The following is a 55,634-nucleotide window of genomic DNA, read 5'->3' as shown; positions in this document are numbered from 1 at the left end:
TTGTCCCACTCGCGGCTGTGCTTGGAGGCCAATTCGTCGTAGATGCGCGGGGATTCGGCGAGCAGCACGTTCTCGAAGAAGTCGGTCAGCACCCATCCGTCGGCGGCGGCCAGCGCGAGCGGGCGGATCGGCGTCTGGGCGAGCACCTCCATCCGGTCGACCCAGTCCCCGAGCATCCACGCGGCCGGTTCACCCAGGCCGTGGGTGGCGAACTGCTGCCGGTCGAACCACACCAGTGACTTGTCCGCGGCCTTGAACGGCACACCGTAGAGCCGATCCTCGTAACGCAGCAACTGCTGCCAGGGCTGGGCGTATCGGGTGCCGAGTTCGTCGGCCCACACCGTCTCGTCGACAGGCCGCAGTTCGTGGCGTTCGGCGAGTTCACGCACCCGTCCCGCCTGCGGAAGCAACACCACGTCCGGTGCGGACCGGCCGCCCGCGGTGAACGCGGTGTCGGTGTTGTCGCCGAGGGGGATCACTTCGACCGCGAAACCCAGGTCCAGTCCGGCCAGCACGGTGTGGAAGGCCGCCAGTTCCTGTCCGCTCCAGGACACCCCTACGCGCACCGCGTCGGAGCTGCCCAACAGCAGGTCCGGCGCGCACGCAGCGGCCAGCGGGACAACCATTCCCGCTTGCAGCACCGCTCTACGCGTGCTCATCGACCCCCGATGTCATTGCGTGCCAATCGAACCCGATTATGCGGCAAAGCCGTCACGCCGGTGGGCACTTCGCGATCTTCGTCCGCCGAAACTCCCGTGCGCGGCGGCTGCCGCTGCTCTCGCATCCTCGAGCAAGCCGCCGCCGAGGTCGCGCGCGACACTGGCGCTGAGCGGTGCCGCCTACGCCGCGCTGGGTATCCGTGCCGCTCGCTACCGGTTGTCGCTGCCCGGTCGGGCCGCGCGGTTCGAGCGCCGCTGCCGTGACCGTGGGTTGCGCGTGGGCGCCGACTCGCCGGGATGGCCGCCGCCGACGCGCTCGACCGCATCCGAGCCCTGCCGGCGGTGCACAGCGCCGAACTGTGGGGCGTGGTGTGACCGGCCGATCGTTTCGGTGTAAGCCTTGTCACAGTCTGGTACATGAGCGTACCGTACGACTGGTACATCGGAGTACCACGCGAGGAGGTGGGCATATGCCCGCTGTGCGACTGCCAGAAGGACCAACTACCCCACCGATCGTGCAGAGCCTGCAAATCCTGACCGGACGCACCCGCACCTGGCGGCGCATGCACGAGCGCTACGGGTCGGCCTTCACCATCCAGATGCCCAGGTTCGGGCGATCGGTGGTGCTCGCCGACCCCGCCGAGATCAAAGCGCTGTTCACCGCGAGCACCGACGTCATCGACAACGTCGACGTCAACCTCGGCGAATTCCTCGGGCCCGGATCGTTGTTCGCGCTGACCGGCACGGAACACCGCAAACAGCGCAAACTGCTCACCCCGCCCTTCCACGGCCGCCGACTCGCCGTGTACGACGCGCTGATCGAAGCCGAAGCCGTCCGCGAGATGCGTTCGTGGCCCACCGGCCGCGAGTTCGCGACGATGGATTCGATGATGCGGATCACGCTGAACGTGATCCTGCGCGCGGTCTTCGGCGCCGAGGGAGCGGAGTTCGAGCAACTACGCCAGTTGCTGCCCAAACTCGTTTTCATCGGATCCGCCCTTGCCGCGTTCCCGGTGCCCAAGGGGGCGCTGGGCAGATTCGGCCCCTGGTCCCGGTTCGCGGCCTACCGCCGCCGCTACGACGACATCGTGGGCCTGCTCATCGACCGCGCGCTCCGCGACGGAATCGACGAACGCGACGACGTGCTGGCGATGATGCTGCAAGCGCGCTACGACGACGGCTCCGCCATGTCGCGCAGTGAGATCGCCGACGAATTGCTGACCCTGCTCACCGCTGGGCACGAGACCACGGCGACGACATTGTCGTGGACGATCGAGCGGCTGCGCAGGCACCCGGAGGTCCTGCGCCGCTTGGTCGCCGAAGCCGATGCCGGCGGCTCGCAGCTGCGTGAGGCGACACTGCTGGAGGTGCAGCGCGTGCGCCCGGTCATCGACGCCACCATTCGCCAGGTCCGGGCCGATACGTTGCCGCTGGGCCGGTGGACGTTGCCGAAAGGGCAGAAGGTCCTGGTCAGCATCCGGCTGATGCACGACAACGAGCAGCTGTTCCCGAATGCCCGCGCCTTCGACCCCGATCGTTTCCTCGGCGTGCGGCCCGGCACATTCAGCTGGATCCCGTTCGGCGGCGGCAGCCGCCGGTGCATCGGCGCCGCGTTCGCCATGATGGAGATGAACGTCGTGCTGCGCACCCTGCTGCGGGATTTCACGCTGGAGCCGACCGACGCCCGCGACGAACGCCCGCACTTCCGCGGCGTCGCCCTCGCCCCGGCCAAGAAGGGCCGCGCCGTGGTGCACCGCCGCACCGCGCGACCCGGTGTCCCGGCGCTCGACCACGCCGCTGGGGCGACGGCATGAGCGAGCGACTCGCCGACGTCGGCGGCGGCGTCACCCTGGCCTACGAGCAGTACGGCACGGGCGGGATCCCGCTTCTGCTGGTCGCCGGGCTCGGCCAGCAATTCCACGACTGGCCCGAGGGGTTGTGCGAGCTCCTGGCGGCGCGTGGCTACCACGTCATCCGTTTCGACAATCGCGACGCGGGCCGCTCCACGCACGGCCACTTCCCGCCACCGGGCCCGGTCGAGCTGCTGGCCCGGCGCTGGCACCGCGATCAATACACGCTGGCTGATCTGGCCGCCGACACCGTGGGCCTGCTCGACGCGCTCGAGCTGCCCCGAGCGCATCTGGTCGGCATGTCGATGGGCGGCATGATCGCCCAGACCGTCGCCGCCCGCCATCCCGCCCGGGTCGGTTCCTTGACCTCGATCATGTCCACCACCGGCGCCGCGCGCGTCGGGCGCCCGGCGTGGTCGACCTGGCGATTGATGCTCGGCAGGCCCGCCCGCACCCGCGACGAGCACATCGACCGGGCCGTGCGCATGTACCGGCACATCCGGTCGGCCGCCTACCCGTTCGACGAGTCCGCGGTGCGCGCGACGGCGGCCAGGACCTGGGACCGGGATCCGGCCCCCGCCGCGGGCGTCGGCCGTCAACTGGCGGGCATCCTGAAATCCGGTGACCGGACCGGTGAACTGCGCGCGGTGACCGCCCCGACACTGGTCGTGCACGGTGACCGCGACCTGATGGTCGCACCGACCGGCGCCACCGCGACCGCTCGCGCGATCCCCGGCGCTCGCCTGCGCACCCTGGCGGGCATGGGCCATGACCTGCCCGCCGCGGTGTGGCCGAGTCTCGCCGACCTCATCCACGAACACATCCGCACCACCGAAACCAGGAGCATCGATGCCCCGCACCTGTAGGCCACTGTCGGGCCGCCCGGTGATGATCACCGGCGCGGCCTCCGGCATCGGCCGCAGCCTCGCCCGATCGCTGTCGGCCACAGGCTCTCCCGTAGCGATCGCCGATATCGACCAGGCCGGGCTGAAAGAAACCGCCGCCGCGCTCACCGGCCCGGTACTGACCCGGGTCCTGGACGTGCGCGACGCCGCCGACCAGCTCGCCTTCGCCGACGAAGTCCGCGACTGGCTGACCGCGCCGCTCGCCGCGGTGTTCAACAACGCCGGTGTCGCGGTCTCCTCCTCGGTGCTCGACGCCGTCCCCGAGGACGACGAATGGCTGCGGCGGATCAACTTCGACGGAGTCGTCAACGGCACGCGCGCCTTCCTGCCCATCCTCGTCGAGCAGGATCACGGCGTCATCGTCAACACATCGAGCGTGTTCGGGCTGCTCGGCATGCCCAACCAAAGCGCCTACTGCGCGGCGAAATTCGCGGTGCGCGGGTTCACCGACGCCCTGCGCCAGGAACTACGCGGCACCGGGGTGTCCGCGGTGAACGTCCACCCCGGCGGCATCAGCACCAACATCGCGCACAACGCCCGGGTCCGCAAGGACCCCGAGGGCCGGGGCCGCACGCACGAGCAGATGGCGGCCGAATTCGAGGCGCTGACCCTCACCACGCCGGAGAAAGCGGCCGAAATCATCCGCCGCGGCGTCGAACACGGCAAATCCCGCATCCTCGTCGGACCCGACGCCTATCTGTTCGACCTCTTGGCGCGGGTGACACCCACCCACTACTACGGCGTGGTCGCGTTGCTCGAGCGCCGCCTGCGCACCCGCGACACCACAGGAGCACCGGCATGACCGAACACCTCGACGTCCTGATCGTCGGCGCGGGCCTGTCCGGCATCGGCGCGGCCCACCACCTGCAGGCGGCGTTCCCCGCCCGCAGCTACGCGATCCTCGAGGCACGCGACGACCTCGGCGGCACCTGGGATCTGTTCCGCTACCCCGGCGTGCGCTCGGACTCCGACATGCACACCCTCGGATACCGGTTCCGCCCGTGGACGCAAGCCGAGGCCATCGCCGACGGCCCCGCCATCCTGCGCTACATCCGCGATGCCGCCACCGACGCCGGCATCGACCGATTCATCCGCTACGGACATCGGGTGACCGACGCGTCCTGGTCCAGCGCCGAGTCCCGCTGGACCGTGCTGGCCGAACACGACGGCGCCACAAGTGAGATCACCTGCGATTTCCTGCTCGTGTGCAGCGGCTACTACCGTTACGACGAGGGCTACACACCGCAGTTCGCCGGCGTCGAGGAATTCGGCGGCCGACTGGTACATCCACAGCACTGGCCCCAGGACCTGGACTGTGCGGGCAAGCGGGTGGTCGTCATCGGCAGCGGCGCCACCGCCGTGACCCTGGTCCCGGCTCTGGCCCGGACCGCAGCACAGGTGACGATGCTGCAACGGTCGCCGACCTACATCCTGCCCGTCCCCGCCCGCGACACCGTGGCCGACCGGCTGCGGCGACTGCTGGGCCCGCGGCGCGCGTACACTGTCGTCCGCTGGAAGAACGTGCTGATCAGCACGCTGATCTACCAGTTCAGCAGGCGGCGGCCCCGGCAGATGCGCAAGTTCATCCGCGATCTGACCATCAAGCGACTGCCCGACGGTTACGACGTCGACACCCACTTCAAACCGTCCTACCAGCCGTGGGACCAGCGGCTGTGCCTGGTGCCGGACGGCGATCTGTTCCGCGCGATCCGCGACGGCCGCGCCACGGTCGTCACCGATCGCATCGACACGTTCACCGCGACCGGACTGCGCCTGGCCTCCGGGCGCGAACTCGACGCCGACGTGGTGGTGACCGCGACCGGACTGCGACTGCTCGCACTCGGCGGCATCCGGCTCGCGGTGGACGGACACGAGGTCGCGCTGCCACAGACCATGGCCTACAAGGGGATGATGCTCAGCGGAGTACCGAACTTCGCCTTCACCATCGGCTACACCAACGCGTCCTGGACACTGAAAGCCGACCTGGTCAGCGAGTTCGTCTGCCGGTTGCTGCGCCACATGGACGAGGGCGGCTACCGGCAGACCACCCCGTGGCCGGACCCCGCCGTGGCACCGGAGCCACTGCTGGACTTCCCGGCCGGCTACGTGCTGCGCGACATCGACCGCTTCCCCAAGGCCGGCTCCCGGGCCCCGTGGCGGCTGGGTATGAGCTACGGCCACGATGTGCTCACCCTGCGCTACGGCCGCATCGACGACGGCACCATCCGCTTCACCGGCGCGGACGCACCGGCCCACGATGCCCAGGCCGTGGCACAGGGGCGCGATTCCGGGCAGGTGACGCCCTGACCGCGCGCCGGTGCGCGACACCCGCCCGCCGTGCGGCTCGGGCCGGGCGCGGTGACCCGAGTGGAGAAACTAACCTGATTCTCGTGACCCGCGCCGAGCCCGTACCCCGCACCTCCGCCGACAACGGCTCGGATTCCGGGTTTCGCCGCCGCCTGCTCGACGCCATGGCCGTCGCCGTGCGCGAACGCGGATACCAGGACTCCACCGTCGCCGACGTGGTCCGCCACGCCCGCACCTCGCGCCGCACCTTCTACGAGCACTTCACCAGCAAACAGGACTGTTTCATCACCCTGCTGACCGAGCGCAACAAGGAGACGATCCAGCAGATCGAGGCCGCGGTCGACCCGCACATGCCGTGGCGCACCCAGGTGCGCCACGCCATCGAGGCGTGGATACGCACCGCACAGGACGATCCCTCCATCACCCTCAGCTGGATCCGCGTCGTCCCCGCCCTCGGCGAGGACACCCGTCACCTGCAACGCGAGGTCGGCGAAACGTTCATCGCCCTGATCCGGAAACTCACCGACACACCGGAATTCGCGGCCGCCGGACTGCGGCCACCGTCCCGGCAGGTGGCGACCATCCTGTTCGGCGGCTTCCGGGAACTCATCGCCACCACCGTGGAAGACGGCGGCGATATCGGCGGCATGGTCGAGGTGGCGGTCGAATCCGCGATCGCGCTGATCGGACCGCACACCTAGCGCTCGGCCGCGGTCACCGCTTCACCGGGCGGCGTCGACGAATGCTCCGCCGGTCGACACCGGCACCACCGCGCTGCAGTCGAGTTCCGTGGCCACCGCGACATCTTGCGCGAACCCGCCCTCGGTCAGTTCCCGGCCGGAGGCGCAATCGCGAATCAGCGCCGCGACGTCGGCGATCGCGTCGTACGCCACCGCCGCGGCATGCGCCTCCGCAGACAGCGGCCCCGCTCCGATACGCGCCAGCGCCGCGGCGATCGCCCCCGCACCCAGCCAATCCTCGACCGCGGGCCGCAACTCCGCGCCGCCGGGCCACTGCTCGCCTGCGGCGATCACCGCGACCGGCGCCCGCGCGGTACCCCACCCCTGCCCCGCGATCCAGCGAGCGACCGCGCCCGCGTTGCGCAGGCACGCCGCCACCACCGGCACACCGCTGACCGCCGCGGCGATGGCCGAACCGTTCGGTGAGGGCAGCACGAGCCGCTCGGCCACCGGCGCACGCCGCAACGCCGCCGGAGACAGCGACCACGGCTGCTGCTCGGACACCGCCCGCCGCCCCACCGCCAGCGCCGCGCCCTGCCGCGCGGCGAACTCCGCGGCCGCATCGTCGCGCCACGGGTAGGGCAGCACCTGTGTCCCTGCTTCGACAGCGACCGACACCGATGTCGTGAACGACAGAACGTCGACCACCACTACGCACGCGCTGCCGGGCCCGAGCGCCATCGCACCGGCCGAACCCCACTCCAGCCGAACACCCCACGACCGTTGCCGCGCCCACTCGGCGATCTGCGGCATGCTCGTCCCCCGATCTATGCCCCGCGCGGCGACGGCCTGTGGCACGCGAGTGCGTGCGTCACAGACTCGCCCACCGGATCACCTTCGCGCTCTCTCCGGCTCAGCCCTGCTTGGGCCGGTAGAACCATTCCTCCAAACTGAAATCTTCTCGAATCTTCTTCTGCTCCACCAGGAACTGTTTGGTCCCCGTCAGCAACTGGATGCCCAGCGGCGCGAAGATCTCGTCCGGGATGTAGCTCGGGCGCGCGGTCGCCCGTACCACCGCCTCCGGCGACTTCGACTGCGCGACCTCATAGTTCACGTAGTCGTCCCAATGCTCCTTCGCATACCGGTTGGCTTCGACCATGACCGACTGCCATGCGCCACCGAATTCCGGATGACTGTCCAGGAACTCCTGGCTGCTGACCGAGGAGCTGGTGCCCGCGAGATCGGGATGGTTGTCGTGAATCGAGTCGACCTGGTGGAAACCTTTGGCCAGAAACGATCGGAAAAACGACGACGGGTTCACATCCGGCAGCGCGACCGCCGCGATATCACCGCCGTTGAGCGGGGCCTCCGCGTCGGTGGCCAGCAGATGCACCAGCTGCGCCTGAATGCCCTCGGCCTTCAGCGCACCCTGCAGGTAGCGATCGATGTACGAACCGGATTGCACGCCGATCTTTCTGCCCGCCAAATCCTTCAGCGTCCGGATCGCCGGATCCTTCGCCACCACACCGGCGTTGTAATTCACCGCCGCGATGGCCAGCAGCCGCGTTGTCAATCCACTGCCGCGCGCGACCAGAGCGGGCGTGTCCCCGTAGGTGGCGACGTCGAGGCGGCCACCGACCAGCGCCTGATTCAAGTCGGGACCGTTGGGGAAGCTGTAGACCTCGATGTCGTCCACACCCAGCGGCTTCAGCGCAGGCAGCAAGGCCCCGCGCTGGTGGGCGAACCCGACCGGCCCGGTGAGCACGTTACCGGTGCCGATGGTGCCGATACGGAGGGTCTTGATCTCGGCGCGGGTCGCCGAGCCCGCGTCGTCGGCCCCGCAGCCGGTGACGGCCACCAACAGCGCCGACACCAGAGCGGACACGATCAGCCTGAATACGCGCATGATTCGCTTTCGTCGATCAGAGTTCGGACAGCCGCGGCGGCGGAGCGCCGTGCGGCAGACGCGGCCCCACCGCGACGAGACTGCCGGGTGTGCGGCCGCGACCCCACCCCAACTCCCTGCGGTAGCGGCCGATGTGGTCCTCGCCGACCGCGCCGGGATCGGCCAGCGGAGTCGCCTCCGGGTCGACGTACAGCGCGTCCGTGGGGCAGTACGCCTCGCACATGAAGCAGGTCTGGCAATCGGATTGCCGCGCGATGACCGGGATTCCGCCGTCGGTGCGATCGAAGACGTTCGTGGGGCACACGTCCACGCATTTGTCACAGGCGATGCAGTCACCCGCGCGCAAGATCTCGATCATGCCGCCACCGCCGAGGCGCCGCTCGCCGCGGCCGTCGCCGTCCACACCTCGTCCAAACCGCCGGACAGGATGTGGTGGTGCTGCCGCGGATCCAGATCCGGGTGATCGGCGCGTTTGCTCATCCCGCGCGTCTCCGTGCGCGCCAACGTCGACCGATACATCAACCGTCCCACAGCGGTGATCGCGGCGGCCTGCCGCGCCCGCACCCGCTCGTCTCCGGTCCCGCCGCCCAGACCGCGCGCGGCGTGCTCCCACACGTCGTCCAGATTCGCGAGCGCGGGCCGGATCCGGTCACCATGGCGCAGGTAATTCTTCTCGAACGGGATCAGCTCCTGCTGCGCGGCCTCGACCACGTCCACGGCCCGGACCGACCCACCGTGCTCCGGCCGCAACCCGGTGCGCCCGGCGCCACGCAGATCGGCACTCCGAGGACCACTCGATCGCAACGCGAACCTCGCCGCTCCGCGTCCTGCCCAACTGCCCGACGACATCGCCCACGCCGAGTTGTGGCTGCCGCCACCGGTGAATCCGCCGCAGATCCGTTCCCTGGTCGCCGCGTCACCCGCGGCGTACAGGCCCGGCACCGTGGTGGCGCAGTCGTCGTCGACGACATCGATGCCGCCGGTGCCGCGGACGGTGCCCTCGGCGAGCAGGTCCACCTCGAACCGGTCGGTGAACGGGTCGATGCCGCGCCGATCGAACTGCAGGAAGAAATTCGGCTGCCCCAGCCGCATCTGCGCCTGAACCGTCGCATCGGCACGATCGAGCTGGGCGAACACCTTCTCCCGCAGCAGGGTCCGCGCGATCACCGAACGGCCCTTGGTCGAGCCCGCGCCCTCGAGCACTCGCCCGTCCTCGTGGAAGAAGGTCGCATACCCGTAGTAGGCGGTCTTGGTGATCGTCGAACCCTTCGGCACGATCGCGTACGCGTTGGAGAATTCCATGCCCGAGAAGCGGGCGCCCACCTCGGCCGCCATCAGCGCGCCGTCACCGGTGTCGACGTTGGTGCCCAACGCCCGGGACAGGAACGCGCAGCCCCCGCTCGCGAGCACCACCGCACCCGCGGCCACGCGATAGTCCCGCTCGGCCTGGCGCTGGTAGCCCGCCGCGCCGCGCACCACGCCGTCGGCGTCGACCAGCAATTCCAGCGCCGGCGAGTGGTCGAGGATGCGCACCCCGATCCGTTTCACCCACGCCCGCATCCGGCGCATGTACTCCGGGCCCTGCACGCCGGTGCGGATCTGCGCCCCGGTACCGGGGTCCACGGGGAACGGGTACCGGCCCTCCACCGCGAGCCGATCCATGTTCGCGTAGGTCTGATCGAGCACCCGGTCCATCCAGTAGTGATCGGCCAGGTGCCCGCCCAGCGCTTCCCGGCTGGCTTTCGCGTTCGCCCGCGCGGTCGCCTCCGGCGCCACGTACCACACGCCGGTGCCGGCGGGGGCGGTAGCGCCGCTGGTCCCGCAGTAGCCCTTGTCCATCAACGTCACCTCGGCGCCCGCTTCCCTGGCGTGGATCGCGGCCCAGCAGGCCGCGGGCCCACCGCCGATCACCAAGACGTCCGTGCTGATCTGCAACGGTTCACTCATGCGTCTGCTCCTGTCGGTGCCTCGGGATTCACGCCGAGTGCGAGAAGCAACCGGCGGCGAAGTGCGGAGAATGCGGGGTCGACCACCGAACGCGGGCGGGCGACGGTGATGTCGAAGGATTCGGCGATGCGGCCATCGCGCAAAACAAGCGCCCGATCGGCCAGTAGCAGCGCCTCTTCCACGTCATGGGTCACCAGCAACACCGACTGGCGGTGCAGCGTCCACAGGCGAGCCACGAGGGCTTGCACTTTCAACCGGGTCAGCGCGTCGAGGGCGCCGAACGGCTCGTCGAGCAGCAACAGTTCCGGATTGCGGACCAGCGCCCTGGCCAGCGCCACCCGCTGAGCTTCACCGCCGGACAGCGTCGCGGGCCACACATCGGCCTTCGCGGTGAGCCCCACTTCCTCCAGCGCCGTCAGCGCCCGAGCCTTGGAAGCTCCCTCGACGCCGAGAACGACGTTGCGCCACACGCTGATCCAGGGAATCAACCGATGCTCCTGGAACACGATCGCCTTCGACCCGGGCACCTCGAACGAGCCGCCGAACCCACGATCCAGCCCGCCGATCCCGCGCAGCAGCGTGCTCTTGCCCGAGCCGCTGGCACCGAGCAGCGCGACGAATTCCCCCGGCGCGATATCCAAGTCGACCTCGCGCAGCACCGTGCGTCCGGCGAACGCGCGCGCCGCACCGCGAATGCGGACACCGGCCCCGATCGTGGCGGTCATCTACTTCCCCTCATAGCCGGTACGCCAGGACAGGAACCGGTGTTCCAGCACGCGCACGAACAGATCGGTGAGCAACCCGAGGCCCGCGTAGATCACCAGGACCAGGAAGATCTGGTCGGTCCGCAAGAACTCCTTGGCATCGTTCATCAGGAAGCCCAGCCCCGCCGGCGTGGTCTGCATCTCCGCGACCACCAGGGTGAGCCAGCCGACGCCCAGCGCCTGCCGCAGTCCGACGAAGATCTGCGGCAACGCGCCGGGCAGGATGATCTTCGTGGTCAGCTCGAACCGGTTGAGGCCAAGCGATTCCGCCGCCTCCACCAGCCGCCGGTCCACGCCGCGGATCCCGGCCAGCACGTTCAAGTAGATCGGGAAGATGGGCGCGACGATGATCAACGCGATCTTGAACGAATCCCCGATGCCGAACCAGATGATGAACACCGGCACCAGCGCCAACGTCGGCAGCATCCGCAATGCCTGCAACGGGCCGTTGACCAGATCCTCGGCGACCCGGAACAGTCCGGCCGCCACACCGCACACCAGGCCGATGCCGATGCCGATCGCCAACCCGACCGCCACCCGGCGACCGGAAGCGGCCAGATGCTGCCACAACTCACCCGACCGGATCAGCTCCCACCCCGCCTCGAGCACCTCGGTCGGCGCCGGAGTGGTCGCGCCGAGCCACGATCGGGCACCCAACTGCCAGATCACCACCGCCAAAATCAATCCGGAGGACGCCCGGACAAGGCCGAGCAGCCTGCGGGTGAACGGAGCCGGGCTTTCGCCGGTCGCCTCGGCAGCGGAAGAAGGTGGCGCCGATGTGGTCGGATCCAACTGCAATGTCATCGGACACGGTCCTCACACGAGAAGTACTGTCCGGAACAGTAAGGACCGCCGCCGGTTCACAGAATGGTTGCGATCAACGCGATCCTGAACCCGCGCCCGGCGCGGCCACCGCGCTCAGCAGGAAAGACGCGTGTTCGCCTCGGCGCCTGGATGCTCGGACCCGGATTTGCCCGGGACGGTCGTCCGGTCGAGTCATCGCTGGACGGAATCGTCCAGCCCGGCTGAGTGGTGCGCAGCCATCACCCGAACACCCGTTTCGCTCAGGCGCTCGGCAAGGGCAGGCAGAACCGTGGAGCACCCGGCGTCCAGCCGGAGCGCAGCCAGTTCGTCACCGCGCGTGCGGCCCCGATTGACGATGACGACGGGACAACCCCGTCTCGCGGCGTAGCGCACGAAACGCAGCCCGGACATCACCGTCAGCGACGACCCGGCCACCAGCACCGCGTCCGCGGCGTCGACCAGCTCATACGCCGCGGCGACCCGCTCCTTCGGCACGTTCTCCCCGAAATAGACGATGTCGGGCTTCAGCATGCCGCCACAGTGCGCGCAATCCACCATCCGGAAGTTTCCGGTGTCCCCGACCACCGCGTCCGCGTCGGGCGCGACCTCGAGGCCATCGGTCGTCACGGCCTGCGCGAAGCCCGGATTGGCCGCCTCCAGCCGGTCGGCCAGCGACATCCGCGACACCAGCGACGCGCAGCTCAGGCAACGCACCCGCGCGTAGGTGCCGTGCAGATCGATCACCCGTCGATGCCCCGCCTTGGTGTGCAGCAGATCCACATTCTGGGTGATCAGCCCGGTGACCACGCCCATGCGCTCCAGCCGTGCCAGCGCACGATGCCCGGGATTGGGGCGCGACCCGTCCATGCGCCGCCAGCCGACGTGATTGCGCGCCCAGTACCGCTGCCGGAACACCGGATCACCGACGAACTGCTGGTAGGTCATCGGGTTGCGAGGCGGCGAGGACGGACCACGATAGTCCGGGATCCCGCTGTCGGTCGAGATCCCGGCGCCGGTCAACGCGACGACCCGGCGCCCCTCGAGCAACCGCACCAGCTGCTCGAACCCGTCGCCCAGAGGTGTCCGCGCAAACTCCGACATGCCGTTCAGGGTACGGCGACGGCCGAACGGCCGCCCCGCGCGGGGAAGAGTCCGGCGAGGTCAGACGCGCCGCATCACCGAAACGACCTTGCCGAGCACGACCGCTTCGTCGCCATCGATCACCTCGTAGGCCGGGTTGCGCGGCTCCAGGTACACATGACCGTTGCGCCGCCGGTACACCTTCACCGTCGCCTCACCATCGATCATCGCCGCCACGATCTCGCCGGAATGCGCCTCGTGCTGCTTGCGCACCACCACGAGGTCGCCATCGCAGATGGCCGCATCGATCATCGAATCACCGCGTACCCGCAGCCCGAACACCGTGCCGCGCCCGACCAGCTCACGCGGCAACGTCATCATGTCCTCGGCGTGCTCCTCGGCCAGGATCGGAGCGCCCGCCGCGATGTCACCGACCACCGGTACCGCCACCGAATCCTCCGCGATCTCCCGCCGCGCGGGCGCGTGCAGAAACATCCGCACGTCGATCGGCCGCGACACCGTCCGGCTGCGGCGCAGGAAACCACGCTCCTCCAGGCTCTTCAGATGCTTCGACACCGACGACGCCGACCGCAGACCCACCGCGTCACCGATCTCACGGGTATTCGGCGGATACCCGTGCCGGACAACCCAGTCCCGAATCGTGGCGAGAATCCGCTGCTGCCGCGGCGGTAACGTCGAGGTGTCGAGATGCTCGAACGCGTCGAGCGGGTCGTATCCGGTCACCCGGGGAATGGTAGAGGCACGAGCGGACACTACCGCCGGGCCACCGCACCTGGCACGCCGAACAGCGCCCGATCGGAATCGGGAACCCAGCAGGCCGCGGCGGTATCCCGGTTGTAGTTGTCCGCGACGTGCTCGACCAAATGCCGCAGACCCGGATGCCGGTTGCCCGCCGACCACAACAACGCCAGCGGATAGGCGGGGGTGGGATCGACGATCATCAGGCGCCGCACGTTCGGATGCCACGGCGTCTGGCCCCCGTCGCCGCTGAACGTCGTCAACGACGACGAGTCCGCGATACGTTCGACGATCTCGGCCATACCCACCAGCGGCCCCCTGGTGTCGACCGCAATCCCGCTGAACGCGCTGAGATCTCGATAGAAGTCGGCCCACTCCGACGGCACGGCCGCACCGGGCACCCACACCGGATGCCCGGCGATCTCGCGCAACGCGATCGTCGACCGGCCCGCGAACGGATGGTCCTTACCCACCAGCAGATACAACGGCTCCAAATACGCGGGAGCGGCGACGATATCGTCGGGCAGAGCCACCGGGCCGCCGTTCGCGCGCGCGAGAGCAGCATCGACGATGCCACCGCGCAACGCTTCCCGCGAGGTCGTGATCATATTCGACATGACGATCTCGGTGTCGCGGTGCGGATGACGCGCGAGATAGAACTCCATCAAATCGGTCGCGGCCATCCGTTTCCCCAGCACCGCGACCCGCAACGGCCGCACTACTTCGCGCACCGCCCGCACCGCGGCCTCGGAGCAGGCGAGCAAGGAACGCGCGTACGGCAGCAACCGGGTACCGGCCGCTGTCGGCACACTGCCGCCGCGTCCGCGGTCGAACAGCTCCGTTCCCAGCTGCGACTCGAGCTTCGCGATGCGCTTGGACACCGCCTGCTGGCTGATCCCCAGCACCGAGGCCGCGTGACCGAACTGCTGCTCCTCCACCACCACGACGAACGCGCGCACCGCCGCGAGATCAAGCTCCACGCGCCACCTCCAGCGACAACCCTACGTTGTCCCCCATGCCGTATCCCAAATCCGGCATCGACCTTCATCACTGCTCACATGGACGCACAACCACGATCGACCGACAGAGCCTACAACCATTCGGTGTTCATCCGATCCATGGGCGGCGGCCGCATCACCTCCACCTCCGTGATCGGGCCCGCATAACGCTCCACCTCCACCAGCGTGAGCTGTCCGGCGCACCCCTGGCTGAGCGTCGAAGAGGGACGATCGGCGATGAGCACGTTCGGATTACCGTGGCGGCAGAATGTCGGGTCCGCCGGGTCGGGGTCGTACCACGCTCCGGTGGACAACTGCGCGACACCGGCCCGCACCCCGTCGTCGACCACCAGACCGGCCAGGCAACTGCCCCGCTCGTTGAACACCCGCACGATCTCACCGGCACGCAGACCCCGCGCGTCGGCGTCCGAAGGATGCATCCGGATCGGTTCACGCCCGGAGATCTTCACCGACCGGCTGTAGGCGCCCACGTCGAGCTGGCTGTGCAGCTTGGTCCGCGGCTGATTCGCCACCAACTGCAAGGGGAACCGCGCCGCCGCCGCACCACCGAGCCACTCCTCCGGCTCCAACCACACCGGATGCCCCGGGCAATCGGCGTACCCGAAGCGATCGATGGTCGCGGAGAAGATCTCGATCTTCCCGCTGGGCGTGCTCAGCGGATGCCGAGCCGGGTCGGCGCGAAAGTCCGCCGCCAACACCTGATTCGGGTCCGGAACCGGAAGCTCGAGGACCTCACCGGCCCAGAACGCGTCGAAATCCGGCAGCTCGTGCCCCGCGCGCGACTGCTCGACACGCCATCGCTCATACAGATACCGCAGCCACTCGACCGCCGAACGCCCCTCGGTGAATTCCTTCCCGACACCGAGCCGTTCGGCCGTCTCGGCGAAGATCGAATAGTCGTCGCGCGCCTGCCCATACGGGCGAGTCAGCGCTTTCATCGGGAAGAACGAACGGTCGCCTTCCCCCACGCCGTAGTCGTCGCGCTCGATCGACATCGTGGCCGGGAGCACGATATCGGCGTGCCGCGCGGTGGCCGTCCAGAACGCATCGTGCACAACCACCGTGTCCGGACGACCGAACGCCGTGCGCAGCCGAGCCAGGTCCTGATGGTGATGGAACGGATTGCCGCCACACCAGTACACCAACCGCACTTCCGGATACACCAGCTCCCGGCCGTTGTAGCGGAAGGGCGCGCCCGGCTCGAGCAGCATGTCCGCGATCCGTGCGACCGGAATGAAGGCGTCCACGCCGTTGCGCCCCTGCGGAAGTCGCGGCGCGGGCACGCGCGCAGGCTCCCCGATACTCGCGGCCGACCCGTACCCGTGTCCGAAGCCGCCTCCGGGAAGCCCTATCTGCCCCAGCATCGCCGCGAGCGCCACACCCGCCCACAGCGGCTGCTCACCATGGCGCGCCCGCTGCAACGACCAACTCACCGTCACCAGGGTTCGCGCGGCAGCCATCTCGCGGGCCAGCGTCCGGATCCGGACGGCCGGCACACCGGTGATGGCCGCGGCCCACTCCGGATCCTTGACCACTCCGTCCACCGCACCACGCAGGTACTCCGCGAAGCGGTCGCAGCCCACCGTGTACTCGCGCAGGAACTGTTCATCCGCCAAACCCTCCGCGTCCAGCACCTGGGCGAGCGCCAGCATCATCGCCACGTCGGTACCCGGCCGCGGCGCGATCCACTCCGCTTCGCTCTCCCGCGGGGTGTCGTCGCGCAGCGGGCTGATCGACACGAAACGGCAACCCCGCGCCCGCGCCGCCGCGATCCAGCCGCGCATGTTGTGGCGCGAGACCCCGCCCGGCGACACGGCCGCGTTCTTCGGCGACAAACCACCGAAAGCCACCACGAGCTCGGAATGTTCGGCCAAGACCGTCTTCGCCGTCGCCTGTTGCGTCACCCAGCCGATATCACCGATGACATAGGGCAGGAACACCGTCGAGGTACCCAGGCTGTAGCTGTTCACGTGCCGGACGTAACCGCCGAGACAGTTCAAGAAGCGGTGCAATTGACTCTGCGCGTGATGGAATCGCCCGGCGCTGGCCCAGCCGTACGAGCCGCCGTACACCGCCTGCGCTCCATGCTCCTGGTACACCCGGCCGAGCTCGCCGGCCAGCAGGTCCAACGCGCGCTCCCACGACACCGGGACGAAAGACTCCGAACCCCGCGCACCTGGGCCCGGGCCGTTCTCCAGCCAGCCCCGACGAACATACGGCCCATCGATACGCGTCGGATGATGCTGCGCCGAAGCGACATTGCCGATCAGCGGCACCGGCTCCGGGTCACCATGCCACGGCCGGACCGCTGTGAGCCGTTCGCCGTCGCTGTCCGCCTCGAACGCGCCCCAGTGGGTCAGATGCGTGGTCACCCTCCCACCGTAACCGGCCACACGAATACCCGGCCGTCACTCGTTTCCGATGCCACTGTCAGTCGGATACGCGGCGTAGCTCGAAGATCCGGAACACCCGGCCGCCGGACAGTTCGTACTCCATGGCGTAGCCGGGCCAGAACTCGACCGCCAGATCCCAGACGCGTTTGCGCTCCACGCCGGTGATCTCGCGCACCGTGGCCAGGAACTGCTCGCCCTTGTGCCGGACCGAGGCGGTTTGCGCCGCACGCAGATTCGCCGACCAGGCCGGATGCTTCGGACCGCCCCAATTCGAACCGAGGACGATGAAGTCCGCACCGTGCGGCACGTAGAGCAACGATGTGGTGCGCGGGATTCCCGTCTTCCGCCCCGGCACGGTGACCTCGACGGACGGCAGCCCCGCCAGATCCAGGACGCCTTTTCGTCCGCCGCTCGCCCGCCGGATCAAGCGTTCGACCCGCAGCACGACCGGCGCCGACCGCATGACCCAGCGCCGCTGGGCCAGCCGTCGAGCCAAGGCCGGCACCGGATTCGAGACCATATCAGGACACCTTTCCGTAGCGAACTCGCGACTTGGCAGGCGCTCTAGATCTAACACCTCGTACCGAGGCCTGCGCACGGTCGGGTTGCGGTCATAAATTACGAGACTCATATTGATCGACGCGGCGCAGCATGTATTATCTAACTCATACGATATGAGTTAGATAGGAGTTGGGCATGTACCTGATCACCGGTGCCACCGGCACCATCGGCCGCCCCCTCGTCAGCGCTTTGCTATCCACCGGAACGAGAATCCGCGCCGTCTCTCGACAGCCCGTCGCCGGCTTTCCCGAGGATGTGGAAGCCGTGGCGTTCGAAGAGATGAACGAGGCCCTGCAGGGGGTCGATGCCCTGTTCGTCCACCCGCGGGCCGCCAAGGATCATGTCGGCGAACTGCTCCGGAGCGCCTCGACACGCGGTGTCGGCCGAGTCGTCGTCATGTCGGCCTGCAACGCCGACGACGAACCCGCTCATCAGCCCTCCCGATACAACGGTGACCGCAACACGGAGGTCGAGCGGGCGGTCGTCGCGAGCGGACTGCCGTGGGTGAGCGTACGACCGAGTTCGTTCGCCATGAACACATCGGCGATGTGGCGAAAGCAAGTGGCCGCTGGTGACACCGTCTTCGGCCCATATGCGTCTTTCGCCGAGGCGGTCATCCACGAACAGGATGTCGCGGACGTCATCGCACGGGCCATGTGGGACGACAGCCTCCTCGGCCGCCGCATAACCATCACCGGCCCCGAGGCCGTGAGCCTGGAGCGGATGGTCGCCGTCATCGGCGACGCGATCGGCAAACCCCTTCGATTTCAACAGGTTCCGGTCGAAGCAGCCACGCGCGCGATGATCGGGCAAGGTCTCGACGAGCGCTTCGTGCTCGCGCTCATGGAGCGCTACGCTCGTGAACTCGACCGAACGCCCATCGTCACTCACGAGGTGGACGCGATTCTCGGCCGTCCGGCACGCTCGTTCGCGACATGGGCCGCCGATCACCGCGCGGATTGGTCGTGACGCCGTCCCCGCTCCGGTCCGGTGACGACGTGGACCGCGCGGTCTGGCACCTCGGCGCGCTGATCCAATTCGACGCCACCGCAGACCAGACCGACGGCCGGCTCGCCATCACCAGGCACACCTGCCGACGCGGTACCGCGGCTCCGCCGCACCGGCACGAACACGAGGACGAGATCTTCATCGTCTTGGCGGGTGAACTCACCGTGCATATCGCAGATCAGCGATTTCGGGTGTCCACCGGTGCCACTGTCTTCGCGCCACGCGGATTGCCTCACGCCTACCGCGTCGATTCGGACATCTGCCGGTTCCTGACCCTGATCACACCGGGCGGATTCGAGCGATGGTTCGCCGAAACCGGCTGTCCGGCCGAATCCCTGTCTCTTCCCCCGGCGCCCACCAGTCCGCCCGACACCACCCTCCTCGCCGCCGCAGCCGCCCGTCACGGCGTCGAAATCCTGGGGCCATCCCCCCGGGCAGGCTTCTGACGCCAGAGCCCGAACGGGTCGCTCTCCCCATCAATGAAGTACCCCCTCCCCGCTTCCGGTGCCGTTTTTCGCGGCCCGCACCAACCCAGAAGGAACATCCATGCGTCTCATCGTCTTCGGGGCGAACGGTCCCACCGGCCGCTTGCTGACCACTCAGGCTCTCGCGGCCGGTCATGACGTCGTCGCCGTCACTCGCAAGCCACTCGACTTCCCGCTCGAACACGACCGGCTCACGACGTTCGAGGGCGACGTCCATGCGGCAGACTCCGTCGAGAGCGCGATCGCGGGCGGTGACGCGGTGCTGTCGACACTCGGTGTGCCCTACAGCAAGCAACCGATCACGACGTACTCGGCCGGGGTCGCCAATATCGTCGCCGCCATGCGCAAGCACGCGGTACGCCGTATCGCGGTCGTCTCGTCCAGTGCCGTGGACCCCAGACCATATGCGGACGCGGGCTTTCTGTTCAATCGCGTCTTGCAGCCCTATCTCACGCAGGTCATGGGCAAAACGCTCTACGACGATATGCGCGCGATGGAATCCCTGCTCACAGAAACCGAACTCGACTGGACGGTCGTGCGTCCGAGTGGCCTGTACACCTCCGCGCTCGTCACCGACTACACACTCGCGGAAGGCCACGTCGAGGGCCGGTTCACCTCCCGAGCGGACCTGGCCGCCTGCCTGCTCCGGCTCGTCGACAACGACCGATATGTGCAGAAGATCGTCAGCGTCGTCACCACCTCGAATAATCCCAGCCTGCTGCGACTGATTCGCACCGAGGCGCTCGGCAAGCACTGAGCGCGCGCGGCGGCGCCTCTTCCAGTTGGCGGTGCGTATAATACGGAATCCATACAAAGACTCGTGAAGGTGACTTGGATGAGTTCCGCAGTCGATCCGGCCGCGACCCGGCGGCACCGGCGGTTGGTCACGTCCGTCAAAGAGGCGCTACGCGATCTGAACACCCAACTGTCCGTGCTCAACCGCCGCTTCGGCAACAAGGTGGAACTGAAGGACGCCGACTGGACCTGCCTGGATCTGATCAACCGACACGGGCCGCTGACGCCGACTGCGTTGGCGGCACGTGCCGGTCTGCACCCGGCGACGTTGACCGGCATTCTGGACCGCCTCCAGCGTGGCGGATGGGTGATCCGCGAGCGTGATACCGAGGGCGCCGACCGACGCGCCGTCACCGTGCGTGCACTGCACGACCGAAACCCAGAGCTCTACCGAATATTCAGTGGAATGAACGGCCGGATGGACGCCATCTGCGAGGGCTACACCGATGCCGAACTCGAGCTGATCGCGGAATTCCTCCGACGGAGCGCAGCCGCCGGCTACGACTCGGCCGACGAGCTCGCCTGACCGGAATGCCTGGCCCGAGGACGGGCCCCTCCTCTCCTTGTTGGTTTTCTTTTGATGTGGACGTGAGCTGAATTCCCTGGTTGTGAATACATGGTTAGATGCGCATATCTACGTATCCATATTTTTCTGATGCCGCAAGCCGCAAGAGACAGCCCTCCCATCCCTATGTAGCCGTCCGAGCAAGTCAGAGAGCTCGTCTCGCCTGGACACCCCTCCCCGTCTTCCTGAAAACGGACAAGCGACCAGTTACCCTGTCCCCCGTGGCCCCCACCCCATCCGTGCGCCGGAGGTCCACGAGCGCCCGTCGCCCCTTTCGGAACAGGAGTTCGATGCGTTCCCACCCCCGCCGCGTCTCAGCCGCCCTCGCGGCTGTCGCCGCCGCCTTGCTCGGAATCGCCGCTCCGGCGGCGGCTCGGCCCGCGCCACCCGCCGTGGTCACGCCGATGGGCCCGGACTTCCTCTGGGGCGTCGCCGCGTCGGGGTACCAGTCGGAAGGCCATGCCCCGGACAGCAACTGGTCGCGTTACGTCGCGTCCGGCAAGACATCGGACCCGTATCAGGATTCGATCGACTTCTATTCGCGCTACCGCTCGGACATCGCCCTCGCGGCGGGCCTGGGCGTGAAGGTCTATCGCATCGGCATCGAGTGGGCGCGGCTCCAGCCGGAGTCGGGCAAGTGGGACCCCGAGGGATTGCGGTTCTACGACAACGTGGTCGCCGCGATCACTGACGCGGGTATGCGCCCCATGATCACCATCGACCACTGGGTCTATCCGGGTTGGGCGGTCGACCGCGGAGGCTGGAACAACGCGGGAATCGTCGAGGACTGGCTTGCCAACGCGCGCACGGTGGTCGATCGCTACGCCCCGTACAAGCCGTTGTGGGTCACATTCAACGAGCCGACCTTCTACGTGGTGAACGAACTGCGCAACGGCGGGTTGCCGCCCGCCGCCGCGCCCGGGATGCAGGACCGGATCGCCGAGGCGCACAACAGCATCTACGACTTCATTCACCGAGTTCAGCCGGATGCGATGGTGACCAGCAATGTCGCCTACATCCCGGCCGCCGAGGACGTGGTGAACAAGCCACTGGTGGACAGGATCGGCGCAAAGCTCGACTACGTCGGCATCGACTACTACTACGGCCTCTCCCCCGACAGTCTCACTACCACGGGGAATCTCAACGAATTGTGGAAGAATCCGTTGCAGCCGGAGGGCATCTACTACGCGCTGCAGCACTACGCGCGCCAGTTCCCCGGCAAGCCGCTCTACATCGTGGAGAACGGAATGCCCACCGAGAACGGCCTCCCACGGGCGGACGGATACGGCCGCGCCGATTCCCTCCGCGACACCGTCTACTGGCTGCAGCGCGCCAAGGCAGACGGGATCGACCTGATCGGCTACAACTACTGGAGCCTGACCGACAACTACGAGTGGGGTTCCTACACACCACGTTTCGGCCTCTACACCGTCGACGTCCGCACCGATCCGACACTGACGCGTAAGCCCACGGACGCGGTGGCCGCCTACACGGACATCACCCGAGCCGGCGGCGTCGCGCCCGGGTACCGGCCGACCCGCGCGCCGAAGGATTGCTCTCTCGTGGACGGACCGGCAAGCTGCTCCGACCCGGTCACCGTGCCACGGTGAGATCGAAGCCGCATGTCGGCGAGTGGAGGTAGGCGATGACCGACGATCCCGTCGCGGCACTCCGGCGCTGGACCGACGCGGGCGGGGTCTGGCGGGTCGCCGGGCGCCGGTCCGGTTCGGTCACCGTCGCGCTCTACCAATGCACCGGCGGTGAGGAAGTCGATCGGCTGACCTCCTCCGATCCCGAGCTGCTCCGCTATCTCGGCGAGCGGACCAGCAGCGAGGACTGAAACGCTCAGTCCGCGACCGATCCCGTCGCCCCTGACCACAGCCGCTCCAGCACTCGAGCGGCCGGTTCCACGGAGGTGACCAGATCGACGCTCGAGCCCGCGTCGATCGGCGCGACGGCCGGATCGTTCGCGGCGAGCGCGGCGGTGAGCGCGTGCTTGGCCACCGGATCCACGGCGAGTTCCTCCTCCCGTCCGGTCCATCGGTCGGTGAATCCGGTGCGCAGCACTCGCGCGGGAAACCGCACCGGCCACGGCAATTCCATCCCGACGTCGTAGGCGCGGGTGAGCACGGTGTCGGTACCGCGCGCGTCGAGCAGGGCTCGGCGGCCCGCATCCGGCAGCAGCGATTCCGAGCACGCCGCCAGACAAGTACCGAGCCATGCGCCACTGGCCCCTGCTCGGAGTACGGCGGCGAGATCCCGCGGTGCCCCGATGCCGCCCGCCGCGAGTACCGGGACCGTCGCCACGGCCAGCACCTCGTCCAGCAGCGGCAGCAGCGGCGCGTTCACGGCGCCGTGTCCGCCGCCCTCCACGCCGCGGGCCACGAGGACGCCGATGCCCGCGTCTTGCGCACGCCGCGCGTCCTGCCCGCTGTAGACCTGGGTGGCCGGGACGATTCCCGCGTCCGCGACCCGAGCCGCCCAATCCAGGTCCGAGCCGAAGCTCACCGAGATCAGGGCGGGACGAGCCTCGATCGCGACCTCCAGCAGCCGCGGCTCGCGCGCGACGACCCAATCGACGAGACCGATGCCGAACGGCCCGTCCAAGCCTCGGATGTGCGGCAGTTCCCGCTCCAGCGCCGCGTCCGATCCGGCGCTACCCATCCCGATCATGCCCAGTCCACCGGCCGCGGTCACCGCCGCGGCGAGCCGTCCGCCCGCTACGCCACCCATCGGCGCGTTGACCAGTGGCATCCGCACACCGATCCGGCGCGCCCATGCCGTCGCCGCACTGATATCGGGTGCCGGGGGCTGTTCGGAGGAAGTCACGCCTCCCATCGCAACACACGCCGCCAAGACCGATCGCGGACTCCCCCGTCCGGGTGCGGAATCACGGCCGGTGACCGAGCATGTCCAACAGGCCGTCGAGTTGCAGTTCGAATAATTCCTCCCGGTCGGCGAAGGTGTCGGCACCGTACATGTCGAAGACGTCCGCGCTCACCGCCCCGAACAGACCGACCCAGAACGTCACGCCGCGGACGATCAGCCAATCGGGCACCTCCAGCTGGAACTGGTCGCGGATCCGCGTGAAACTGCCCGCGAGAGCGGTGGATATCCGGGGCTCCCCCGCCGGGGCCGCGAGTTCGCCTGCTCCGTATGCCCGAGCGAAGAGGGTCAGCATCGTGGCGATCACGCGGGTGCCCGGCGCGATGGTCTCGGCAGCCGGTGCGTCGTAACCGGGGACCGGCGTGCCGAACAGCAACCCGTAGCGGGCGGGTTCGGCCAGCGCCCAGCGCCGTACCGTTCGCCCGAGCGCCCGCAACCCGTCGATCGGATCGGCCTCGGCCGCCAGCGCGCCGTCGACCGCGTCGCCGAGCGCGTTGTAACCGTCCACGACGAGCAGGGTCAGCAACTCGTCGCGACTACGGACATATCGGTAGACCGCCGAGGAGACCACGCCGAGGTCACGCGCCACCGCACGCAGCGACAGGGCGGCGGCGCCGTCGGTTGCCAGGTGCTCGCGCCCGATCCGGACGATGTCGTTCATGGTCTGGGCCCTGGCTCGGGCACGCGGTGTCGTCGGCATGACAAAACCATGCGCCATTCAGAGAGCGTTGTCAACTAATGAGAGCATCGCTCTGAAAAAGGGCCGGGCAACAGCTGGCAAACCGCATTACCGCAGCGATTCGCCGTTTCCAGCCGAGTTGCGGACCGTTACTTACCGGAGAGTAGTGTTAGCCGAGTCACTGGCGACACGATCGAGGAGTTCCACATGGACCAGCGGACGACGGATTTCGACGTGCTGATCGTCGGTTCGGGGTTCGGCGGCAGCGTCACCGCGCTCCGGCTGGTGGAGAAGGGTTACAAGGTCGGCGTACTGGAGGCGGGCAGGCGCTTCGCCGACGACGAGTTGCCCGAGACCAGCTGGCAGCTGAAGAAGTTCCTGTGGGCGCCCGCCCTCGGCTGCTATGGAATCCAGCGCATCCATCCGCTGCGCAATGTCCTCATCCTCGGCGGCGCGGGCGTCGGGGGCGGTTCGTTGAATTACGCGAACACCCTGTACGTGCCGCCGGAGCCGTTCTTCCGCGACGCGCAGTGGCGTGACATCACCGATTGGCGCGACGAGCTGACCTCCTACTACGAGCGCGCGCAGCAGATGCTCGGCGTGGTGCGCAATCCGCACCTGACGCCCGCCGACGAGGTCTTCAAGGCCGTCGCCGACGACATGGGCGTCGGCGACACGTTCGTGCAGACTCCCGTCGGCGTGTTCTTCGGCGAGCCGGGCAAGACGGTGCCGGATCCGTACTTCGGCGGCGTCGGGCCCGAGCGCACCGGGTGCGTCGAATGCGGCGACTGCATGGTGGGCTGCAAGTACGGCGCCAAGAACACCTTGGTGAAGAACTACCTCTACCTGGCGGAAAAGGCGGGCGCCGAGATCATTCCGATGACGACGGTCACCGAGCTGCGTCCGCATCCCGACGGCACCTGGGACGTATCCACCGCCCGCACCGGCGCGTGGCTTCGCAAGCAGCCCCGGACGCTCACCGCTTCGCACGTCGTGCTGGCCGCGGGCACGCGCGGCACGCAGAAGCTGCTGTTCGCCATGCGCGACAAAAAGGTATTGCCGGACCTGTCCGATCGGCTCGGCATGCTGACGCGCACCAACTCGGAATCGATCGTCGGCGCGGCCACCAAGAAGGTGCGCCCCGGCGTCGACTTCACCAAGGGCGTCGCGATCACCTCGTCCATCCATCCCACCCCGGACACGCACATCGAGCCGGTCCGCTACGGCAAGGGCTCCAACGCCATGGGCCTGCTCCAGACGCTCATGGTGGACGGTGGTGGGCGCATCCCGCGCTGGTTGCGCTTCCTGGGCTTGGTGCTGCGGCATCCGATGAACCTGCTCAGCTTCCTGAGCACCAGGAACTGGAGCGAACGGACCATCATCTCGCTGGTCATGCAGCACCTGGACAATTCGATCACCACCTACACCAAGCGCGGCCTGTTCGCCCGCAAGCTCACCAGCAGACAGGGCCACGGCGAGCCCAATCCGACCTGGATCCCGGTGGGCAACGACGTCACGAGGCGGGTCGCGGAGAAGATCGGCGGCATCGCGGGCGGCAGCTGGGGCGAGATCTTCAACATCCCGCTGACGGCCCATTTCCTGGGTGGAGCCGTGATCGGAGCCGACGCCGAGCACGGCGTGATCGACGCCTATCACCGCGTCTACGGCTACCCCACGCTCAGCGTGGTCGACGGCGCGGCGGTCTCGGCCAACCTGGGCGTCAACCCGTCGCTGACGATCACCGCGCAGGCCGAACGCGCGGCGGCGTATTGGCCCAACAAGGGTGAGGTGGACACCCGCCCCCTGGTGGGCACGGGATACCGGCGTATCGCTCCCGTCGCACCGGTGAACCCGGTCGTTCCGGCGAGTTCGCCCGCGGCTCTGGTGCTTCCGATCGTGCAGATCCGGGAGACGCCCGCCGCCGGGTAGGTCAGCGGCCGGACCCATGGGGGCGGGCTCAGCAGGAACCCGGCCGCCGCTGACGCCAGAACGTGCCACGCAGCTATCCCTACTCAACTAGCCTTTATCTGGTCTTTTGTCGCTACGACAGCCAGGAGGCGACCGGTGAGCACACGGCGGCGCGGATGGCTCGGTCCCACGGCGATGGCGGCGGCCGTCCTCCTCGCCCTCACCGGGTGTGGCGACGACGAAGCGGACCCCACCGAGACGGCAGCACCGTCCGGTTCCACGGTGCTGCCCGACCGGTTCGCCGGTGTGCCGATACCGGACGGACGGATCGATGATGCCGTGGGCGAACTGGACGACCTCGCCGAGAGTCTGCTCACCTCATCGGCTATTCCCGGCATGGCGGTCGCCGTCGTGCACGGTGGAAAGGTGGTGTACAGCAGAGGCTTCGGCGTCCGCGACGTCGTGACCGAGGAGAAGGTGGACCCGGATACGGTCTTCCAGCTCGCGTCGCTGTCCAAGCCGATCGGAGCGACGGTCGTGGCTCGCCGGATCGCCGCGGGGGGTGTCGAATGGGACACTCCGGTACACCGGCTGCTGCCGTCCTTCGCGCTCGCCGATCCCTACGTCACCGAGCACGTGACGGTCGGCGACCTGTACGCGCACCGCTCCGGACTGCCCGATCACGCGGGTGACCTGCTGGAGGACCTCGGCTACGACCGCGGACAGATTCTCGACCGGCTCCGGCTGCTGCCGCTGGGCGCCTTCCGGGACTCCTACGAATACACCAATTTCGGGCTGACCGCGGCCGCTGTCGCAGTGGCCACGGCGGCGGGAACCGACTGGGAGACATTGTCCGAACAGACGATCTACCGCCCGCTCGGCATGACATCGACCAGCTCTCGCTACGCCGACTTCGCGGCTCGCGCGAACCGGGCCGAGGGGCACGTTCTGGTCGACGGGAAGTACCAGCCGGCCAATCCCCAGCGTCGGCCGGACGCCCAGTCGCCGGCGGGAGGCATCAGTTCCTCGGTCGCCGACCTGGCCAAATGGATGACGATGGTGCTCGCGAACGGCTCCGCGGGTGGCTCCGTCCTGGTGCCACCGGAGGATCTTCTGCCCGCCATCTCCCCGCAGGCGGTGTCGGCGCCGCCGAAGACGCCCGACGCGCGCGCCGGGTTCTACGGATTCGGTTTCAACGTCGGCGATTCCGCCTCGGGCCGGGTCGTACTCGGTCACTCGGGGGCGTTCGGCCTCGGTGCGGGCACGGCGTTCACCTTGATTCCCTCCGCCGACGTCGGCATCGTGACACTCACCAACGCGGCACCGATCGGCGTGCCGGAAACGCTGAACGCGGAGTTCGCCGACCTGGTCCAGTTCGGGAAGATCCAGCAGGACTGGCGCTCGCTCTATCGAACAGCATTCCAGCCGCTGAGCGCCCCGGCAGGGGCGCTGGCAGGCAAGCAGCCGCCCGCCGACCCCGCTCCCGCTCGACCGTCCGCCTCGTATACAGGCACCTACGACAATCCCTACTACGGCCCCGCGACGGTAGCCGCCACCGGCAATTCCCTGACCCTCAGCCTGGGCCCGAACAATATGACCTTCCCACTGAAACACTGGGACGGCGACACTTTCGTCTTCACACCGGCCGGCGAAAACGCCAACCACGGCTCGGTCTCCCGGGCGACCTTCGAGGACGGCAAGCTCACCCTCGAGTACTACGACATCGAACACCTCGGCGTGTTCACACGTAGGTGACTTCGCCGCCGTAAGCCCGCGGCCGGGGTGCGTGCCCCTCGCCGGGCGCTGTCGGACCCGTCTCCGAATGTTTGCTGCCGACAGTTCCGGGAAGTCGCTGAATGCAGGAGAGGAGGCAGTGATGACCGAACCGAACGAGACCTATGACCCGCCGCAGGACACGGGGGCACCCGACTCGGTCGAATCCGATCCGGCGGCGCTCAACAGCGCCGAGGATCTCGACGAGGACCGACTGCGTTCCGACCCGCTGGAGGCCGGAATGGACCCACCGGAACACTGGAGCGGCGTCACGAAGTACGGCGTGACACCGTGGGAGCAAGCTCATCCGCGACCGATCGGGGACCGGCTCGCCGAGGAGGAACCGGACGTCGATCCGAACCGGGCCCCCGAGACGGAGGGAAGCGGGAGACCCGAGGACGACGACCACAGGCTGAAAGACATCACCTCCGACAGCGACCGCGTGCCGGTCGACCTTCCCTACGAGGAGCAGCTCGGTGTCGCCGCCGACGTCGCGGGCGGATCGGTGGCCGACGACATCCGTCGACCGGCACCGCCCGAATGAGCGGCGGAGTTCGAGGTTGATCGGCAGGCACTCGCCACGACCCGGCCGATCCCCACGCAGGGGCATTCGTCGCATATCGCGTGATCGCCGCAAAAGTGACAGGCCGGGCAGGGTGCCCGGCCTGTCCGGCTCCTTACTCGTCCGGCAGCCATACCAGACAGAACGTGTGCCCCACCGGGTCGGCGTAAACACGGAACGCTCCGTCCGTTTCGCCTTGCACGAGTGTCGCCCCCAAGGCGAGCGCCGCCCGTTCGGCTTGCTCGATGTCGTCCACCAGCACGTCGAAATGCACCTGCTGCGACGCCTCGGGGTCCGGGAAACGCGGCGGTTTGTACTGCGGCGCCGTCTGAAACGCGATGCGCCTGCCCGAGGTCTCGACCAGCACCACCCAGTCGTCGTCATCGCCCTCGAGCAGGTCTCCCCCGAGCAGGTCCCGGTAGAACCCGGCGAGTTTTCGCGGTCCGGGGCAGTCCAGCACGACGCTGCGCAACTGTCCGACGGCATTGTTCGATGTCATACTCCGACCTCCTGACCTACGCCATTCGTCGATGCCTACCCGCCCCGACCGGCGACAAACGCGGCAGCACAGGCAAGCTCACCCCTTGCCTCCCGAATTCGACCGCACGATCCGGCGCGGACCGACCGAATGCAACGGCCCGCCCGGCGTCACGCTTCCGCCGGACGGGCCGCTTCCCCGTTCGCCATGCAACGCCGCCACGTCACACAGCGTGATCATGATAAGCACTGTCCCCGGTCAAATCCGGCAGCCACGCCGGACCATCGGACGTCCGATGAAAGACGGCTGCCGGCCGCGGGTGTTATTCGCCGTGCGACGCTCGCCAGAGAGTATGTTCGCGGCTGATCGCTTCCTCGGCGTCGGATACGGCGTCCGCCCAGGCTGCTTCGGTGCTGTTCTGTTCCAGCACTTCGGCGACGATGCTCAGTTCGTTCGAGGCGACGGCATAGGCAGCGGCGCCGGTGCTGTGCTGGCGGGCCGATGACCAAGCGGCCAGACCTGCCACGGCGGCCGCGAAAATGCCTGCGAGGTCGAATGCGACCGCGTTGAACGCCTTCGCCAGCGCGCCGGCCACACCCGCCACCTCGAAAACGAGTGCCAGCGTGCCGTATACCTGCGACCTACGCTGGTGGTAGCCGGATTTGGCCGCGTACCACCGTTGTTGTTCCCTGATGCGATCGTCCAGGTAGACGCGGCGCCGTTCATCGAACGGAGCCGAACGCAGCTGCCGCATGCGGTCGGTGATGGTCGGCGCGGTGGTCGGCCGCAGGGCGAGCGCCGAGATGTCCTGGCGCAGCAACATGATGCGCTCGATCAGCATCCGATCGGCCTCGGCCGGGGACAGCGTCCCGACGAACGGCGCACCCCGCACCGCGTACTTCCAGGTCAAGGTCTTCACCGACTCGGCGAGCGCGCGACCTTCGTACCAGGACTTACCCGGACGGCCGCGCAGGACGCCCACGTCGACGGCGAGGATTCCGACGAAGGCCATGGCGGTCAGGATGGCCGCCACATCCGTGCGCGCGGAGCCGACGCGCACGGTGAACGCCGCGCAGGCCGCCGCCACCACCGCCAGCCAGAGCCGAGCTCCGTAGGCGCGCAGATAGAACTTCTGGCCGTACAGCGACGCCGTGTCCGCGGACTGGAACAGCCCGGGGTAGTCCTCAGCGTGCCGCACGGGCCGCGAGGCGCGTTCGAACCGACATGGCCGAAGCGTAACAGGCAACCGGTGCCGCCCGAATCCATTTGCGCTGCTCGGGAATTGCCAACTTTTCCAGCTGCGAATCCGCGTTCCGCGACGGATGCCGCGTCATCCACGGCGAACCCGACCGTCCTACCCGATACGCACCGGCGCGGACTTCGGGAAGACGACCGGCAAAGCCGTCAGAGCCCGGTGGAACGGGCCCGGCCGCCATTGCAGTTCGCTCTTGGGCCTGGCCAATTGGATTTCGGGCAGGGCGTCGAACAGCTGATCGATGGCGTTCTGCACCGTCATGTACGCGACGGATTTGGCCGGGCAGGCGTGCGGGCCCGCGCTCCATGCCAGATGGGAACGGTTGCCGATCCGGCTGCCGCCGGGTTCATCGGTCCCGCGGATCTCCGGGTCGTTGTTGCAACCGGCGAGGCTGATGACGACCGGCTGGTCCGCGGGCAACCAGACACCGTCGACCATGATCGGCTGCCGCGGATACGTCGTGCAGAAGTTCGCCATCGGCGGGTCGTTGAACAAGACCTCGTCGAGAGCGTCGGTGGTGGACAGGTTGCGTCCGAGGACGTCACCGAAGCGGAACCGGTCGTCGGTGATCATCAGCAGCACGGCGTTGGTGATCAGATTGCGCTGCGCTTCGAAACCGGCACCGTAGAAGCTCATGAGCTGGGCGAAGATCTCGATGTCGTCGAGGTCGGTGGTGTGATGCGCCAGCCGTGAGGTGACGTCGTCGCCCGGTTCCCGGCGCTTGAGCCGGATGAGCTGCATCAACGCTTCCTTGAGCATTCTCATGCCCTCGGGGCCGCGGACGGTGTCGAAGCGGGCGGCCATGCCGGTCGCGACCCGCTCGCCGATCTCGCCCGGGCAACCGACCATCTCGTTGAGGACGTCGAGAACGAGTGGAAACGCGTACTGGGTCACCAGGTCGGCGGACCCGGCTTCGCAGAAGGAATTGATCAGCGGGACAGCGAGCTTCTCGACCGTAGTCGGCACGTCGAACAAATCGATCCCGTCGATGGCGTCGACGGAGGCATGCCGATAGCGGTCATGTGCGAGGCCGGTGTTGTACCGCGCGGCCGGATACCACTCCATCATCGGCCGCACGGGCGAGTCCGAGGGGATGGTCTTCTGCCACGTGCGGGGATCGGCGGGGAAATGGTCGGGATCGCTGAGGATGCGCACCGCCGTCTGGTAGCCGATCACCAGGGTGGCAGGCACACCGGGCGCCAACTCGATCGGGACCAGCGAGCCGTGCTTACGGCGCATCTCCCGGTACGCGAGATGCGGGTCCGCGACGAACTCCTTGGTGTACATCTCGACTCGCGGCGCGTCCGTCTCCGTCGGGGATCCGTGCTGGACGGGGCACGCTCCGGTTCCAGTGGTGTGCGGCGCGGCCATCGGGGACTGTGGTGTGGTCAAGAACGTGACTCCAGGTTATGGAACAGCAATTCGACGATCGTGGTCAGTGAGCGGGTACACGTGCCTGCCGAGACCTGTTGTCCAGAACTCGGCGACCCGCCTACGCTAGCAACATAGCAACGCTCCGGTCGTGGCGCCGACGAAGGCGGCACCGGCGCACACGCGAGAGCGGGTTCGCGACAACGCAATTCGACGGATCCGACGCGATACCTCGGCGGAGGCGCTGGTCGGCATCCGAGCCCACGGCGGTCGCGGGCCTCCCCGAGTTCGTCCCCGACGCCCGGAGGACGTGCACGCCGCCCGCGGTCACCGGCCGCCGGCTACCGCCCGGCGGATTACGGTTCGCGTTCGTCACCGACGCCGGTCAACGAGACCGTGGTAGCGACCGCCTGCCTCGCGTCGTCGACGGTGCATCGGCCGAGGCCGCAGGCGGTGGCGACACCGTAGGCCGCGCGTCCGGCCGCCTCTTCGAAGAGAGCGAGCGCGCGGGCGCTGTCCTCGCGGGAGTCCGGCGAGACGACACCGGCGATCACTCTCCACTCGGCGTCGAGCTTGCGCAGCGGTGCGTAGAACCGCGGATCCAGCGGTGCCGGTTCGGCACCGTAGGCGCACGGGATGTGCACCGGGGGTAGTCGCGTCCCCTGTTTGTTCAGCAACCGTGCGGTACGACGCAGCAACTTCACCGCCGGGGTGAGACTGCGTGGAGTCAACAGGCTCTTGTGCTGATAGTCGCCGTAGCACAGGTGCACGATCGCTTCCGCCCCGACCTCCTGCATCCGCCCGAGAAAACCGGCGAGCTGCCGCGCGACGAGCGGCGCCAGCGCCCATTGCGAACGTAGTTGCTCGGCTTTGACCATGCTCAGCAGCGCGATGGGCGACTCCACCTGGAAGACGACGCGGTCGCCGTACCGCTCGACCACCTGGGTCATCTCCTGCAATACGGCTTCGGTGAACACCGGCAGCTGCCGCAGCGCACCGACCACGAACCCGGAACCACGCACCGCGGGCCCGACCGGGAGCCCAGCGGAGACCGCGGCGCCCGCGAAGACGAACATCGCGAGGTCCAGCGGGTTCGGCTGACTTATCTGCACTTTCGTCCCAGCCAGCTCGGGCCGGTCGCTGCGCAGCGCCTCGAAAGCCTCCACGACCTGGCCGATGCGCTCGACGCGGTCCATCGAGACGTGCCGCGGCTCCAGCGTGCACCCGGGCCGCACACCGTAGCTGGGGAAATCGCTGTAGTCGGTGTACTCGCCCGCCCGGACGATCTCGAATACGTCGGCGTGCTGCTTGCGCGTACGCAGGTAGTCGAAGATCCAATCCGGATCGAGGTCGCAAGGCACCGCCGTGACCGGCCGTCCCTCGCTGTGGTCGGCAAACCATTGCATGACGGCACGATCGCCCGTCATCAGTTCGGCAGGCAGGGTGCCGACATAATGCGCGAATCTGGTCATCTGTGGCTTCTTCTGTTGTCCGGACGCGGGTTTCGCGGCCCAGGGCAGTTCTGTTACGCCGATTGGTAGCTGCGCAAAGCGTACACGGCCCCGCTCCGATCGCGCATCCCTCATGTTCCTACGCTATGGAGAGGCCAGGGACGTCTCCGGCCATCCGCACTGCCATGACCTATCTCCGAAATTTCGCCACACGCAGCTGGTTTCGCGGTCTACCATCAATGTCGTCCAGAATGATCTGCTGGGTAGAAGATTTCCACGGCGCCTGGTTCGCACGGGCACCGTGTCACGTATCGATTTGCTGTGCACCACTGATCTGATCCGAACGAACGCAGACTCTCGACAGCTCCATCGTCGACGGTCTCGGAATCCATCTCGGGGGTGAGGGCCACGCATGACCATCGAAGTGCTCGGGTCGAGACAGTTCCGGCTCGTCTCCTGACCGATATCCGATGTGCGTCTCGACGAGTTCGCGGGATCACATCATGGCCGTTCCGCAGGACTGAGCACGCGATCAGTTCCGAGACGATCCCTCGGGTGAGATACGGACCGACGCAGAACAACTGAGGACCGTCGCACCCTCCGACCTCGGATACGGCTTGCCCGGCGGTGCTCGATACACACCCATGCACCAACCCCCGTAGTGCGACAGGCCTGCGGAACGTCGCCGACGCGGCGGTCGCGAGAACCACTCAGACAGAACGGAGTCCCCGCATGGCCTTCGAATTTCTCGTGCCTGCTCTCACCGCGCTCGTCGCGGTGGCCGTCTTCGTGGCCGGGGATCGCCTACATCCGAAGACCTGGCGGCAGACCGACGACGACACGGTCGGCGCGTTGGTGCTCAACCTGATCAACACGATCTTCATGGCGGTGGTGGCGTTCATCGTTGTGATCGCCTGGCAGCAGTACGACAACGCGCGCAACCACACCATCGCCGAAGCCAAGGCGCTGATCGATACGTACTGGGCCGCGCACGGAATGCCCGAGCCCGACCACACGCGAATCCAGGGCCTGGTGCGCGATTACACCGAGCAAGTCCGCACCGAGGAATGGACCGTCATGGCCGACGACGGTCATCTCAGTCAATCCACCCAGAACACCCTCGACGCCCTGCGCGACGCGGTGGCCGCGGTGGACACCGCGGACGCCGAGGTCGACACGCTTCGTACCAGCGCCCTGACCAGCCTAGACGCCGTGGCCCAAGCGCGCGCCGACCGTGCGCTGGACGCAGGCTACCGGGTTCCCGGCTTCCTCTATCTGGCCATGTGGATCTGCACGGTCCTCCTGCTGTTCAGCGTGGTCCTCTCCGGTGTGCAGATCACCAAGCGCAGTGTCGTGACCACCGCGCTGCTCGGCGCCATCGTCGGTGTGGTGATCCGGGCGATCTACAACCTCGACGAGCCGTTCTCCGGTGGGAACGTGGTCCCGAAGGAAGCCTTCGAACTCGCTCTGTCCCGGTATCAGCACACCACGTGACCTTCCGGCCCGGTTTCGACTACGACGAGGCGACTGCACATGCGACGCAACCGTGACGCAACTCGAACACATCGGTTGGCACGAGGATTGGCCACCGCGATGCTGCCGCTGACCCTCGCGGCACTCGCGGCGCCACCGCTGGAAGCATCAGCGGACCCGCTGCCCTGGCTGCCCCTCGGCGACCTGGCGACGGGGAGTTCGGGCGCAGCCCCCGTGGGCACCTTCCCGGGCAATGGTTCCAGCCTCGCCGCAGGCGCCCCGTCGTCCGGCAGTGCCTCGGGCCTCGGTGCCGAGGGCGCGACCAGCGGTGGGTCGTTGGCTCTCGGTCCGGTTCGGTTTCCTTCCGGCAGCGCCGGTCGTCCGGCAAGCGGCAGCGCCGAGACCGGTGGCACTCGTGGCGGGCTTCTCGCCACCGGTCGTGAGCAACTCGACGACAGCGCATCCCGCGCGGCGGACACGACGGCCCACCCGGACATCACGGCGAGTAGTCCGGCCGAGTCGCTGCAACTCGACACGGGCAGCGTCCAGGCGGCATGCACGGGCAGCGCCGCGACGGGCAGCGCGTTGCTCGTGCTCGGACTCGCGACCGGCAGCGGCTTCGGCTCCCTCGGATCCAGCCTCATCGGCCCGGGATCGAGCCTCGTCGGTACGGGGTCGAGCGGATCGGCCCTCGGCAGCGCGGGCATCGGCAGCGCCTTCTCCGGCAGCGCATTGCTGACCTGCTTGTTGCTGCTTCCCACCCCGCCGCCGGTGCCTATGAGCCCACTCGAACTCGGCCCGCCCGCCCCCGAATTCCGTATCGTTCCGTCACCGGCCGCCATCGCGACGCAGACACCGCTCCAGGCCGAACGCCCCCTCGCCGCGCTGCCCTCGTCCCCACCCAGCCGTCAGCGGGGAAAGGACGTGCAAGCCTCCGAACCGCCCCGAGACCCTGCCGTATGGAACCTCATGAGGCTCATGACGGTCTTGGTGGTCACGGTCATCACCGTCGTCGGCATCCGTATATCGCCCGGCCCCAAACGAACCCGGTGACCGAGCGAGAGGTACGGCCGCACTCGCCCGGTTCACGCCCTTTCGCAGCACCTACCTCAGCGCGGCGCCATCCGGATGGCACCGTCGAGGCGGATGGTCTCGCCGTTGAGCATCGGGTTCTCCACGATGTGCCGCGCGAGCGCGGCGTATTCGGCCGGGTCGCCGAGCCGCGAGGGGTGCGGGACCTGCGCGCCCAGGGAGGCGATGGCCTCGTCGGGCAGCGTGGCGAACAGCGGAGTGTGGAACAGTCCCGGCGCGATGGTCACCACCCGGATCTTGATCGCCGCGAGGTCACGTGCCACCGGCAGGGTCAGGCCTACGATTCCGCCCTTGGAGGCCGAGTACGCCGCCTGCCCGATCTGGCCGTCGAACGCCGCCACCGACGCGGTGTTGATGATGACGCCCCGCTCCTCGCCCACCGGATCGGTCTCGGCGATCCGTTCGGCGGCAAGCCGGATCACGTTGAAGGTGCCCACCAGGTTGACGTTGATCACCTTGGTGAAGTCCGCCAACGGGAATGCCCCGTTCTTGCCCACGGTCTTGATGGCATTGCCGATGCCCGCGCAGTTCACCGCGATGCGCAGGTCGCCCAGCTCTTGCGCGGCATCGAGGGCGGCGGTGACCTGCTCTTCGTTCGTGACGTCGGCCGCGGCGAAGACCACGCCGTCGCCGAGTTCCTTGGCGACGGCCTCGCCGGAGGACGACGGCAGGTCGACGATCACGACCTTCGCGCCCTTGCCGTGCAGCTCCCGCACGGTCGCCAAGCCGAGTCCCGACGCACCACCGGTCACCGCCGCGACCGCGTTGCTGATCTCCATCCCACTCCTCTTCTCCGGGTTGCCGAACAACGGCGCGAAACGCCGGCCGACTGGTTTCCGCTGCCGCCCCTGGACGGGGAACCAGGTGTCGTGACCAATCGGCACACGGCGACAGGCTAATCGTCCACGGCGCACTAAGTAAACAGTCATTCTCATTCGAATCGGCACTATCACCGTCCCGGGCGGTGCGAACCCCCGGCAGGAGCAGGGATGTCGGCGAGATGGCAAGCTGTCCGGTATGGCCGATATTCGCCTGGACGTCTCCGACGCCATCGCCACCATCACCCTCGACCGCCCGCGGCAGCTCAACGCGTTCACCACCGCCATGGGGACCGAGTTGATCGAGGCCTTCGACACCTGCGACCGCGACGATCGGATTCGAGCGGTGATCATCACGGGCGCGGGACGCGCCTTCTGCGCGGGCGCGGATCTGTCGGCGGGTGCGGAGACCTTCGTCGCGGGCGATGCGGACGCCGCGGAATCCTACCGGGACACCGGCGGTGAGGTCGTTCTGCGTATGTTCGAATCCCGCAAACCCGTCATCGCCGCCGTCAACGGACCCGCCGTCGGCGTCGGCATCACCATGACGCTCGCGGCGGACTTCCGGCTGGCCGTCGACAACGCCCGCATCGGGTTCGTCTTCAATCGCCGCGGCATCGTTCCCGAGTCCTGTTCCAGTTGGTTCCTGCCCCGCCTGGTGCCGATGCAGACCGCGCTGGACTGGGTGTACTCGGGCCGTCTCGTCGAGGCGGGTGAAGCGCTCGACGCGGGATTGTTCTCCGCACTGCATCCCGCGGACACACTGCTCGACGAGGCTCGCGCGCTCGCCCGCCGGGTTACCGAGCATTCCGCGCCCGTGTCGGTGGCGCTGTCGCGGCAGATGCTGTGGCGCAACCTCGGAGCCGAACACCCGATGATCGCCCACCGCATCGAATCTCGCGGCATCTACCACCGGGGCGCCGCCGCCGACGCCAGGGAAGGCGTGACGGCCTTCCTGGAGAAGCGGCCCGCCCGATTCCCCGACAGCGTCGCGCGCGACCTCCCGGACATCTTCGGCGACGATCTGGCGGTCCCGCCGTTCCTGCCTCGAGATCCGCGGCGGTAGAAGGCGATCCGAGGTGCGCGATCCGGTCGACTGCGGAACCTGAATCGAAAGGTTCCTCAGTCGCCCACTGCGCCGTGCTCGATCCACGCCACGGCGCGCAGCGGAAACGAGCCCGTCCCGCGCACCGGCGCGGGCAGAGCGACCAGCCTGGCGCCGGTGTCGGGCACCGCGTTCAGATTCGTCATCTGCTCGATGATCGGAATGCCCGCACCGAGCAGCGTGTGGTGGCACGGCCGCGTCGGCAAGGACGTGTCGTCGACGTCGGACGAGTCGATTCCCACCAGTGCCGCATTGGCGGCGACCAGTGCCTCGGCGACCTCCCCGACCAGGAAAGGATGGCCGGGCCCTCGATACGCGGACGATCCCCATTTCCCCGACCAACCGGTGTGCACGAGCACCGCTTTGCCCCACAAGCGCGCGGGATCGCCCAGCACGTCCGGCCCCACCGCGCGGCGGCCCACCGCGCGGATCATCACGATCGGCACGTTGAACAACCGCTCCAACGGCAGCTCGGCGATGTCGGCGCCGCCTGCGTGGAAGTGGAAAGGCGCGTCGATGTAGGTGCCCGTGGTGCCGACCATATCCACGCGTGCGATGTGGTAGCTCATGTCGATCAGCGGCGATCGGTCACGTGCCACAGCCGTCGTGACACGCGGTGCGGGCAGGGTCGGATCGATGAGCATGCCGTCCGAGACAGGATGGGACAGCTCCACGATCGCTCGGCTCATACCGGGGACGGTACCGCGCAGCGGATGCAGTCGTGCGAGGCGCGACGACACGGGAGTGACTCACGGTACGTTCGGAGTCGCCGGTCGAAATCGGCTGATGCGCACGGGCCCCAAGAAGCGCAGAATGGAAACCGGAAGGTCATCATGCGATTGCTACAGGGTCTACTCGGTCCGATACTGGGGATCCTCACGGCCGTGCTCGGCACGGTTCTGGGGCTGGTCGCCGCCGTGCTGTGGCTCGTCGGCGCGGTGCTGTGCGTGACGATCATCCTGCTTCCGCTGGGCATCCCGGTCATCAAACTCGCCCGCCGTCTGTTGACGCTTTCCCGGCAGCTGATGCGTCTCCCCTGAAAGCTGCCGCCGCTGTCGGCCGATGAGATCGCGTCCGGTTTTCGATGACGACGTCGCCCATCGGCACCTCATCCGGATCACCGAAAGCGGGTGTCGCGCCGGTCGCGCCACCGCGACGTGCACTGCCGGGGTCGCGGCGACTATCACGTGGTGCGCTACAGCGCGCTGAACCCGCAGACCTGGATCTGGGTGGGCGTCAGCGGCATGTTCGTCGCGCTCAACACCTTCCCCTACTGTACGGGCACCGTGCTGCGCCCGGAGGAGAGGGAAGCCGCGTATCAAATGCTGCCACCGATCTGGTGGCAGCCTGCTGCCGAACCTCTTGTTTCCCAGGGCGATTCAGCGGGCGTCCGGCGCGGCGGCGTCGGCGGTTCACCAGCGGCGAAGGGCGTGGCAGCAGGTAGCGTGTGCCGGATGGCGACCCCCTTGGCGTATACGGCCACTTACTCCCATTCGGCCGACGCGCTTCGTGCGGCGCTGGCCGACGAGCAGTACTGGAAAGACCGCATCGAGGAGGTCGGCGGGGCCGACGCACAGCTCGTCGAGTTCGACGCCGCCGAGGACCGCCTGCACGTGCGGATGGTGCAGACCGTTCCGGCGGCGGAGCTGCCCAGCGCCATCACCGCGGTGCGGCCCGAGGGCCTGGTCATCACCCGCTCCGAGACCTACACCCGCGAGGGCGGCAGTTTCGAGGCCCGCGTCGAAGGTGTGCCCGCCCAGGTGAGCGGCACCGTCCGGCTCACCGAGAGCGACACAGCGGCCGAGGCTGTGGTGGCCGGTGCCGCCGAAGTCGGTATCCCGTTGTTCGGCAGGAAGATCGAGGCAGCCATCGTGACCCGGCTACTCGACATGCTGGCCACGGAGGCGGAGTTCACCGACACCTGGATCACCGACCACTGACCGTGGCCATCACCGGCGACGTTCGTGGGGCTCGGCCCAGGCCATGGCGTTTTGTGGCCGTTCCCAGCGAGGCCGCGGGCGCAGTGGCCATCGCCCCCAACAAGCGCGACGCCGCCTTGCCCGCCGAGGCATCCGCGGCCTACCGTGGGCCTGTTTCGTCCAGCCTCCCCAGGAAGGCCGTGTGTGAATTCCCCTGCCTCGCCGTCCTACCCCCGTGGTGCGGCGCGGACCGCGCGGCTGGTGGCGGCGCTGAGCATCGTCGTCCTCGGGTTCGCGACCGGCGCGGCCGGACCGGTGAGCGCCCAACCGGAACTCCCGTCGCCGATCGGCACGCCCCCCGATCGACCGCATATCACCGATACGACGTCCGGCCCGGGACGGTTGGTCGAGCTGACGGTCCACTCCGCCGCGATGGCGAACGAGGTGACCGTCCGTGTCCTGCCTGCCGCCGACAGATCGGCGCCCGCGCCCACCCTGTACCTGCTGAACGGGATCGACGGCGGGGCTGACGGGAACTGGCTCAGCCGCACGGATGTGGTGGAGTTCTTCCGGGACAAGCAAGTCAACGTGGTGATCCCGTTCGGCGGCGCCAGTTCCTATTTCACGGACTGGCGTGCGGATGATCCGATGCTGGGACGGCAGCGGTGGGCCACGTTCCTGACTCGGGAACTGCCGCCGATCGTGAACGCGGAGTTCGGGGGCAACGGGGCGAACGCGATCGCGGGCATCTCGATGGCGGGCACGTCGGTGTTCCAGCTGGCCTTGGCCGCACCGGGGTTGTATCGGGCCATCGGCTCGTATTCCGGGTGTGTGCGCACCAGTGATCCGCAGGGTCAAGTGATCGTGAGCGCGGTGGTGGGTGGGCGCCGCGGCAACGTGGTGAACATGTGGGGTCCGCCGACGGATCCCGCGTGGGCGGCCAACGACCCGTATCTGCACGCGGACGAGCTGCGCGGTACCGCGATCTATGTCGCGAGCGGGACCGGCGCGCCCGGTCCGTACGACACCCTCGACAGTGCCGGGATCGAGCACAGCCCCGGCAAGCTGATCGACCAGCTCCTCATCGGCGGCGCCCTGGAGACATTCGCCGAACGCTGCACCCGTCAGCTGCGCGAAAGGTTGGATCAGCTGGCCATTCCCGCCACCTTCGAGCTGCGCGGCAACGGCACCCATTCCTGGTCGTACTGGCAGGAAGACCTGCACAGCTCGTGGCCCGGGTTCGCCGCCGCACTCGGCGCGGCCTGAAGCGACCGGCGCCGCCCGGATCAAGCGGGCGCGGCCACCTCACCGGTGTCGTGCTCGACGCCGGAGCGGATCGACGCGGGCCGATGACCCAGGGCCGGAGCGATCAGCTCCACGGTGTCGTGCAAGATCTGTTCGTAGTCGGCACGGCGGAACTCGTAGGGCAGCTCCAGCCGCAGCTCCGAGGTCTGCGCGAGCACCGGATCGGCCCGCAGCCGGTCGATGATCTCCTCGGCGGGGCCGACCAGGTCCGGGGCGAACAGGACACGCCGCTCCCCCTGTGGCGCCAGCGTGCGCTCGTACCTGCTCGCCGCGTACTGCCGGTACCGCTCGCGAGTCGCACGGGCGGCGCTGTCGAACGGGACGATCACCCGCCCTACCGCGACCCGGGCGGGCCGGGCCGGATCCACAAGTCGGCGGTACTCGCCGAGCAAGCTCAATTGGGTGGTGGTGAAATCGTCACTGCGGTCGCCGAAGACGATGTTCCCTGTGAGCAGATTCAGCCCGCTCTCCCCCGCCCAGCGGACCGAACGGGTGCTCGCCCCGCCGTACCAGAGCCGATCGATCAAGCCGGGATTGTGCGGCTGCAACCGGGGACGCTGGATGTTGCCCGGCGAGTGGATCACCGTGCCCGCGTCACCGAGGAAGTCACCGCGCAGGTTCTCGATCAGCCTGGTGATCCGTCCGTAGGACAGATCGTAGGAGCGCCAGTCTCCGTCGAAGACCAGATCGCCGATCAAGTCGGCATGCGGCGGGGTGCCCGCGCTGAAGCCGGCTTGCAACCGGCCCCGCGAAAGCACATCGGCCAGTGACAGATCCTCGGCCAGCCGGAACGGGCTCTCGTAACCGATGGGAATCACGGCCGTGCCCAATTGGATTCGGCTGGTGCGCTGACCGGCGGCGGCCAGGAACACCGCGGCCGACCCGACGCCGTGCTCCAGATGACGCTGCCGGATCCACGCACCGTCGAAGCCGAGGCTCTCACCGTACTCGAACAGCCGCAGCGTGTCCTCGAGCCCCGCGTAGGGATCGTCGTCGGGGTAGTTGCCCGGCGTCAGGAACGACAACGTCCTGATCCCAGGTGTTGTGTCGCTCATCGGGTTCCGCCGCGCTCGTACGGGAGCTTCGCACCGGCTTCGATCGCGACCGGTAAGCGGTTCTCCGCCGGTGGCAACGGGCAGGTCGCCAGGTCGGTGTAGGCGCACGGCAGGTTCGCGGATCGGTTGAAGTCCAGCTGCACCGATCCGTCGTCGCCGGGCGGGGACAGGTGCAGGACGCGATTGGCGGCGTAAGTGGTGACCCCCGAGGTCTCGTCGGTGAACAGTACGGTCAGACTGCCGGGATCCTTGCCGGGGAACGCGGTCAGGCGCAGCGCCCGGCCCTCCAGCTCGAACTCCACCTCCCCAGGCGCGTCATAAACGTGTTCGAGTCCTTCGACAGCGGCGCCGACCGTGGTCGGCCGCGGCTCGGGGAAGGCGACATAGCGGCCGGTGACCACCCACTTCGGGTGCGGCGCGTAGGCGGGCGTGCCGTGAAATGCCTTGCGCAGCGGGTTGTCCGGATGCCGCGGTCGAACGATGTCGTACCCGCCGCGCTTGGCGACCTCGATCACCGCGTCACCCCATACGGCGTTCACACCACCGCGTTCGGGGATGGCGCCGAAGGCATACCGACCGCGCACCGATACCCCGTCGACCACCAGCTCGTCACCGTCGTCGAGAACCACTGTGACGCCATCGGCGCCGGTGGACCAAGCGCCCGGCGCGTCGGGGAATCGTTGTGGCTCTTCGGTGAGCCAGTGCAGCGCGGTGATGGCCAGGAATCCGTGCGGGTCGGCAAGTCGCGACTCCTGCGTGCGGTGCCAGTCCTGCCAATCGGCGACGAAGGCGTCGGTCGGAGTTGCGGCGGTGGCCTGCGCTGTCATGTGGTGCTCCTGGTGTGAGGCTCTACCTGTTCCCGGGTCGGCGCTGTCGAAGACCGGCGCCTCGGTCGCGCCGCTCTCGGCAGTCCGAGTCCGACACGTCTCCGGTCGAGGCGTCGGCGGCTCCTCTCAGGCAGCGAAGAACACCGGTGATACCTGATCCAATCGCGTACTCGCTCCCGCGCACAGGATTGCGATCAGCGCGAACACAACCGCTGCGCCCCGGCCCGGTGCGCAGGCCGGGCCGGTGCTCACCGCCACGGATCCTCCGCGCCACGGCATTCTCACGGAACGCTGGGGTCGGCTGGTCGGTTCGGGCCGGGCATGAGGGCCCCCCCATCGCGCGAGTCCCGGCGAGCCATCGGCCCGCCGGGACTCGGCATGATCCGGCTTCCGCGCTATCCCGCGACCCGGCCTCCCAAGGAGCCCCCGCTCGGCACGGAGCCGGCCAGGGCGTCCTCGACGCAGGCGTAGACGGGCTGGAGAGCGTCGAGGTCGAGGAGCGCCACGATGCGGGTCACGACCAATGGGCTGCCGACCACGCACAGCCGAACATCCCGGAGTCTGCATGCCTCGGCCTCCTCGGCCAAGGCGATCATGGAACGGCAGGCCATGAAGCCGAGGCCGCCGGTGTCGATCACGATGGGGCCCGGCGCCGCGGTTGATGTGACAACCTCCCGCAGCAGTTTGCGCCACGTCGGCAGAGTGTAGGCGTCGACCTCGCCGTGAACACGGACGATGGCCGCGTTGCCCCGACGTTCGACGGTCGCGTTCAGTCCGGGGCGGGCGTCTTTCGGCTCATCCGCCGGGGGTTGGGTGGGATTGCTGAGACCGTGCAGTGCTGTGCTCATATGGGCACACTCGATTCGTTTCGCGCCTAGGGCGCTCGACAGTCGGGCCCACCCTGCATCCTCAAGACAGACCTGTCTTTCTTTACTAACAGAGACAGGCCTGTCTGTACAGCGCTATGGTGAAAGGGAGATGGAAACGCCGAACCTTCCACGCGTCGCACCCGCCGCACCCGCGCGCGAGCGAATCCTCAGCACCGCTTACGCGTTGTTCACGCGTCGCGGCATCCGAGCGGTGGGCACCGACGAAGTGATCGCGCTCTCCGGTGTGGCCAAGGCAACGCTGTACAGGCATTTTGCATCCAAGGACGATCTCGTGCTCGCCGTGTTGCAGCGTCGCGAGCAGCTGTGGACGCTCGGCCTGGTCGAAACCCAGTCTCGTGTGCGTGGCAACACACCCGAAGAACAGTTGCTGGCGATTTTCGACGTCTTCCACGACTGGTTCCAGAAGCGGGACGATTTCGACGGCTGCTCGTTCATCAACGTGCTGCTCGAGCTGGGCTCCGCGCATCCGGCCGGGCAGGCCAGCATCGGATACCTCGACAATATCCGGGCCATCGTGCGCGGCAGGGCCGAGGCGGCGGGATTGTGTGACACCGACGATTTCGCCCGGTCCTGGCACATCCTGATGAAGGGCTCGATCATCTCCGCCGCCGAGGGAGATCTACTGGCCGCCCACCGCGCCAAGCTCATGGCGGGAATGCTCATCGAACAGCACCGCCCCGTCGAGCCATAGCGACGCGGGCGCATGGGCCGATCGCCGCACAGCCACCGGCGGCGCAAGATGCCCCCACCTCGTCGCGCCAGATTTGTTGATGCAACGCCAACGATCCCGGCTTGGGCCCGCGGCGTGATCCAGTACATCAATCAGTACGAAGGCGGTCCGGCCGGTTTCGTGGCCCGCGCCGACCAACTGCCCGCCCGCTACGGGGATCGGTTCGAGGTTCCGGAGTCGTTGCGCGCCAAGGCCACAGCGAGAGAAGCCTACGCCTGTCATGGGCGGTGGAACTGCCACTGCTGGATATCACTGGTGGCCGCGTAGCGCGTCAACCCGATCTGCTCGGTACCGATCTCGTGGCCCGGCAGAGCCAGAACGAACTCGGCGGCGGGCCAAACGGCGATACGGTAGCAGGCGGGATGGACTTCGTCGGTGCTGATCTGCCATCCCATCGGCGTCCCGCTGCATTCGACATGAACCCCCTCGGACACCAGCCCGTCGCCGAGTCCGAGCCGGGTCCCGGTGCGCCCGTTGGTGATGTACCAGATCCCTCCGCCGAATTCCGGCGCGCTCGACAACAGCCAATGCTGCCAGCCGTCCTCCACGCTTGCCTCCCCCACTACCGTGACCTGGTCAGCGCTGTCGAGCGCCAGCACATGACCCGTGCCGACGTTGACGATCCGATACACACCCTCGCTCAACTCAGCCATGATCCGTCGTCCTCGCCATATGGACACACCCCGCATACCTCTGCCGACAGCAACTACCCCGATGGACCCTCGACCGTGGTGGCCGGTCGCCGATCGCGAGGGTTGCGGTCGATACCGAACTACCCGTCCCCGAACCACTGAACCACCTCGACAGACCGGAGGTCGCCGGGCGCCCCGCGGCTCTGCGCAGCCACCGGCACTCGTCCCATGCCTGCCGCCGACCTTGCGCGCCACGTGCGCCTCGGACCCGCACCGGTGACCAGAACCGCGAGCCGCTGCCCTGCTCCCACTCGACCTCGACGAGTTCTGCCGCGAATATCCCTCGACATCGCGTGCGGTCGCCCAAGCCGGGTATGACTCTCACAGCGACCATCGCACGTGCACGAGCACCCGGACGCGGCGCGAACCGCCGCACCTCGGCTACCGCCCGGACGATCGAAGGAGAGCGCCATGCCGGTGCTACACCGCACCTACCTCGTCCGCCTCGACCCCGCCCTGCGCGGCGAGAGTGCGACACCGAGGGGTGTGCGGGGGAAGTTTCTCGACTGGCTGCGCACCGACGACGCCGAGGTCGTCGAGCTCTGCGGCGCGGATCGCGTCGTCATCTCCTGCTCACCGGAGACCGCCGGCGAAATCAGGGACCTCGAGTACGTCCTGGACGTCGCGCCCCACGCGTAGCGTACCGGCGAGCAACACCCGGTCGCACTGATAACCGGCCGGAGAAACCAGCACGTAGACGTGTGCATCGCTATGCGATACCGAGGTCCTTCCGACCCTGCGCATGGAACTCGTTCAACAGTTTGTCGAGCCCGCTCGCGAAATCTATCATCGCGGTTCGGAGCGCCGCATTGTCGCGCCGCGTCTCGTCGGCCGAAATGTGTGCGCTTTTGTCACGGATCTTCCCGACAAAGGGGACGTAATGCAAGTTCAAGAAATCTTCATGCGCCTTCTGGATCCTTTCGATCACATCGGACATTCCGCTGCCGCACGTCATGGCGACCAGGTCGCCCACAACCATGGATTTGACCTCGGTATCAGCGAATTGCTGGGCTTCGGACCGAAATCCGTCACGATCGTCGATGTTCAGATACTCGGCCATCCGGCCCAGCTGCATCGCGAAAGCGTAGGTGGCCGAAAGAAAGTCGGAATAGACTTTCTGGCGATTCTCACGCGTCGCCTCCCCGATCGATATCTGTTCGCTGCGATCGGCATTACTGATACTCGTGTACACCGCCGCCGACGCCGAGACGAAGCTGGAGACAATAGCGGCGAATACTGCCGCCATCAGCGCGTATCGTCCGCTTCGAGTGGCAACCTGCACGGCGTCCGCTTGACCGGCGCGCGGCTGCGGTGGCTCGAATCCCGGTCCTTCCGAAGGTGGATCCCCGGCACGCGCCCGGTCGTCACAGCGATGTGATCGGGTATTCGGATTGTCGATCACGTCGGACTCCCATCCGAACCCTACGGAACTGGATCAATTTCAACAGGTGACCGGCACGGCCTTCGGTATGAACAGGTCATATGGTCCGCCGCGAACCCACGCGCTGCGCGAGTAGGCGACTACTCGACTTACATGCGGGTGCATCTGCTTGCGGACGCCGCGCGAAAACCGGTCCTCGGGGCCTCTCAGCCGTTGCCGTAGACCCGGTCCGGCAGGACCAAGACCACTGCCCGGCGCTCTGCGGCCATCACCCTGTCGTACTCGTCCCAATCCTCGTGCACGCCACCGGCCGCGGTGAACGCCTCACGCAGCAGAAGCCGCAACCGCTCGGCATCGACGTCAGGGGCCGGATCGTCGGGACCGACGATCCACACCGACCCCTCGACGGCGCACCATTCCCAACCGACGCGAACCACGACCGTGGCACGCGGCCGGGCACGCAGATTGTCCAATTTGCGGGCATCGCCGCGCACCACCATGCCCACCACGTCCGCGCCGGTCGCCGGGTGTCGCAACACACCGGCGTTGACCACGGACGATTGCATCGTGTGGTCGGCTCGCAGGGTGGAGACGACACAGAGTCCGTGGTCGCCGGTGATCAGCCGGGCGAAGTCCGCGAGATCGGTCACGCCGAAAGTCTACGTAGGCGGGTCGGCACGGCGGCCCGGAACACGGCACACCGACCTGCCCGATCGGGTACCGGGGAAAACTTGCGGCTGGTCGAGCAGCGCGGTCGCAGTGTGTGCTGCGGGTTCGCTAATCGGCGTCGAGCGGTGTGTGAACGGCAGCGGCCCGGGTAGTGCTGACCATATCGTCGCCGAGTCGGCGCTGCCCGATGCCCCATCGATGTGTCGCGCTCCGCACCGGCGACAGATCCCCGCAAATGTAGAGCAACCCGAAGGCTGGTGCCGTCATGGTCTCGCAGATTGTGGATGCCCGTGTCGTCTTGCACGCCGGTTCCCCCTCGCGGGCCGCGTCGTGACCGCGGGCGGCTCGTCCCCCGCTTCCCGGGCGGTGGTTCGCACCGATCGGCCGGAGCGGTACGGCAAGCAGTTGGTGTCGCATCTGGGGCGGCGCAACGGCGGCGAGTGGTCGGCGCAGTCCTCGTCGGGCTGGATCGACTTGGACTCCGGTCGCGCGACGGTCACCGCGCAGGAGGGCGAACTGCATCTGCGGATCGAGGCGGCCGCCGCGGACCTGCCGCGCCTCGAGGACGTGCTCGCGAGGCACCTGGTCCGGTTCGGCGAGCGCGACCAGCTGAGCGTGACGTGGCAGCACGATCCCGCCGCCGCGGAATCGACCGATCCGAGCGGCGACCGCCCGTCGGAGAACTGACGCCTACCGCGAGGAGACGCCATGACCGGCCCCGGCGAAGACGCGGAACCGATCACCGACCTCAGATCCGCGCTCCGCGGTCGGCGCGCCCTCCCGGTCAGCTGCTCGAGACCGACCACCCGGTGGACCCGATCGGCGAGCCGGCCGGGGTCTACCGGTCCCCGCTGGGACGACGAAATACGGCATTCCGTAACACGCCCTGGTGAAGACCCGGTCCTCCGACCCGAAAGGAATGTTCGTGCGACGCAGAACGATGCTGGCGGCACTGGCCGCGGTGACCGCGACCCCACTGGTGGCCGTGGGGTGCGACTCGCGACACGAGCACGACACCGAGTCCGGCGAATCGGACGCCCTGCGCTTCGACCCGGAGAAGTACAGCATCGAAGCCAAGGCAGTCGCCACCGCCGATGGCGAGCGGCGGATCACCTACCACCAGTACAAGGGCATCGTCTACGTCGCGAAACCGGTGGACGAGCAATACCAGAGCCTGACCGTCAGCGTCCCGGTCCAGATCGACGGCAGCACCGTGGACGCGAGCGGGGCACCGATCCTGCTCAGCAACAACATCGGCGGATACAGGTCGTCCTCGGTGACCAGGTCCGGCGGCACGCCCGGTGGTCTGCCGTCCGGCGCGGCCCCGCCCAGCGGCGCGGCGCCGGGCGGATCGGCCGGATTCGACGACGGCGCGAATCGCACCGGCAACCCCGACCTCGCGCTGGCCGCCGGTTATGTGGTCGTCGAGCCGGGCGCGCGAGGGCGCGATCTGGTCGGCTCCGACGGCGTCTACTACGGGGTCGCTCCGGCGGCGATCGTGGATCTGAAGGCGGCGGTGCGGTATCTGCGGCACAACAGCGGGCGGGTGCCCGGCAACACCGATTGGATCATCTCCACCGGCGTGAGCGCGGGCGGCGCGATGTCGGCGCTGCTGGGCGCCTCGGGCGACAGCGACCGCTACCACTCCTACCTCACCGAACTCGGCGCGGCCGACGCCTCAGACGCCATCTTCGCCAGCGCCGGCTACTGCCCGATCACCGACCTCGAGCACGCCGATATGGCCTACGAATGGAACTGGGGCGCCAACCCGCCGCAGTCCGGTGAACAGGTCGACCAGACGGTGTCGCGGGAACTCGCGACAGCCTTTCCGGCCTATCAGGCATCGCTGAATCTGCGAGGGCGCAACGGGTCCGGAGCGCTCACCGCCGACAACTACGCCGACCACCTGCTGCGCACCTATCTGCAACCGGCGGCGGGCAAGTTCCTGAAGGCACTGTCGGACGCCGAGCGCGGCGCCTACCTGGCCGCGAACCCATGGCTGCGTTTCGACAACGACCACGCGACCTTCACCTGGGCCGATTACCTCACCCACGTCGGCGCGCGCAAGAAGAACGTGCCCGCCTTCGACGCTTTCGACCTGTCCTCGGGCGAGAACAACGAATTCGGCAACGGCACCACCAAAGCGCGCCACTTCACCCTCTACAGCCTGCGCCACGCCACCGGCGATGCGAACGCGCGGCTCGACAGCGACCTGCCGGACAAGATCGAGTTGATGAACCCCATGTACTTCCTCGGCCGGGACGATCCCCGCCGCGCCCGGCACTGGTGGATACGCGTCGGCACCACAGACTCCGACACCTCCCTCACCGTCGTCGGCAACCTCGCCGCCAAGCTGGAGAATCTCGGCGCGGACGTGAACGCCGCCATGTATTGGGACGCGGGCCACGGCAGCAACGAAGACGCCGGGGACTTCATCGCCTGGATTCGCGGCATCACCGGCTACACCCGTTAGCTACGCCCGATTCTCTTTCGGGGCGGGAATGGTCAACAGGCCGAGAATCGCCCGAGCCTGCTCCGCGGTCGGCGTGGGCAGGCTGCCGCGGCCGTGGATGAAGCCGATGCCCAAGTACACCATCGCACCGGCGCGCAGCCGCGCTTCCTCCGGTGCGAAGCCCAGTTCCAGCATCGCTTTCTGCACCGTTTCGAAGATCTGTTGATCCAGGGCGCGCACCGTCGCTGCCACCTTCTCATCGCTTCGTGCCCATTCGCGCACGGTGGCTTCGGTGGCCCAGGTGCCTTGGTCGATGAGATTGGCGGCCATGTTGGCGATGCGCTGCTCGACCGGAACGGACTCGATCGCGCCGAGCGCGCGAATGATCTCGGTTTGCAGCGCGCTCCACCGGTCGGCCATCGCCTCCATGAGCTGTTCGATATCGTCGAAATGCCAGTAGAAACTACCTTTGGTGACACCGAGTTCCTGGCACAGCCGGGGAATCTTGATGGCGGAGACGCCTTCTCGGGCGAGCAGTGCCAGAGCGCCGTCTACCCATGCCTCGTACGAAAGCCGCGGCGCGCGGCTGCGGCCGCGTTGCTGCGCCGTCGCTTTCCGGGAGCGCCGCGGCGCGGAGTTCGTGGTGTCCACGCGGGGGGGCCGAATGCTGTCGCCGGCCGGTGACCGGTCGGCTGTCATCGGTGCGGCCCCATGTCGGTGGAAATCACCACTCGATGGTAGGTGACCCCGTCACGGGGCCACTTCAGCGCGGTGACTGTCCACCGCACCCGTCTGGCGATGGTGCCGTATCTGCCGGTCACCGAGCTCCTTTCGCGATGATTCCGCGCGGACGCGATTCTCCATTCAAAAGGGTACCGATAACTATACCAAATGGTATGGTCACCGAGAAGGGTTCGACGATGAGACTGCGGAGGAGAAGTCACCCATGTCAGTGGAAGTCCCGCCCGTGGGCGCGAATGTCGTCGCGCAACAGCCGTCGGTGAGGTGCCCGACCGCGTTCCGGTACTGGGAAGCGCGCCGGTCCCCCCGGGTTCAGCGTCTCGAGCGTCTGTTCGTGAAAGTCACCGGGAAAGAGCTGTTTCCCACCGACGCGCAAGCAGTCGCGTTATGCGAGGACTTGTTCACCGGCGATCCGGTCGCGGAACGGTTCGTCGCGGAGGTGATGCACGGCGCGGCAGGCCCCCAGGCCGGACGACGGATGCTGGAAACCGCCCTCGCCGCGGGCATCGACGCCGTACCGGACGCGCCGGAGTCGATGCGCGCGCTGTTCGAGGAATTCGAGACGGTGCCCGAGTGGGTGGTGCCCGAGCTGGTCGAGCAAGGCGCGGCGATCTGGCGACGGTGGGGCACGATGCTGTTCAGCTTCGCCGGCGCGGAAACACTGGAGATGTACACCGAGGCCGCCGTCGCGACCCCGCTGTCGCTGGCAGGCGGCTACGCCGGGGACAGCGCGCTGCGCCGCTTCCTGGAGACCACCCGCTTCTGGATCGATGTCTCCGAGCCCCGCGCACTACTGACTCCGGGATCGGCAGGACGTGCCACGGCACTGAAGGTGCGCATCATGCATGTCTCGATCCGCGCGAAGGTCGCGGGTCATCCGGAGTGGGACATGGACAGGTGGGGCCTGCCGATCAGCCAGACCTACCAGATGCTGACCCTCCTGGGCGGCAGCGTCACACCCGGCCTCGGATTGTGGGCACTCGGCTATCAGACCACCCCCTCGGAAATCCGCGCACTGCTGCATTTCCAGAAATACCTGGGATACCTGCTGGGCGTGCGGCTGCGCTGGTACCCGGAAACGGTCCTCGACTCGCTGCGTGTTCTCGCCATGACCATCGCGTCCCGCTCCTACGACGCCGGTAAGCACGGCGCGGAGTTGATCGAGTCCTACCCGGTGGCGTTCGCGCCGCGCGACGGCCACCGCGGACTCACGCGACTGCGTGAGGCGTACAACTTCCGTATCAACTCCGTGTACTCCGCGATGTACATGACTCCGTGGACCCGGCGCCGGTACACCATGCCCCCGGCGTTTCCCTGGATCGGCATTCCCCTCCTGCGTTTCCCCCTCATCACGGCGATGGAGATTTTGCGCAGAACCGTCCCGCCCTTCGCGCGGGCGCACGAGAAGCTCATGCTCTGGCACCGCGAGAACTGGTACCGCGCCCAGATGCAGGGCCGCGAAGCGGCTTTCGACTCCGGCGGGGCACTACGCCGATGACCTTCGCGGCGGTCGCCCTGCGCGCCGACCCCGGACCCGATGCGCCACCGTCGTGTCCCCCGACACCGAAAGCAGTTATGAGCACCGCACAAATCGTCGAAGTGTGGAACGGGCCCGGCCGCCGGGACGGTGTACTGACTTCCGTCGAGCCCCACCACAACGCACTTCACCCGTCGCCGAGCAAACTGGCGTTCGAGCACTGGTACTTCGACGCCCACCTCGACACCGGGCACGTGGTGATCGGGTTCCTGACCAAACGGCGACCGGAGGATCTGCCCAACGCCAAACCATGGGTGGAGATGATGGTGTACGCCCCGGACGGCACCCGCCGCCAGGTGTCGCGGCGGTACCCGCGGGCGGCGGCGGTGTTCTCGGCCGACACCTGCGACGTGCGCATCGGCGCCAACCACGCCCACACCGAGTACCCGGCGGACGGGCTGCCGATTCATCACCTGCGTATGGCCGAGGACGGCTTGGTCTTCGACCTGCGATTCCACAACGAGACCCCCGGTTGGATGCCGGGCAAAGGCGAGACCCGCTTCGGGACGCGGGATTCGTTCGGGTGGGTCGTCGCGGCGCCGCGCGCCCGCGTGAGCGGCGCTATCGAGCTCGACGGCGTCCGCCACGAAGTCACCGGGCGTGGGTATCACGACCACAACTGGGGCGTCGGCGATATGAAGAAGATCATCGACCGCTGGCACTGGGGGCGGCTCTACGTCGAGGACTATTCGCTGCTCTACGCCTCGGTGCTGACCCAGCGGCGCCACGGCGGGCACGAGATCGGTCCGCTGATGCTCGCCCAGCACGGTGACATCGTGTTGTCCACCGGCGAGACGGTGCTCACCGAAGGTCCGGCGCGATTCCACCCGATCGCCGGTCGCACGTATCCGGAATGGATCGAACTGCGCGTGCCGGGGAGCGTGGATCTGCGCCTGGTCGTCGAGAAGGTCATCCACGCCCACGATTTGCTCGACGACATCCCCGTCGCTCGATCACGACTGATCAAACCGCTGGCGCATCGGCTGGTCGGCCATCCGGGCTACTTCCGGTTCGAGTCGTCGTTCGAATTGACCGTCCACACCGGGACCGGCATCGAGACGCGCACCGGCTCCACGTTGCACGAACTGGTCGCCCTGGCCTGACCCCGGAGGCCTCGAGGGTTCGCGCTTCCAGCTCAGAGCCTTCCGACGACCCGGTCGGGAGTCACCCGGACGGTGACGATCGGGATGTCGCCGTAGGCGGCCGCTGCTTCCGGGTTGTGCTCGGCGTAGGTCATCCCGGTGTACTTGAGCGCCAGCCGATCTCGCACTTCCGAACCGCCTTCGGCCAGGTTGGCGGTGCCGCGGATCGCGGCGTAGGTGTAGGGCTGTTCGGGCGGGGTGACCAGCACGCTGACGCGAGGGTCACGGCGCAGGTTGCGCTCCTTGCGGCTACCCGCTGCTACCGCGAAGAGTACGTCGTCGCCGTCGCGGAGTATCCACACCACCGACTGATGTGGGCTGCCGTCGGGCTGGACTGTGGAGACGATGCCGAATACCGGTGAGTCGAGGACCTGCCGCAATCTGGCCGGGGAAACGCCGAGCGCCGCCGGTTGCAGCCGACCGAGCAACTTCGTTGTCTCGTCGTACAGTCTCGCGGCCGCCGTGGTATCGAACGCGGGTCCGTGGACGTCCACAGGTTGTCCCTGGACAATCGCGGTCAGCGCCTCGGCCGGCGGATTGTCCAGCACTTCGAGGATCGGGCCGATCGCCACGTCGATCGGTTGCGCGGTGCGGCGCAGCGTTTCGATCCGGGCCGCCATCTCGGCGTCGTAGTCTCCGGACAGGGCGGTGTTCACCACCCCCGGATGCAGCAGTACATAGCGCACCCGGGCCGATACCGGCCGGCGCGCGAACTCGATGCCGAGCAGGTCGTTTAGTTGTCCGCCCTGGGCGAGAGCGTGCATGCCGTGGTAATCATGCTCGTGACCGAGGTCATCCCAGCGGATCTCACCGGTGCCGCTGCCCGGACCGGCCACATTCACGATGACCGGGTCGGCGGCGGTGTTCAACAGATCGCCGAGTTCGTAGCTGAGCACGAACCGGCTCAGGTAGAACAGCGCGAAGGTGTATTCGAAGCCTTCCGCGGTCACCAGCCGATCGGACCGGTAGTGCCGAGCGCACAGCACCAGGGCATCCACTGTGGTGAACCGGGCGCGGATAGCGTCGATCGCCGCGCGAGTCGCCGCGATCGAACTCAGGTCCGCCGGCACGAAGTGCGCGCGGTCGGCCGAACCGAGCGCCTCGGCGGCGGCGAGAAACTCCCTGCCTTTCACCGGGTCTCGCCCGATCACCACGACGACGTCCCCGGCGGCCGAGCGGTCGAGCGCGACAGCCCGGCCGATCCCGTCGGTCCCACCCGCGATCACTACATGCTTCATGGACTGAAATTTAACCGACGAGTTCATTTATGTCACCTGGTCGGTACATTTCAGCTGATCAGCTGGTTCAGCATGGGAGACCGCTGCTGCCGCTCGCCCACCGTCGGCGTCGCCGGGGTCTACCTCCGATCGAATCTGCCCATCCGCGCGGTGACCGAGGGTTGCGATTGGCCGGCCCAGCTATCCGTTTCGTGGGCGATCACCTCGTTGACCCGGTAGGAGAAATCCCTCAGGAGTCCCATCCGCCGGTCAATCTCCCCGTTGGAATTGGCGGCGGCCCGCGAGACAGATGCCCATTCCAGTTGGAAGTCGCACAGCATCGCGTTGATCGACTGGGCGCTGCGGAGATCGCGCATCCACGCGGTGGAAACGCCGAAGAAGCGGTCGAATCCGGCGCCTCCGGCCGCGCAAGCGAGCAGGACGTATCCCCAGCTCGGGTCGATGGCGTGCACTCCGGCGGTCGTGAGTAACGGCACCAATATTCCGAGTAGGCCCAGAACGAGCGTCGTCGCGGTGAGGGCCAGGCTGGTTCGCCGCTTCGTTAGGCTGTCCCTCGAGTACCAATCGCGCGCGTCTATGGCATACGCCTCGACACGTTGGAACAGCCGGGCAAGGGTCTCATCGGAACTCGACCAGTCGGCGGATCGGAGGTCCAGCGAAGGCGGCACTCCGAGGTCCTGCGAGCGATCCCCGCCGATGGGCGATCGGTGCTCTGTCACGGCCGTACTGTATCTCCCCTACCTCCTCGGAATCATCTTTCGGCTGTTCGTCAGGCCGATCGATCGGCGTTGCGGACTCCGGCGAGTCGCCGGCCTTCTCGACCGCAAGTGGGGCGCTGCGCCGCAACGGGTTTCAGTTCTTCCTCGACCTCCGGCGGTCCCAGTCCACTGCGGGGTCGGACGCGGAAGGCTGTCGACATTCCAAAAAAACTGCCCTGCCCCTGCTTTCGATCCTCAGCGCGTGTCTATGCGACCAAATACGCACGCGCGCCGTGCTTTTGACAGGGGGGGGTGAAAGGTGTCCCCCGTAGCGTCAGGCCGTCGCTGCCCGGCGCAGCCGGGGTGTCGCTTCGACCGTGGCGTCACCGCTCGGGCGCGGCATGTCGGCGCCGGACATCGGATCGCGCTGATCGCAATCATTCACCGAACGTACTGCGCCTCTTACTGTCCGGATACCCCGTCTGCCGAATCGTGCGTCCGGACGACCGCGGTCGGGGACCGCCGTATCCGCCTCGGTTCTCGATACCGATCCACCTTGATTTCGGAGCGAAGTGCAGCCAACCCCGTGGTCAGCGAGAGACGCTCGGATCGAACGAGTACCGAGCACTGTGCCGGGACGGCTCGCCGGTTTCCGCGCGGACCTGTCGTCTTTCCGCGGCCACTGGGGCTATCTGAGCGCCGGGGGCGGCAGCGTCGTCACGCTGATCCTGCTGTTCCAGCCGTGGCTCAGGGCCGCAGGCGCCGACGGCAAGGCCAGTGCCAATGCCTTCGGCCGGATCACCGCGACCACCTCGTACCTGAACACCTGGTCGTCCTCGCAACCGCCCATGGCGCGTATCAGTGGCACCCTGGCGATACTTTCCGCCGGCGCGATCGTCCTCACCATCTGCTTGGTGGCGGCGAATCTGCGGCTTCGCACCGACATCCTGTCGCACGCGGCGACGGTCTCCACGGTGACCACCGCCGCCCTCGTCCTGCTCACGGTGCTCTACATCAACA

Annotated in this window: 56 protein-coding genes and 1 pseudogene (2 of these 57 running past the window's edge); 28 read left to right on the top strand and 29 right to left on the bottom strand. The window is 67.9% G+C overall.

Features of this window, described 5'->3' with window-relative positions; genetic code table 11:
• On the bottom strand, window positions 1-659 hold the 5' portion of the coding sequence (locus tag ABZ420_RS08100; protein ID WP_357118644.1) for an ABC transporter substrate-binding protein. Its footprint begins 631 nt before the window's first position; only the first 659 of its 1,290 coding nucleotides appear in the window; it begins with the start codon at window positions 657-659; its stop codon lies beyond the left edge, outside the window.
• A gap of 470 nt (window positions 660-1,129) precedes the next feature.
• Between ABZ420_RS08100 and ABZ420_RS08095 the strand changes: the two genes are divergently transcribed.
• The 5 genes from ABZ420_RS08095 (at window position 1,130) to ABZ420_RS08075 (ending at window position 6,422) form a co-directional block, all read left to right on the top strand.
• The gene (locus ABZ420_RS08095; RefSeq protein ID WP_357118641.1) at window positions 1,130-2,473 is read left to right on the top strand and encodes a cytochrome P450; all 1,344 of its coding nucleotides are present in this window, start codon (window positions 1,130-1,132) and stop codon (window positions 2,471-2,473) included.
• Window positions 2,470-3,375, top strand: a complete 906-nt coding sequence (locus ABZ420_RS08090) for an alpha/beta fold hydrolase (RefSeq protein ID WP_357118638.1) — start codon at window positions 2,470-2,472, stop codon at window positions 3,373-3,375. The genes ABZ420_RS08095 and ABZ420_RS08090 overlap by 4 nt, the downstream gene beginning before the upstream one ends.
• Window positions 3,359-4,216 carry an SDR family NAD(P)-dependent oxidoreductase gene (locus ABZ420_RS08085; protein WP_357118635.1) on the top strand — a complete coding sequence of 286 codons (858 nt, stop codon included), beginning with the start codon at window positions 3,359-3,361 and terminating at the stop codon, window positions 4,214-4,216. The genes ABZ420_RS08090 and ABZ420_RS08085 overlap by 17 nt, the downstream gene beginning before the upstream one ends.
• Window positions 4,213-5,721, top strand: coding sequence for an NAD(P)/FAD-dependent oxidoreductase (locus tag ABZ420_RS08080; protein ID WP_357118632.1), 1,509 nt, complete (start codon window positions 4,213-4,215; stop codon window positions 5,719-5,721). The genes ABZ420_RS08085 and ABZ420_RS08080 overlap by 4 nt, the downstream gene beginning before the upstream one ends.
• Window positions 5,722-5,804: 83 nt before the next feature.
• Complete coding sequence (locus tag ABZ420_RS08075) at window positions 5,805-6,422, top strand: TetR/AcrR family transcriptional regulator (RefSeq protein ID WP_357118629.1); 618 nt, start codon at window positions 5,805-5,807, stop codon at window positions 6,420-6,422.
• Between the two features lie 21 nt (window positions 6,423-6,443).
• Here ABZ420_RS08075 and ABZ420_RS08070 read toward each other — a convergent pair whose 3' ends face one another.
• The 11 genes from ABZ420_RS08070 to ABZ420_RS08020 all read right to left on the bottom strand — a co-directional run bounded on the left by ABZ420_RS08070 (window position 6,444) and on the right by ABZ420_RS08020 (window position 17,593).
• Window positions 6,444-7,214, bottom strand: a complete 771-nt coding sequence (locus ABZ420_RS08070) for a 2-phosphosulfolactate phosphatase (RefSeq protein ID WP_357118626.1) — start codon at window positions 7,212-7,214, stop codon at window positions 6,444-6,446.
• A gap of 100 nt (window positions 7,215-7,314) precedes the next feature.
• Entirely contained in the window at window positions 7,315-8,307 is a 993-nt protein-coding gene (locus ABZ420_RS08065; protein ID WP_357118623.1) for an ABC transporter substrate-binding protein, read from the bottom strand.
• Window positions 8,308-8,323: 16 nt separating this feature from the next.
• The gene (locus ABZ420_RS08060; protein WP_357118620.1) at window positions 8,324-8,665 is read right to left on the bottom strand and encodes a 4Fe-4S dicluster domain-containing protein; all 342 of its coding nucleotides are present in this window, start codon (window positions 8,663-8,665) and stop codon (window positions 8,324-8,326) included.
• Window positions 8,662-10,254, bottom strand: coding sequence for an FAD-binding protein (locus tag ABZ420_RS08055; RefSeq protein WP_357118617.1), 1,593 nt, complete (start codon window positions 10,252-10,254; stop codon window positions 8,662-8,664). Before ABZ420_RS08055 ends, ABZ420_RS08060 begins: the two co-directional genes overlap by 4 nt.
• A complete protein-coding gene (locus ABZ420_RS08050) occupies window positions 10,251-10,979 on the bottom strand; it encodes an ABC transporter ATP-binding protein (RefSeq protein WP_357118614.1) in 729 nt (242 codons plus the stop codon). Before ABZ420_RS08050 ends, ABZ420_RS08055 begins: the two co-directional genes overlap by 4 nt.
• Window positions 10,980-11,822, bottom strand: a complete 843-nt coding sequence (locus ABZ420_RS08045) for an ABC transporter permease (RefSeq protein WP_357118611.1) — start codon at window positions 11,820-11,822, stop codon at window positions 10,980-10,982.
• 192 nt (window positions 11,823-12,014) lie between these two features.
• Entirely contained in the window at window positions 12,015-12,923 is a 909-nt protein-coding gene (locus ABZ420_RS08040) for an NAD-dependent protein deacetylase (protein WP_357118608.1), read from the bottom strand.
• 60 nt (window positions 12,924-12,983) lie between these two features.
• On the bottom strand, window positions 12,984-13,646 hold the full coding sequence (gene lexA, locus ABZ420_RS08035; RefSeq protein ID WP_357118605.1) for a transcriptional repressor LexA: 663 nt from the start codon (window positions 13,644-13,646) through the stop codon (window positions 12,984-12,986).
• A gap of 29 nt (window positions 13,647-13,675) precedes the next feature.
• On the bottom strand, window positions 13,676-14,641 hold the full coding sequence (locus tag ABZ420_RS08030; protein WP_357118602.1) for a LysR family transcriptional regulator: 966 nt from the start codon (window positions 14,639-14,641) through the stop codon (window positions 13,676-13,678).
• A gap of 110 nt (window positions 14,642-14,751) precedes the next feature.
• The gene (locus ABZ420_RS08025) at window positions 14,752-17,052 is read right to left on the bottom strand and encodes a molybdopterin-dependent oxidoreductase (protein WP_357118599.1); all 2,301 of its coding nucleotides are present in this window, start codon (window positions 17,050-17,052) and stop codon (window positions 14,752-14,754) included.
• A 58-nt stretch (window positions 17,053-17,110) separates the two neighbouring features.
• Window positions 17,111-17,593, bottom strand: coding sequence for a nitroreductase family deazaflavin-dependent oxidoreductase (locus tag ABZ420_RS08020; RefSeq protein ID WP_051175897.1), 483 nt, complete (start codon window positions 17,591-17,593; stop codon window positions 17,111-17,113).
• A 176-nt stretch (window positions 17,594-17,769) separates the two neighbouring features.
• Between ABZ420_RS08020 and ABZ420_RS08015 the strand changes: the two genes are divergently transcribed.
• The 6 genes from ABZ420_RS08015 to ABZ420_RS07990 all read left to right on the top strand — a co-directional run bounded on the left by ABZ420_RS08015 (window position 17,770) and on the right by ABZ420_RS07990 (window position 22,327).
• The gene (locus ABZ420_RS08015; RefSeq protein ID WP_357118595.1) at window positions 17,770-18,603 is read left to right on the top strand and encodes an NAD(P)H-binding protein; all 834 of its coding nucleotides are present in this window, start codon (window positions 17,770-17,772) and stop codon (window positions 18,601-18,603) included.
• The gene (locus ABZ420_RS08010) at window positions 18,600-19,088 is read left to right on the top strand and encodes a cupin domain-containing protein (protein WP_357118592.1); all 489 of its coding nucleotides are present in this window, start codon (window positions 18,600-18,602) and stop codon (window positions 19,086-19,088) included. The genes ABZ420_RS08015 and ABZ420_RS08010 overlap by 4 nt, the downstream gene beginning before the upstream one ends.
• 100 nt (window positions 19,089-19,188) lie before the next feature.
• A complete protein-coding gene (locus ABZ420_RS08005; RefSeq protein ID WP_357118589.1) occupies window positions 19,189-19,884 on the top strand; it encodes an NAD(P)H-binding protein in 696 nt (231 codons plus the stop codon).
• A 78-nt stretch (window positions 19,885-19,962) separates the two neighbouring features.
• A complete protein-coding gene (locus tag ABZ420_RS08000) occupies window positions 19,963-20,448 on the top strand; it encodes a MarR family transcriptional regulator (RefSeq protein WP_357118586.1) in 486 nt (161 codons plus the stop codon).
• 329 nt (window positions 20,449-20,777) lie between these two features.
• Window positions 20,778-22,097 carry a family 1 glycosylhydrolase gene (locus ABZ420_RS07995; RefSeq protein WP_357118583.1) on the top strand — a complete coding sequence of 440 codons (1,320 nt, stop codon included), beginning with the start codon at window positions 20,778-20,780 and terminating at the stop codon, window positions 22,095-22,097.
• 35 nt (window positions 22,098-22,132) lie between these two features.
• Entirely contained in the window at window positions 22,133-22,327 is a 195-nt protein-coding gene (locus ABZ420_RS07990) for a hypothetical protein (RefSeq protein ID WP_357118581.1), read from the top strand.
• Between the two features lie 5 nt (window positions 22,328-22,332).
• Here ABZ420_RS07990 and ABZ420_RS07985 read toward each other — a convergent pair whose 3' ends face one another.
• Together ABZ420_RS07985 and ABZ420_RS07980 are read right to left on the bottom strand one after the other, a co-directional pair.
• Entirely contained in the window at window positions 22,333-23,241 is a 909-nt protein-coding gene (locus ABZ420_RS07985) for a nitronate monooxygenase (protein WP_357118775.1), read from the bottom strand.
• A gap of 136 nt (window positions 23,242-23,377) precedes the next feature.
• On the bottom strand, window positions 23,378-24,073 hold the full coding sequence (locus ABZ420_RS07980) for a WHG domain-containing protein (protein ID WP_357118578.1): 696 nt from the start codon (window positions 24,071-24,073) through the stop codon (window positions 23,378-23,380).
• A gap of 186 nt (window positions 24,074-24,259) precedes the next feature.
• Here ABZ420_RS07980 and ABZ420_RS07975 point away from each other — a divergent pair, with 186 nt between their 5' ends.
• The 3 genes from ABZ420_RS07975 (at window position 24,260) to ABZ420_RS07965 (ending at window position 28,277) form a co-directional block, all read left to right on the top strand.
• Window positions 24,260-25,981, top strand: coding sequence for a GMC family oxidoreductase (locus tag ABZ420_RS07975; protein ID WP_357118575.1), 1,722 nt, complete (start codon window positions 24,260-24,262; stop codon window positions 25,979-25,981).
• A gap of 174 nt (window positions 25,982-26,155) precedes the next feature.
• Entirely contained in the window at window positions 26,156-27,715 is a 1,560-nt protein-coding gene (locus ABZ420_RS07970; protein ID WP_357118772.1) for a serine hydrolase, read from the top strand.
• Window positions 27,716-27,836: 121 nt separating this feature from the next.
• Complete coding sequence (locus tag ABZ420_RS07965) at window positions 27,837-28,277, top strand: hypothetical protein (protein ID WP_357118572.1); 441 nt, start codon at window positions 27,837-27,839, stop codon at window positions 28,275-28,277.
• 133 nt (window positions 28,278-28,410) lie between these two features.
• On the opposite strand, the gene ABZ420_RS07960 is transcribed toward ABZ420_RS07965, so the two are convergent.
• The 4 genes from ABZ420_RS07960 to ABZ420_RS07945 form a co-directional block, all read right to left on the bottom strand.
• Window positions 28,411-28,794, bottom strand: a complete 384-nt coding sequence (locus ABZ420_RS07960) for a VOC family protein (protein WP_357118569.1) — start codon at window positions 28,792-28,794, stop codon at window positions 28,411-28,413.
• 301 nt (window positions 28,795-29,095) lie between these two features.
• On the bottom strand, window positions 29,096-29,971 hold the full coding sequence (locus ABZ420_RS07955) for a DUF4231 domain-containing protein (protein ID WP_357118566.1): 876 nt from the start codon (window positions 29,969-29,971) through the stop codon (window positions 29,096-29,098).
• A 156-nt stretch (window positions 29,972-30,127) separates the two neighbouring features.
• The gene (locus ABZ420_RS07950) at window positions 30,128-31,399 is read right to left on the bottom strand and encodes a cytochrome P450 (protein WP_357118769.1); all 1,272 of its coding nucleotides are present in this window, start codon (window positions 31,397-31,399) and stop codon (window positions 30,128-30,130) included.
• Between the two features lie 356 nt (window positions 31,400-31,755).
• Complete coding sequence (locus tag ABZ420_RS07945; RefSeq protein ID WP_357118563.1) at window positions 31,756-32,871, bottom strand: hypothetical protein; 1,116 nt, start codon at window positions 32,869-32,871, stop codon at window positions 31,756-31,758.
• 711 nt (window positions 32,872-33,582) lie between these two features.
• Here ABZ420_RS07945 and ABZ420_RS07940 point away from each other — a divergent pair.
• Together ABZ420_RS07940 and ABZ420_RS07935 are read left to right on the top strand one after the other, a co-directional pair.
• The gene (locus ABZ420_RS07940) at window positions 33,583-34,344 is read left to right on the top strand and encodes a DUF4239 domain-containing protein (protein ID WP_357118560.1); all 762 of its coding nucleotides are present in this window, start codon (window positions 33,583-33,585) and stop codon (window positions 34,342-34,344) included.
• 99 nt (window positions 34,345-34,443) lie between these two features.
• The gene (locus ABZ420_RS07935; RefSeq protein WP_357118557.1) at window positions 34,444-35,376 is read left to right on the top strand and encodes a hypothetical protein; all 933 of its coding nucleotides are present in this window, start codon (window positions 34,444-34,446) and stop codon (window positions 35,374-35,376) included.
• 56 nt (window positions 35,377-35,432) lie between these two features.
• Here ABZ420_RS07935 and ABZ420_RS07930 read toward each other — a convergent pair whose 3' ends face one another.
• Entirely contained in the window at window positions 35,433-36,194 is a 762-nt protein-coding gene (locus tag ABZ420_RS07930; protein ID WP_357040491.1) for a 3-hydroxyacyl-CoA dehydrogenase, read from the bottom strand.
• A gap of 238 nt (window positions 36,195-36,432) precedes the next feature.
• Between ABZ420_RS07930 and ABZ420_RS07925 the strand changes: the two genes are divergently transcribed.
• Window positions 36,433-37,299 (top strand): crotonase/enoyl-CoA hydratase family protein, encoded by an 867-nt coding sequence (locus ABZ420_RS07925; protein WP_357118554.1) that lies wholly within the window; start codon window positions 36,433-36,435, stop codon window positions 37,297-37,299.
• A 56-nt stretch (window positions 37,300-37,355) separates the two neighbouring features.
• Here the strand turns inward: ABZ420_RS07925 and ABZ420_RS07920 are convergent, their stop codons facing one another.
• Window positions 37,356-38,027, bottom strand: a complete 672-nt coding sequence (locus tag ABZ420_RS07920; protein ID WP_357118551.1) for a cyclase family protein — start codon at window positions 38,025-38,027, stop codon at window positions 37,356-37,358.
• A 144-nt stretch (window positions 38,028-38,171) separates the two neighbouring features.
• On the opposite strand from ABZ420_RS07920, the gene ABZ420_RS07915 reads away from it, so the two are divergent.
• The 3 genes from ABZ420_RS07915 (at window position 38,172) to ABZ420_RS07905 (ending at window position 40,523) form a co-directional block, all read left to right on the top strand.
• Window positions 38,172-38,378 (top strand): hypothetical protein, encoded by a 207-nt coding sequence (locus tag ABZ420_RS07915; RefSeq protein ID WP_357118549.1) that lies wholly within the window; start codon window positions 38,172-38,174, stop codon window positions 38,376-38,378.
• A 90-nt stretch (window positions 38,379-38,468) separates the two neighbouring features.
• Window positions 38,469-39,278 carry a DUF2505 family protein gene (locus ABZ420_RS07910; protein WP_357118546.1) on the top strand — a complete coding sequence of 270 codons (810 nt, stop codon included), beginning with the start codon at window positions 38,469-38,471 and terminating at the stop codon, window positions 39,276-39,278.
• A gap of 324 nt (window positions 39,279-39,602) precedes the next feature.
• Window positions 39,603-40,523 (top strand): alpha/beta hydrolase family protein, encoded by a 921-nt coding sequence (locus ABZ420_RS07905; RefSeq protein ID WP_357118767.1) that lies wholly within the window; start codon window positions 39,603-39,605, stop codon window positions 40,521-40,523.
• A 20-nt stretch (window positions 40,524-40,543) separates the two neighbouring features.
• Here the strand turns inward: ABZ420_RS07905 and ABZ420_RS07900 are convergent, their stop codons facing one another.
• From ABZ420_RS07900 to ABZ420_RS07890, 3 genes are all read right to left on the bottom strand, one after another.
• Entirely contained in the window at window positions 40,544-41,617 is a 1,074-nt protein-coding gene (locus ABZ420_RS07900) for an LLM class flavin-dependent oxidoreductase (RefSeq protein WP_357118543.1), read from the bottom strand.
• Window positions 41,614-42,444 carry a DUF1684 domain-containing protein gene (locus ABZ420_RS07895; protein ID WP_357118540.1) on the bottom strand — a complete coding sequence of 277 codons (831 nt, stop codon included), beginning with the start codon at window positions 42,442-42,444 and terminating at the stop codon, window positions 41,614-41,616. The genes ABZ420_RS07900 and ABZ420_RS07895 overlap by 4 nt, the downstream gene beginning before the upstream one ends.
• 395 nt (window positions 42,445-42,839) lie before the next feature.
• The gene (locus tag ABZ420_RS07890; protein WP_357118537.1) at window positions 42,840-43,292 is read right to left on the bottom strand and encodes an anti-sigma factor antagonist; all 453 of its coding nucleotides are present in this window, start codon (window positions 43,290-43,292) and stop codon (window positions 42,840-42,842) included.
• Between the two features lie 130 nt (window positions 43,293-43,422).
• Between ABZ420_RS07890 and ABZ420_RS07885 the strand changes: the two genes are divergently transcribed.
• Together ABZ420_RS07885 and ABZ420_RS07880 are read left to right on the top strand one after the other, a co-directional pair.
• Complete coding sequence (locus ABZ420_RS07885; RefSeq protein ID WP_357118534.1) at window positions 43,423-44,025, top strand: TetR/AcrR family transcriptional regulator; 603 nt, start codon at window positions 43,423-43,425, stop codon at window positions 44,023-44,025.
• 96 nt (window positions 44,026-44,121) lie between these two features.
• Window positions 44,122-44,331: pseudogene (locus ABZ420_RS07880) on the top strand (hypothetical protein); the annotation flags it as partial.
• Here ABZ420_RS07880 and ABZ420_RS07875 read toward each other — a convergent pair.
• Entirely contained in the window at window positions 44,283-44,717 is a 435-nt protein-coding gene (locus tag ABZ420_RS07875) for a hypothetical protein (RefSeq protein WP_357118531.1), read from the bottom strand. The pseudogene ABZ420_RS07880 and the gene ABZ420_RS07875 sit on opposite strands and share 49 nt — an antisense overlap.
• A 450-nt stretch (window positions 44,718-45,167) precedes the next feature.
• On the opposite strand from ABZ420_RS07875, the gene ABZ420_RS07870 reads away from it, so the two are divergent.
• Window positions 45,168-45,395 carry a hypothetical protein gene (locus tag ABZ420_RS07870; protein WP_357118529.1) on the top strand — a complete coding sequence of 76 codons (228 nt, stop codon included), beginning with the start codon at window positions 45,168-45,170 and terminating at the stop codon, window positions 45,393-45,395.
• A 70-nt stretch (window positions 45,396-45,465) separates the two neighbouring features.
• On the opposite strand, the gene ABZ420_RS07865 is transcribed toward ABZ420_RS07870, so the two are convergent.
• Together ABZ420_RS07865 and ABZ420_RS07860 are read right to left on the bottom strand one after the other, a co-directional pair.
• Entirely contained in the window at window positions 45,466-46,158 is a 693-nt protein-coding gene (locus ABZ420_RS07865; RefSeq protein WP_357118526.1) for a hypothetical protein, read from the bottom strand.
• Window positions 46,159-46,343: 185 nt separating this feature from the next.
• Complete coding sequence (locus ABZ420_RS07860; RefSeq protein ID WP_357118523.1) at window positions 46,344-46,787, bottom strand: pyridoxamine 5'-phosphate oxidase; 444 nt, start codon at window positions 46,785-46,787, stop codon at window positions 46,344-46,346.
• 385 nt (window positions 46,788-47,172) lie between these two features.
• Between ABZ420_RS07860 and ABZ420_RS07855 the strand changes: the two genes are divergently transcribed.
• On the top strand, window positions 47,173-47,493 hold the full coding sequence (locus ABZ420_RS07855) for a DUF2218 domain-containing protein (RefSeq protein WP_357118520.1): 321 nt from the start codon (window positions 47,173-47,175) through the stop codon (window positions 47,491-47,493).
• 238 nt (window positions 47,494-47,731) lie between these two features.
• Window positions 47,732-49,279: a subtype B tannase gene (locus ABZ420_RS07850; protein WP_357118517.1), complete on the top strand. Its 1,548-nt coding sequence runs from the start codon at window positions 47,732-47,734 to the stop codon at window positions 49,277-49,279.
• Here ABZ420_RS07850 and ABZ420_RS07845 read toward each other — a convergent pair whose 3' ends face one another.
• Window positions 49,280-49,909, bottom strand: a complete 630-nt coding sequence (locus ABZ420_RS07845; RefSeq protein ID WP_357118514.1) for a TetR/AcrR family transcriptional regulator — start codon at window positions 49,907-49,909, stop codon at window positions 49,280-49,282.
• 295 nt (window positions 49,910-50,204) lie between these two features.
• Between ABZ420_RS07845 and ABZ420_RS07840 the strand changes: the two genes are divergently transcribed.
• Window positions 50,205-51,497, top strand: a complete 1,293-nt coding sequence (locus tag ABZ420_RS07840; protein WP_357118511.1) for an oxygenase MpaB family protein — start codon at window positions 50,205-50,207, stop codon at window positions 51,495-51,497.
• A gap of 77 nt (window positions 51,498-51,574) precedes the next feature.
• The gene (locus ABZ420_RS07835; protein ID WP_357118508.1) at window positions 51,575-52,639 is read left to right on the top strand and encodes a lipocalin-like domain-containing protein; all 1,065 of its coding nucleotides are present in this window, start codon (window positions 51,575-51,577) and stop codon (window positions 52,637-52,639) included.
• A gap of 32 nt (window positions 52,640-52,671) precedes the next feature.
• Here the strand turns inward: ABZ420_RS07835 and ABZ420_RS07830 are convergent, their stop codons facing one another.
• Both ABZ420_RS07830 and ABZ420_RS07825 read right to left on the bottom strand, forming a co-directional pair.
• Window positions 52,672-53,916 carry a TIGR03618 family F420-dependent PPOX class oxidoreductase gene (locus ABZ420_RS07830; protein ID WP_357118505.1) on the bottom strand — a complete coding sequence of 415 codons (1,245 nt, stop codon included), beginning with the start codon at window positions 53,914-53,916 and terminating at the stop codon, window positions 52,672-52,674.
• Between the two features lie 119 nt (window positions 53,917-54,035).
• Window positions 54,036-54,635, bottom strand: a complete 600-nt coding sequence (locus tag ABZ420_RS07825) for an SLATT domain-containing protein (protein ID WP_063049816.1) — start codon at window positions 54,633-54,635, stop codon at window positions 54,036-54,038.
• A gap of 608 nt (window positions 54,636-55,243) precedes the next feature.
• Here ABZ420_RS07825 and ABZ420_RS07820 point away from each other — a divergent pair.
• Window positions 55,244-55,634: the 5' portion of a hypothetical protein gene (locus ABZ420_RS07820; protein WP_357118502.1), read on the top strand. It continues 326 nt past the right edge of the window; only the first 391 of its 717 coding nucleotides appear in the window; it begins with the start codon at window positions 55,244-55,246; its stop codon lies off the right edge, out of view.

Source organism: Nocardia sp. NPDC005745, from assembly GCF_040630775.1.
Lineage (GTDB): Bacteria > Actinomycetota > Actinomycetes > Mycobacteriales > Mycobacteriaceae > Nocardia.
The sequence above is the reverse complement of the archived record's forward strand: the minus strand, read 5'-3'. Positions and strand labels throughout refer to the sequence as shown.

What these genes read in the sequence shown, in the direction of transcription:
- ABZ420_RS08040 (WP_357118608.1), bottom strand. Translation starts at nt 12,923, where the DNA reads ATGTCGGAGTTTGCGCGGACACCTCTGGGCGACGGGTTCGAGCAGCTG.
- ABZ420_RS08060 (WP_357118620.1), bottom strand. Translation starts at nt 8,665, where the DNA reads ATGATCGAGATCTTGCGCGCGGGTGACTGCATCGCCTGTGACAAATGC.
- ABZ420_RS07970 (WP_357118772.1), top strand. Translation starts at nt 26,156, where the DNA reads ATGGCGGCGGCCGTCCTCCTCGCCCTCACCGGGTGTGGCGACGACGAA.
- ABZ420_RS07925 (WP_357118554.1), top strand. Translation starts at nt 36,433, where the DNA reads ATGGCCGATATTCGCCTGGACGTCTCCGACGCCATCGCCACCATCACC.
- ABZ420_RS08080 (WP_357118632.1), top strand. Translation starts at nt 4,213, where the DNA reads ATGACCGAACACCTCGACGTCCTGATCGTCGGCGCGGGCCTGTCCGGC.
- ABZ420_RS07950 (WP_357118769.1), bottom strand. Translation starts at nt 31,399, where the DNA reads ATGGCCGCGCCGCACACCACTGGAACCGGAGCGTGCCCCGTCCAGCAC.
- ABZ420_RS08095 (WP_357118641.1), top strand. Translation starts at nt 1,130, where the DNA reads ATGCCCGCTGTGCGACTGCCAGAAGGACCAACTACCCCACCGATCGTG.
- ABZ420_RS07830 (WP_357118505.1), bottom strand. Translation starts at nt 53,916, where the DNA reads ATGAAGCATGTAGTGATCGCGGGTGGGACCGACGGGATCGGCCGGGCT.
- ABZ420_RS08045 (WP_357118611.1), bottom strand. Translation starts at nt 11,822, where the DNA reads ATGACATTGCAGTTGGATCCGACCACATCGGCGCCACCTTCTTCCGCT.
- ABZ420_RS07900 (WP_357118543.1), bottom strand. Translation starts at nt 41,617, where the DNA reads ATGAGCGACACAACACCTGGGATCAGGACGTTGTCGTTCCTGACGCCG.
- ABZ420_RS07870 (WP_357118529.1), top strand. Translation starts at nt 45,168, where the DNA reads ATGCCGGTGCTACACCGCACCTACCTCGTCCGCCTCGACCCCGCCCTG.
- ABZ420_RS08000 (WP_357118586.1), top strand. Translation starts at nt 19,963, where the DNA reads ATGAGTTCCGCAGTCGATCCGGCCGCGACCCGGCGGCACCGGCGGTTG.
- ABZ420_RS07985 (WP_357118775.1), bottom strand. Translation starts at nt 23,241, where the DNA reads ATGCCACTGGTCAACGCGCCGATGGGTGGCGTAGCGGGCGGACGGCTC.
- ABZ420_RS08005 (WP_357118589.1), top strand. Translation starts at nt 19,189, where the DNA reads ATGCGTCTCATCGTCTTCGGGGCGAACGGTCCCACCGGCCGCTTGCTG.
- ABZ420_RS07840 (WP_357118511.1), top strand. Translation starts at nt 50,205, where the DNA reads ATGTCAGTGGAAGTCCCGCCCGTGGGCGCGAATGTCGTCGCGCAACAG.
- ABZ420_RS07940 (WP_357118560.1), top strand. Translation starts at nt 33,583, where the DNA reads ATGGCCTTCGAATTTCTCGTGCCTGCTCTCACCGCGCTCGTCGCGGTG.
- ABZ420_RS08085 (WP_357118635.1), top strand. Translation starts at nt 3,359, where the DNA reads ATGCCCCGCACCTGTAGGCCACTGTCGGGCCGCCCGGTGATGATCACC.
- ABZ420_RS07960 (WP_357118569.1), bottom strand. Translation starts at nt 28,794, where the DNA reads ATGACATCGAACAATGCCGTCGGACAGTTGCGCAGCGTCGTGCTGGAC.
- ABZ420_RS08050 (WP_357118614.1), bottom strand. Translation starts at nt 10,979, where the DNA reads ATGACCGCCACGATCGGGGCCGGTGTCCGCATTCGCGGTGCGGCGCGC.
- ABZ420_RS07875 (WP_357118531.1), bottom strand. Translation starts at nt 44,717, where the DNA reads ATGGCTGAGTTGAGCGAGGGTGTGTATCGGATCGTCAACGTCGGCACG.
- ABZ420_RS07915 (WP_357118549.1), top strand. Translation starts at nt 38,172, where the DNA reads ATGCGATTGCTACAGGGTCTACTCGGTCCGATACTGGGGATCCTCACG.
- ABZ420_RS07895 (WP_357118540.1), bottom strand. Translation starts at nt 42,444, where the DNA reads ATGACAGCGCAGGCCACCGCCGCAACTCCGACCGACGCCTTCGTCGCC.
- ABZ420_RS07920 (WP_357118551.1), bottom strand. Translation starts at nt 38,027, where the DNA reads ATGAGCCGAGCGATCGTGGAGCTGTCCCATCCTGTCTCGGACGGCATG.
- ABZ420_RS07885 (WP_357118534.1), top strand. Translation starts at nt 43,423, where the DNA reads ATGGAAACGCCGAACCTTCCACGCGTCGCACCCGCCGCACCCGCGCGC.
- ABZ420_RS08020 (WP_051175897.1), bottom strand. Translation starts at nt 17,593, where the DNA reads ATGGTCTCGAATCCGGTGCCGGCCTTGGCTCGACGGCTGGCCCAGCGG.
- ABZ420_RS08015 (WP_357118595.1), top strand. Translation starts at nt 17,770, where the DNA reads ATGTACCTGATCACCGGTGCCACCGGCACCATCGGCCGCCCCCTCGTC.
- ABZ420_RS08070 (WP_357118626.1), bottom strand. Translation starts at nt 7,214, where the DNA reads ATGCCGCAGATCGCCGAGTGGGCGCGGCAACGGTCGTGGGGTGTTCGG.
- ABZ420_RS07945 (WP_357118563.1), bottom strand. Translation starts at nt 32,871, where the DNA reads ATGACCAGATTCGCGCATTATGTCGGCACCCTGCCTGCCGAACTGATG.
- ABZ420_RS07890 (WP_357118537.1), bottom strand. Translation starts at nt 43,292, where the DNA reads ATGAGCACAGCACTGCACGGTCTCAGCAATCCCACCCAACCCCCGGCG.
- ABZ420_RS07980 (WP_357118578.1), bottom strand. Translation starts at nt 24,073, where the DNA reads ATGCCGACGACACCGCGTGCCCGAGCCAGGGCCCAGACCATGAACGAC.
- ABZ420_RS08090 (WP_357118638.1), top strand. Translation starts at nt 2,470, where the DNA reads ATGAGCGAGCGACTCGCCGACGTCGGCGGCGGCGTCACCCTGGCCTAC.
- ABZ420_RS07935 (WP_357118557.1), top strand. Translation starts at nt 34,444, where the DNA reads ATGCTGCCGCTGACCCTCGCGGCACTCGCGGCGCCACCGCTGGAAGCA.
- ABZ420_RS08055 (WP_357118617.1), bottom strand. Translation starts at nt 10,254, where the DNA reads ATGAGTGAACCGTTGCAGATCAGCACGGACGTCTTGGTGATCGGCGGT.
- ABZ420_RS07975 (WP_357118575.1), top strand. Translation starts at nt 24,260, where the DNA reads ATGGACCAGCGGACGACGGATTTCGACGTGCTGATCGTCGGTTCGGGG.
- ABZ420_RS07930 (WP_357040491.1), bottom strand. Translation starts at nt 36,194, where the DNA reads ATGGAGATCAGCAACGCGGTCGCGGCGGTGACCGGTGGTGCGTCGGGA.
- ABZ420_RS07995 (WP_357118583.1), top strand. Translation starts at nt 20,778, where the DNA reads ATGCGTTCCCACCCCCGCCGCGTCTCAGCCGCCCTCGCGGCTGTCGCC.
- ABZ420_RS08065 (WP_357118623.1), bottom strand. Translation starts at nt 8,307, where the DNA reads ATGCGCGTATTCAGGCTGATCGTGTCCGCTCTGGTGTCGGCGCTGTTG.
- ABZ420_RS07990 (WP_357118581.1), top strand. Translation starts at nt 22,133, where the DNA reads ATGACCGACGATCCCGTCGCGGCACTCCGGCGCTGGACCGACGCGGGC.
- ABZ420_RS07835 (WP_357118508.1), top strand. Translation starts at nt 51,575, where the DNA reads ATGAGCACCGCACAAATCGTCGAAGTGTGGAACGGGCCCGGCCGCCGG.
- ABZ420_RS07965 (WP_357118572.1), top strand. Translation starts at nt 27,837, where the DNA reads ATGACCGAACCGAACGAGACCTATGACCCGCCGCAGGACACGGGGGCA.